This window comes from Carnobacteriaceae bacterium zg-84, assembly GCA_013874835.1.
GTDB lineage: Bacteria > Bacillota > Bacilli > Lactobacillales > Aerococcaceae > WM01.
In genome coordinates this window covers 346,028-403,698 of the sequence record CP059430.1, presented here as the reverse complement: position 1 = coordinate 403,698, position 57,671 = coordinate 346,028, and the positions used below count along the sequence as shown (strand labels likewise).

Below are 57,671 nucleotides of genomic sequence, written 5' to 3'. Positions count from 1 at the left end.
GCGCCATTTACTTCAGCGTTTACTTTTGGTAGACCCTCTGTTTTTGCCGTATTGACTCCCTCAACATTTGTTGCGGCATCGAGGCTTCTTTTGCCGTATCTGCTGCTTGTTTAGCGGCTTTTTTCGCATCGTCTCTTTCTGTTTCTGTTAATTCTTTGTTGTTGAATTTCTCGTCGATTGCGGTATCTTTAGCGGCTTTGGCGTCATCAATGGCTTTTTCGCATCTTCTTTGGCTTTTGGTAAGTCTATCGCTTGTTTACCAGCTTCTTTTTCAGTGTGACGTCAGCGTCCGTTGTGGCGTTATCGATCGCTTGTTTAGCGGCTTCTTTGGCTTTCTCTACTGCGTCTTTTGCTTTTGTTTTGACGTCTTCTGGTAAGTCAAGTTGTCGATGGCTTCTTTGGCTTTCTCTGCTGCAGTATCAATGTTTGTTTAGCGTTTGATTTGATTGCGCCATTTACTTCAGCGTTACTTTTGGTAGACCCTCTGTTTTTGCCGTATTGACTCCCTCAACATTTGTTGCGGCATCGATGGCTTCTTTTGCCGTATCTGCTGCTTGTTTAGCGGCTTTTTTCGCATCGTCTTTCTGTTTCTGTTAATTCTTTGTTGTTGAATTTCTCGTCGATTGCGGTATCTTTAGCGCTTTGGCGTCATCAATGGCTTTTTTCGCATCTTCTTTGGCTTTTGGTAAGTCTATCGCTTGTTACCAGCTTTTTTCAGTGTTGACGTCAGCGTCCGTTGTGGCGTTATCGATCGCTTGTTTAGCGGCTTCTTTGGCTTTCTCTACTGCGTCTTTTGCTTTTGTTTTGACGTCTTCTGGTAAGTCAGAGTTGTCGATGGCTTCTTTGGCTTTCTCTGCTGCAGTATCAATGTCTTGTTTAGCGTTTGATTTGATTGCGCCATTACTTCAGCGTTTACTTTGGTAGACCCTCTGTTTTTGCCGTATTGACTCCTCAACATTTGTTGCGGCATCGATGGCTTCTTTTGCCGTATCTGCTGCTTGTTTAGCGGCTTTTTTCGCATCGTCTCTTTCTGTTTCTGTTAATTCTTGTTGTTGAATTCTCGTCGATTGCGGTATCTTTAGCGGCTTTGGCGTCATCAATGGCTTTTTTCGCATCTTCTTTGGCTTTTGGTAAGTCTATCGCTTGTTTACCAGCTTCTTTTTCAGTGTTGACGTCAGCGTCCGTTGTGGCGTTATCGATCGCTTGTTAGCGGCTTCTTTGGCTTCTCTACTGCGTCTTTTGCTTTTGTTTTGACGTCTTCTGGTAAGTCAGAGTTGTCGATGGCTTCTTTTGGCTTTCTCGCTGCAGTATCAATGTCTTGTTTAGCGTTTGATTTGATTGCGCCATTTACTTCAGCGTTTACTTTTGGTAGACCCTCTGTTTTTGCCGTATTGACTCCCTCAACATTTGTTGCGCATCGATGGCTTCTTTTGCCGTATCTGCTGCTTGTTTAGCGGCTTTTTTCGCATCGTCTCTTTCTGTTTCTGTTAATTCTTTGTTGTTGAATTTCTCGTCGATTGCGGTATCTTTAGCGGCTTTGGCGATCAATGGCTTTTTTCGCATCTTCTTTGGCTTTGGTAAGTCTATCGCTTGTTACCAGCTTCTTTTTCAGTGTTGACGTCAGCGTCCGTTGTGGCGTTATCGATCGCTTGTTTAGCGGCTTTTTGGCTTTCTCTACTGCGTCTTTTGCTTTTGTTTTGACGTCTTCTGGTAAGTCAGAGTTGTCGATGGCTTCTTTGGCTTTCTCTGCTGCAGTATCAATGTCTTGTTTAGCGTTTGATTTGATTGCGCCATTTACTTCAGCGTTTACTTTTGGTAGACCTCTGTTTTGCCGTATTGACTCCCTCAACATTTGTTGCGGCATCGATGGCTTCTTTTGCCGTATCTGCTGCTTGTTTAGGCTTTTTCGCATCGTCTCTTCTGTTTCTGTTAATTCTTTGTTGTTGAATTTCTCGTCGATTGCGGTATCTTTAGCGGCTTTGGCGTCATCAATGGCTTTTTTCGCATCTTCTTTGGCTTTTGGTAAGTCTATCGCTTGTTTACCAGCTTCTTTTTCAGTGTTGACGTCAGCGTCCGTTGTGGCGTTATCGATCGCTTGTTTAGCGGCTCTTTGGCTTTCTCTACTGCGTCTTTTGCTTTTGTTTTGACGTCTTCTGGTAAGTCAGAGTTGTCGATGGCTTCTTGGCTTTCTCTGCTGCAGTATCAATGTCTGTTTAGCGTTTGATTGATTGCGCCATTTACTTCAGCGTTTACTTTTGGTAGACCTCTGTTTTTGCCGTATTGACTCCCTCAACATTTGTTGCGGCATCGATGGCTTCTTTTGCCGTATCTGCTGCTTGTTTAGCGGCTTTTTCGCATCGTCTCTTTCTGTTTCTGTTAATTCTTGTTGTTGAATTCTCGTCGATTGCGGTATCTTTAGCGGCTTTGGCGTCATCAATGGCTTTTTTCGCATCTTCTTTGGCTTTTGGTAAGTCTATCGCTGTTTACCAGCTTCTTTTTCAGTGTTGACGTCAGCGTCCGTTGGCGTTATCGATCGCTTGTTTAGCGGCTTCTTTGGCTTTCTCTACTGCGTCTTTTGCTTTGTTTTGACGTCTTCTGGTAAGTCAGAGTTGTCGATGGCTCTTTGGCTTTCTCTGCTGCAGTATCAATGTCTTGTTTAGCGTTTGATTTGATTGCGCCATTTACTTCAGCGTTTACTTTTGGTAGACCCTCTGTTTTTGCCGTATTGACTCCCTCAACATTTGTTGCGGCATCGATGGCTTCTTTTGCCGTATCTGCTGCTTGTTTAGCGGCTTTTTCGCATCGTCTCTTTCTGTTTCTGTTAATTCTTTGTGTTGAATTTCTCGTCGATTGCGGTATCTTTAGCGGCTTTGGCGTCATCAATGGCTTTTTTCGCATCTTCTTTGGCTTTTGGTAAGTCTATCGCTTGTTTACCAGCTTTTTCAGTGTTGACGTCAGCGTCCGTGTGGCGTTATCGATCGCTTGTTTAGCGGCTTCTTTGGCTTTCTCTACTGCGTCTTTGCTTTGTTTTGACGTCTTCTGGTAAGTCAGAGTTGTCGATGGCTTCTTTGGCTTTCTCTGCTGCAGTATCAATGTCTTGTTTAGCGTTTGATTTGATTGCGCCATTTACTTCAGCGTTTACTTTTGGTAGACCCTCTGTTTTTGCCGTATTGACTCCTCAACATTGTTGTCGGCATCGATGGCTTCTTTTGCCGTATCTGCTGCTTGTTTAGCGGCTTTTTTCGCATCGTCTCTTTCTGTTCTGTTAATTCTTTGTTGTTGAATTTCTCGTCGATTGCGGTATCTTTAGCGGCTTTGGCGTCATCAATGGCTTTTTCGCATCTCTTTGCTTTGGTAAGTCTATCGCTTGTTTACCAGCTTCTTTTTCAGTGTTGACGTCAGCGTCGTTGTGGCGTTATCGATCGCTTGTTTAGCGGCTTCTTTGGCTTTCTCTACTGCGTCTTTTGCTTTTTGTTTTGACGTCTTCTGGTAAGTCAGAGTTGTCGATGGCTTCTTTGGCTTTCTCTGCTGCAGTATCAATGTCTTGTTTAGCGTTTGATTTGATTGCGCCATTTACTTCAGCGTTTACTTTTGGTAGACCCTCTGTTTTTGCCGTATTGACTCCCTCAACATTTGTTGCGGCATCGATGGCTTCTTTTGCCGTATCTGCTGCTTGTTTAGCGGCTTTTTTCGCATCGTCTCTTTCTGTTTCTGTTAATTCTTTGTTGTTGAATTTCTCGTCGATTGCGGTATCTTTAGCGGCTTTGGCTCTTTCGATGACTCCTACAGCTTCTGCTCTTTCTTTTTCTAATTCAATTGCTTTTAACCCAGCGCTTTTTGCAGCATTTATTCTATTTTCATCGGTTGCAGCTTCTATTGCTTTTATTGCTGTATCTATCGCTACTCTTACTTTTTCTTTTGCTTTTTCTTTTTCCTCTAATGACAAGTTTGCATTAGCATCAATCTCTGTATTTACTTCTTGTTGTTTTTCTGCTAAGGCTTGTACTGCCGTTTCTTTATCTAGGTAATTTAGAGTTACTATAACCTCTTTTTCTAAACCACTTGGTGTTATTGCTTTAAATCTGATAGTATTTCCTTTTCCTTTAAATAATCCAATATTATCAACAGAAGCATCAGTTCCTTGATATTCCTCAGCTATAAACTTATATTTTTGTAAAAGTTCTTTGTTTTCTTCAGTTCCAAGAGATCTTCTATTAGGATTTCCATTAGAATCTTTCCCAACTGTTTTAATCGTAAAATTAGGGAACTTTATTTTTTTCATAACTTCAGCTATAACTAAATCATCATTATCCTCATTCCCCGAAGAATATGGTCTATTAAGTGTTATTGCCTCTGGTAGATAAGCACCATAAAATTTAAAGTCATCACCAGTTATAAAAAGTCCATAGCTATGTATAGAATCGTTTTTAGGATCAGGTACTTTTACATATTTAGTCCATACTAAAGTGTCTGTTCTAGGATCAAGTAACTTAGTTCCTTGTTTCACAACAAATTTCTTTTCATCGTTCACCCCCCAATTAAGAACGATACCAGAAGTAGTAAGATTCCATGATGTTCTATATCCCGGATCTGCTACGTATATATCAGAGAACTCTCCCGTAGTAGTTGCAATTTCAACATCTTTAGAAAATGAGGTATTTGACCAAAAGTATACATCTTTAGGTTCACCAACATAGATTGTTGCAACTTTCAATGATTCTATGCCATTTTGTTTTGCTGTGTCAACTGCTGAATCTGTTATTGCATTGTTTATTGCATTTATTGCGTTTGTTGATGCGGTCGTTATTTTTCTTTTTGCTACATTTTTTTCTTCTTCGGTTAGACTAGAAGCATTAATTTCTGCTTCTTTTTCTGCTTTTACTCTGTTAATTTCCTCAACTGCACTTGGTTTTTTGGTTGGTGTACCTTGTGCAGCAATTTCTGATATCCCCGTTTGTTTTGGAGTGTCTATTTCACTTTGATTTTTAGCTTTTTCTATTGCATCTTTTGCTTTATTTGCTGCTTTTTCTGTTTCTGCTTTTGCCGTTGTTTTTTCTTCATCTGTTAGTTGTGTATTCGCATCTATTTGTTCATCTTTTGCTTTTTTAGCATCATCTATTTCTTTTTTTGCTTTTTCTTTATCTATTAAATTTAAAGTTACATATACATATTTAGATACACCAGATACAAAGCGATTATTTTCTTCATCGCTTTCTATCGTCAATAAATATTTAAGTAAAATTCCATTACCTCTTAAATTTTTAATTTGAGGATTATCAATTTTCTCACCATTTTTATTATATACTTCTTCCAATGATGCACTAATATTGTTTCCAGAGACATAGGCATTTCTAGGAAAAGTAATATGTTTAACAATATCATCCGAAACTTCAAATTTTTCGACTTTCTCTTTATCATACTCAAGAGTCATGTTATCTGGTGCATAAACACCCGAAATAACAAATGGATTACTAACACCAAGCCCGTCACCCTCACTAATTGGTATATTAGACGCTTTAACAACCTTAGTATACATAGGTGTATTAACTTTATCAGTTTTAAAAAGACTACCTGCCTTTAGAACAAAATATCCATCATCATTAATTCCTGTATCAACAATAGCATCTGCTGGAAATCCTGCTTGCAGATGTTTTCTTTCATTTTCAGCCAAGTATATTTTAGGTATATTCCCTGTCGGGCGTGCGATTACAATATCACTATCTGTTGATGTATTTGTCCACACAACTATATTATCAGCCTTTCCAACATTGACTGGTTGCGAGCTTGGAGTTGACGGAGAAGGTGTTGGACTTGGATTTGATGATGGTACATAAGGTTTTAAAAAAGCACGAGCATAGTTTTGATTTGACGTTGCTGGTACTTGGTTAGACTTAAGTCCGGCTGCAATAGCAAGGTCATTAACACTATTTACAGTAAAGCCTGGTTTAACTCTAGCGCTATAATTAAGATAATACTCTTTGCTATCTTGTTCTGTTTCAAATGAAAGGATTCCATAAGTTCTATCTCTAATGTTTCTCCAAATATTTCTTTCATTCTGCGTTGTATTTCTACTATTATCAATATGCCAACCAATTAAATCTATCCAACGTTCATTAAAGTTTCTATCTGTTCTATTACCTATGTTACTAGCATTACCACCATTTCCATTTCTTGAATAAACCCTAGTATTTCGTTTTTCATTGCCAACATGATCTGAACGATTTTCTGCCCAGTCTGTTTCTGAACTATAATTATACAAATTACCATCTTTGGAACCAAAGTCAATATTAGTAACTTCCAGTCCTTTAGGAATTGTTACATAATAGAAAGGTGTTTTCCAATTGTCATGAGAACCATTAAATTTTACACGTACATTTACTAAACCATTTACTATTTCAAGTCTCTCAATTGTAGCTCCACCCATTGCCACATTAACGTCATTACCTTCTCTAGATGTCCAACCATAGCTCCCATTTAATGTATTTAATCCTGATATCGTTGCCCCATCACGAAAGCTGAACCCTTCAGGAAGTGATAGATCCTTACGATTGAAACTTTGAAATGTTTTAGAAGTCGTTAAAGCTTTTTGTCGCTCAGGTGATAAACTTGCTATGTCTTCATCCGTGAGTTTTAAGACTTCAAAATCTTCAACAGTTAATGCCTTAATATCTTCTAGTGTCATTTTTTTGAAATCTTCAAAAGTGATTGTTTTTGTTACTTGTACAGCATCTGGTAGTTTCACTATGTCTTTATCAGACTCCGAATCAACACTCGTACTTGAAAACTCTGCTAATCGTTCTACATACTCACCTTTATGCGCAAAAACTTGCGGACTCGCTAAAAGGAAAGAGCCTAAAAACACCGACCCTACTCCTATCTTGAATTTACGTATTGAAAATCGATCTTTTCTTTTATAAAACATTATTTTTCTCCTTTTATAAATCTTTCATATTCAAATCTATTTCTTTTCTTCTTTTCGTCGCCTATCTGCATGTCTCCAATAACGCCTTCTACAAACCGGACTACAAAACACCGTTCTACGATCTAACACACCTTGGATTGTAATCACTTCCTTTCCACATCTTTTACAAGTAAATGTCCTACTTTCATATGTTAAATTAGTTTCTTGTTCTTTCATTTTTCATTATGCTTCTTTCTTCGTTTTATCAACCTCAATTATTGAATTTTTTCTTAACGTTCCAAAAGTATATCTTATGTTTGATATATTGATTTGACATACTACATGAACACTATTTTTCATCTTCCTTCTTTATTTATTCCAACAATACTAGACATCGCTCAAACAACATCTACAACAATCAAAATATCTATATAGACTATTTCTATAAACACTTGATAAAATACCTAAAACAACGAAAAAATCATCCTTTAATTTTTTATGTATCAAGAATAATTATCATTCATACATTAAGAGATCAAATACTACATATCACGTCTCCTTTCTTACTATATCATCTGTTTTTGATACTTACTTAACTAAACCTTTTTGTACCTAATACCCTAAAAACCAAATCTATCTAACAAAATAGATTTTATTTCCTGATTACAAATCGACCAACTTTCTTTTTCGAAACTATTATTTCACTCCTTCCTAGTCTATAGCAATAATAATATTATAAATCCCCCCCCCCCCGAAAAATCAAGCCTTTTATCACAATTTTTCATTATATATTTCTATTTTTTACATTTTTGTCATGCCTGTATTATCTACTAACAATAATCTGTTTAAAATAATAGATTTGATACTCAAAAAGCTTGGAATCAACTCAGTTAAAGTGTTGATTCCAAACTTTTTTACTATTCAGTCTGAATTATCGAACGGTTATACCCGGTTTGTTGAAAACACATAAAGCACTTGATAAATAGTATCATGTTTAGTTAATTGCTCGTTGAGTTCTTTCAAAAACTTTTTGACATAAGCGTATTTATTTGACAATTCAAGATTTCCTATTTTATACGATATATTTAAATCATACAGTACCATTCTCAAAGGTAAAAAATGAGAAAAAGGCAGTAAATGGCTAATGCCATTCACCACCAATATACTCACTATTTCTCTCCACCAACACAATTTGACGAAGACTCATAATTTAACACAGATCAGAAAAATATAAAATAATATTATTCCGTTTCTTCCAATCGTTTTCTTAATATAGCAATCATAAAACCTAACCCTAGAGTGGTAGTTCCATATAATAATGGATTTTGATCTAATTCACCTGTGTCGGGTTATTTTTTATCAGAAATTACTTTTGTTTTACCACTATCTTTTCCTGTATCATTTAGGTTCTCATCTCCACTCCGTTGAGTATTACCTGGTTTTGCTTCGAGAATAAGTTTATCTGTCGGAAATTCACCAACGACTTTTCCTGTTTTATCTACTGTGACTGTTGTGTTTGGATTTAATTTCTCCAATTCTTCTTTAATTTTTTCTTTTGCCGAGTTGTAAAATAAAGTGCAAAAGCAAAATAGTGTTATAAAAACAAAAAAGACAGATAATTAACTTACTAAAATCCACTACAACATTAGGAAGGTCATTATCATGTCTGAAATAAATTATAACACAAAAAAACAATATAAACAGCTATCATTGGTTGAACGCACAAAAATTGAAACGTTATTAAACGAAAAAAAGCCAATACGATATATCGCTGAACGACTCGGAAGAAATGTATCCACAATCTATAGAGAAATCAAACGAGGAAGCGTTAATCAAATAGTTCATCGAAATGGTATTTCAACGTGACGAACTAAAATATTACGTTGAAACAAGCCATCATATTTATAAAGCTAAAACAACAAAATAAATATCATACTGATTTAACTGAAAAATTTAGTCAACAATTTTTCAAAGACTTACAACAAGCAGTTACCGAAACATACAGAATACACAGTATTGATACCTTTGTACATTGGTATCGTCTAAATAACCCTAATGAAAAAGTCCCTTGTACGAAAACGGTTTATACGTTTGTCCATTAAGACATTATCCCTATCAAACCAATTGCTTTACCCAAAATGGTAAGCATTAGAAAGCGACCGAAAAAAGAGAACACCAAAACATACAAGAAAAACATGGGAACCTCTATCGAAAATCAACCAGACGTAGCGAATAATCGTACAGAATTTAGACATTGGGAAATTGATTTGGTCTTATTTAAGAAAACGAAAAATGAAACACTATTATTAACGTTAGTAGAACGACAAACACGTTATACAATTATACGTAAAATGAATGGTAAAACAGCACAATGTGTCTTACGGACATTAAAGAATATTTTTAAACAATATGTGAAGTTAATCTTCAAGAGTATAACATCTGATAATGGTTCAGAATTCGCATCGTTATCTGAATTAGAATCGACATATTTAAGCATTTACTACGCACACCCTTATTCATCTTATGAGCGTGGTACTAACGAAAATCATAACGGACAGATACGGGAGTTTTTACCTAAGGGTAAATCTATCAACACCGTTAAAAAGTCAACTATTCGTAAAATAGAATCCTGCTTGAATCATAAAATACGGCGTAAATTAGGTTATCGTGCACCTGCAGAGTTATTTTTATTGCGGGTAGATCGTTTAATAAAAACAGGTTTCCCGTCAAGGCACACTTTGTTTTTCGACTTGACTAGAAAACCTTGGTTTTTATTATTTGGTTATTAACCCCGCAAAAGAAAAAGTGATTATCGGTTTTTTGCACTTTACTTTACAATTGGAGTAAATTTTAAATCGTTTCATTTATTATCTATATTGAATAAACTTATCAACTCTTTTTTGTACATAAAAATTTTTAAATTTTACTTTCTTACACAAAAGTTAGAAATAAAAACAATCTTCCTTTTATACAAAACACTTATTTGATTCATTTGAAATTTAATTAAAGCAAAATATCCCATATCCTTATTTTTATACTATTCAAAAACAAAATTATTTTTCTATTTTAAAATAACATAACCAAAATATAATTTATTATCTATATCTTTATGTTTAAACAAAACTATGCAGAACTTTTCTTAAATCTATATCTCCAATATTTCCATGAACATTGCTGACTACAAAAAACTATTCGTCGATCTAGTTCTTCCTCTTTTATAACACCCACCATTCCACATCTTTTACAAGTAAATGTCCTACTCTTGTAAAAGATAGATTCTATAGCTTTTTTCTCATCTTTCTCCTACCTTTACCTTATATAATTATAAACAATTACAAATACTCTAAATCTCTCATACTATAATAGCTTCCTTCCTCTATTTCTCAATATATCTTTAAATCACTCTCCTCGTAGGTAAAAACTTTAAAACAAATTATATCACACCCCACCCCCGACTTTGTCAACCTTTTTTAGTAATTTATGTCAATCTTGTGTTAATCAAATGAGAAAATATCCCAATATAATAAAATATATTTAAATCAACAAACAAATCTATGTTAAAACATTCCAATTATGTCGATTGTTAAAACGAAAAAATGATACTATTTATATTTATGAGTCTATCAATATCTGAAATAAAGAGAACAAACAAGTACGTCCACAATACATATTCATAGGAAAATTAAATAAAAAACCTAGAGAAAACATTGATATTGATATTAAATTTTCCCATATAGCGTGCTGACTTTTCCTCAAATCATAGTAATAGATTTATACAGTAGAAAAAGAATATTAAAGTTAATAAAAGAACATAGCATGTATGAAACGGTACAATTTTTAGTGGATTTAGAAGAAAGAATGGAATTTAAGACAAAGATGGTACAGACAGATAATGGAAAAAAGGCTGTAATGAAGAAGTCATAGACTAAATAATGAGTTGTTTTATCAAAAGAACCTCTTTAGTAGCGCAGAAGAAATGCACACGTTATTCTATAAATATGAAAAAAAGATACAATAACATAGCTAAAAGAACGTTGAGGTTTAAGACACCACATTAGCTGGGAAAAGATTACCTTAAAAAGGCTTATTTGGAATATTCATTAAGGCTTTTTATGAGATGATGTATCACAAATGTTTGATAACTATACAATATTTATTTGTGCGAATTATGAAAAGTATTTAACAATTTTCTTCTTTAATAGTATGATAGATATAATAAAACTTAGGAGGAAGAACATGTCGTCACTGCAACAATTACAAAATGGTTCAGATATTCGTGGTATCGCCATTTCAACAACAGATTATGAAGCAAATTTAACAGAAAAAGAAATTCCTAGTATCGTATCTGGAATTATACATTGGGCAAGACAAACTCAAGAAAATAAGTATCAAAACGGAACACTAACAATCGGTATTGGAAGAGATAGTCGTATTAGTGGAGAAACATTGGTCAATGCCTTTATTCAATCTGCACGTGAACAAGGCGTCAATCTTATTGATTTTGGACTTGCCACAACACCTGCCATGTTTATGAGTACACAATTTGAAATGTTTAAATGTGATATTGGTATTATGATTACCGCAAGTCATTTACCTTATTATTTTAATGGTATTAAAATTTTCAGTGCAGTAAGTGGTGCAGAACACGATGATATTGACTATATTTTATCACACACAACTCCTAACACAAATGGTCGTATAGGAACAATCAAAACAGATGATATTTTAACACCTTATGCACAAGATTTAGTACAAAAAATCAAAAACGGGATGCAAACAACTGATGAAACTCCTCTTAAAAATATGCACATTATTGTTGATGCAGGAAATGGTGCAGGAGGCTTTTTCGTCGATAAAGTGCTAAGTGCTTTAGGGGCTAATACAGCTGGATCCCAATTTTTAGAACCCGACGGCACATTCCCAAATCATATTCCAAATCCCGATAACAAAGAAGCAATGGAAAGTATTAAAGAAGCAGTTATCCGTCACCAAGCAGATTTGGGTATTATTTTTGATACAGATGTGGATCGTTCGGCTATCGTAACAAAAAGTGGACATCTTTTAAATCGTAATAATTTAATTGCTGTTTTAAGTCAAATCGTGTTACGAGAGCATCCTCATTCAACCATTGTAACCAATTCACCAACAAGTTCACATTTAAAAGTATTTATTGAGCATTTAGGTGGGAAGCAATGTCGTTATATTTCTGGATATAGAAATGTCATTAACAAAGCTATTCAACTGAATAAAGACGGTGTGAATTGCCCACTAGCTATTGAAACGAGTGGACATGCGGCATTTAAAGAAAACTATTTTTTAGACGATGGAGCATACGTTATTGCCAAATGTTTAATGCTTTTACCAACGTTAATTCAACAAGGGAAAACTTTTGATGATTTAATTAGTACATTAAAACAACCCGTTGAGACATTAGAAGTACGTTTTAAATTATCGGGACAACACTTTAAAGAGCAAGGTCAACGTGTTATTCAAGATCTAGAAAACACCAAAATCGACGGTTTCCAAATAGATTATGAAAATGAAGAAGGCGTACGCTTTAATATAACATCACCATACGGTAATGGATGGTTCTTATTACGCTTAAGTTTGCATGAACCTTTACTCGTCTTACAAATCGAAAACGATGAAATGGGCTTCATGCCAAGTGTCCTAAAAACACTCCACCACTTTTTCAATCAATTTGATTTTGTAAATCAAGAAAAATTACGCGTACATTTAAATGAAGAAAATAAATAATGCCAATATACCAAAAGTGGAGAACCAACGCTTAAAACGTTGGTTCTCCACTTTTGAAATAGAGCAATTTTCAATCAGTATTTTACTTATTTTAATGTACTCAAAAAATTCAATGCCATACTCACTAAGTAAGAATTATTTTGAATAGTAAAAATCGAAATCGCTTTTTGTGCTGCATCTAATGCTTCATTCTCAAAATTTTTCTCTTTTAATAACTGTGCACGCATCAAATATGAATCACCTAATAAGTACATGGATTGGTGTAAAACAGCTAAATCAATGCCAAATGACACATACTTAAGAGCTAAATCAAAATTATCAGTTAAAAAATATGCTTGGGCTAAATTGTAATACAATCTAACGCCCTCTTCCCATTCTGTTAATTGTGCAATTTTTGGTAAAATATCTTCAAAAATACTAATAGCTTTAGTATATTTTTTATCATTACTATAAATATTACCAATCATCATTTGTGCTTTCACATGAACAGGGTTGTCGCTTTCTGTTCTTTCAAGTAAGTTATTCAAAATAAACATTGCTTCTTTTTTATTGTGTTTATAATGATACAAAACAACTGCCTTAATCCAATCATAGTATAAACGCTCTACTGGAGATAATTGAACATCATTTGTTTTGCTCACGATAAAATTTAACGCACTGTAATTATTCGCTTTTAATAAATCTTTCACTTCGGACGAATAAAAAGTTGTGTTATCATCAAAATTGAATAAATCATCAATAAATGATTTTGGAATTTTTAACTTATGAACGACTTTAATAATAATCTCAATGGACGGTAATAATTCGTTTTTCTCAATTTTACTAATAATCCCCTGTGCACATACACCTTCAGCAAGTTCTTTTTGAGAAAAACCTAATTGTTTTCTTCTTTGTTTAAATGTTATGGCTATTTTTTGTCTCAATTCGTCTTTTGTTCGCATAGTTACCTCATTCCATTCTATTTATGATAATTTTTTATTTATTATATATTATTATACCATATTTTCACTTCTTGGAATAAAATCAGTAATATTTTTTGAATATTTAATCAAATTTCTGCACAAACTCGATTTTTATTGATGAAAAGATAGTTTCATATATTATCGCATCTGATTGTACATAATTATTTCTTGACCATATAATAAGATATTGTTGTAAAAGTCAGTATGTAATGAAAATAGATACCCATATCATGATTGTTTAGTTAACAGAAAAAAATGGTACTCTAACATTTTAAGTGTTAGAGTACCACTTCCTTTGAGTCATCATTTTATTTTATGATGAGAACTCTTTTTCTTAATTTTCTTGTTTCGCTTGTTCTTCAACTTGTTCGTAAAATTCTTTCCACATAGACAATACATTGTCTTTTGCATAAAAAATATTTCCTTTGGCAGATGCTTGTTGTGCTTGTTCATAATAAGATTCATCTTGCTTTAGACGGTTTAGTACAGACACAAATGTATCAATAGAATTTGCCTTTTCATAAAAATCGAAAAGAATATCTTCATATATTTCTAAATCTCTTAGTAGAATTGGGGTATTGACACACATTGCCTCTAAAATGGTCATTGGAAATAGTTCTTCAAAAGAAGCAAGTAACATCACATCTGCTAAATTATAGACTTCATTCATATATTCTCTATCAACAATACCTAAAAATTTAACATTGTGTGGTGGATTATCGACAACTTTTTCAATTTCTTTGTAGCCGTCACTTATTTTCCCAAACGAGAAACCACCTGCCCATACAAACTGAATATCGGGAAGTTGTTCTGCCATTTTCAATACATCAAAGATACCTTTTCTGGTTTGTAATTGCCCTGCAGATAAAACAACAAAGGCGTCTTTATCTATTCCGTACTTTTCTCTTAAACGCTCTTTTTCATCTTTTGATACTTTGTAAAAATCATCACCTGATACATAATTAGGAATATATGTAACTTTATTACGGTCAATACCATATTTTTCGAGTTCACCAATAAAATATGGGTTAACAGTTACTAAGTAATCCATGCTTTTATAAAATTTAATCATATACCAAAAAAAGATTTTTTTAATTGGTTTGGGTAAATTCAAACTATTTTCAACTGTTTCTGGTAGCATGTGTACATAACCAACTGATTTACCATTTTTTGTCATAAACCATTTTGAAATGGCAAATTTAAAATCAATAGTATGGTAGTGTGTAATTTCACTACATTTTAAAGCGTTCTCGAATATATCAAACTCATCTGCTAAGCCATCTTTGACTAAATTGACTTGTTCAATATAAGCAGAACCAACACCTTGCCCTTTCACACTTGTTGCACTAGAAAGCATATTGATTTGACTTTTTTTCAAAGATTTCACTTCTTTCTATTTTATACGATTTATTATGAAAAGAAATTCGTTAACCATGGCCAAATATGATGAATAAAGAAGAAAATCATTTCTTGCATCATCACGGTAAAGACATAGGTCGAAACAGCTTTTGTTGGGATAAAAATCCATACAAATTTTTTGAATGACATTGTGGTTAAACCTGCAATCATACATAAAATATCATCTGGAGCAGCAGGTAAAAAGAACAAAATACCTAAAATCCATGAGAAACGTTTTTCATTTCTTGTCCAACCCATATATTTATCATATGTTTCATCTGATACAAAACATTTTACAAAAAACTCTCCATACTGTCTTGCTAAATGAAAGGCAATCATAGAGCCTATAAAAATACCTATGTAATTATAAACGAATCCCCATTCATAGCCCCAAACGACCGTTCCACTAACAGAAACCGCTCCTCCGGGAATAATAGGTAAGACAACTTGAATAATTTGTATCAAAATGAATAAAATCGGTCCAAATACACCCAATTGTTTTAAGTGTGTTTCAAACATACCACCTTGGTCAGTCGGTTTAAAATAGGTACCTGTTGCAACCCATATCGCAATCAACACTGTTAAAACTAGACCAACCGTGGCACCAATTTGGACAATTTTACGATATTTTTCTGATATTTCTTTTTTCTTTTCATCTTCTAATTGTTTCATAAATTGTTCCTGCATGTACATACATCCTTCGTTTTTTGATAATTTTTATCATACTACACTTTATCATTTTTTGACATCAGTCTAAAGTATTAAGTCAATAGAAAAACATCCATAAGACGATAAATAATCAGTACCGCCCAAACAAATATGGATACATATCCAATGACGACACTATACTTTTTAAAAAATTGCATTGTCGTAAAAAAGCGGTCTGCTTTATAATTATAAAATAATAAAAAAAATCCTACTAAAACATAGCCAAAAAAGACGTATGGCAAAATAGAATAGCGAAAAATCACTTCTCCTATTTCTTCTATACCAATGAGTACAAATGGGAAAAGAATGATTGAAAACCCTATTTTATACAATATTTTTCTAAATATTAAATAGACGAATGCAACAACCAAGGGTATCAAATACCATATTAACTCTGTTATTGTCATCATGAATACACATTTTTCCTTTCATATCATTAAGCCTGTAACATTCTAAGTTTATACCAGCACTACAAAAAGGTCAAACAAAAGTATTATAAGCCGAAATAAAACCGGATAGTACAATACATTTAAAATAGCTTAATCCTAAGAAAAAATATATGTATATGTTCATATAAACGTAAACGAATAAAATTAGATTTGATATATTATCAAAAAACGATGCATTGACACCTTAATATACACTCTTTTTTCATTATGTTCCATATCATATACATCATTCTCATTAGTGAAATATTATCGAATGCTATTCACTATCAGTATACTGACACCAATACAATTTGATAAAGAACCATAATTTGATAAAGAACCATAATTTTAAAGGTGTTGGTAGCTTCCTTTTGGAAGATACCAACACCAAATATTATAGAACCTCTTTTGCTGAGGTTCTCCTATATCTTATACAAAACGCCTTTAAAACTATCTACTATAAACAAAAAAGGCTCTATAATAAATCGTGTTGGTGGGAATAATCCACCAACACGATTTTGTATATAAAAGTGGACAAAAAAAGAGAAATACCTGTATGATTAAATCACCACAATTAAACAAGGAGGTATTTCTCATGGATTATTATACAAAAAAATTATTGACATTAACAGATAAATCTTTCATAGCTGATGAACATTGGTTAGAAGAAAAAACAATAAATGGTATTCCACACCACTTTATTAAAGGTACTTGGACAAAGCCTTGCCACACCTGTCCACATTGTCATGCTAAAACACTCATCAAACATGGGACATATCAAACGAAAACATTATTACCAAAGTTTAGACAAATCAAAACTGTTTTACTTCTTAAAAGAACCCGTTATCGCTGTAAAACGTGTCTAAAAACCTGTTCTTCTTCGTGTTCTTTAGTCGATAAACATTGTTGTATTTCTAAAGAATTAAAACAACTTATTGCACTTGATTTAACGAAAAATATTTCAAGAAAACATATCTGCCAAGACCACTTTGTATCTGATGTGACCGTACAACGTGTCTTAGATAAATATACAAAACAAGTTAAACCGTCTTTTCATTATCTACCTAAGGTACTATGTATCGACGAATTTAAGTATGTGACATCTCATTTAGGGAAGATGAGTTTTATCTGTGTAGACGGATTGACGCACCGTATTATTGATGTGTTACCTAGTCGCCAATTAGACCATTTAATCACTTATTTTAAACAATTTTCTAAAAAAGCAAGACATAGCGTTCGCTATCTTGTTATGGATATGAATGCCAATTATGGCAAACTTATTCAGAAGGTTTTTCCTAATGCCGTTATTGTCACAGATAGATTTCATATCATACAACATATACATCGGAATTTAAATACACTACGTATAAAAGAAATGAACACCTTTAAAAAAGAAGAAAAGGCTTATAAACACTTAAAGAAATACTGGAAATTATTATTAAAAGATGCCTTTGATGTAAATGATACAGACTATCACTATCACCAATCCTTTAAAACATATCTGACACACGCACAAATCCTGGATAGATTATTAGACTATAGTCCTGTTTTAAAACAAGCATATGAGTTTGTACAAGAGTTGAGATATGCTTATAGACAGCGAGATTTTGAGTCATTTATGGAGGTTATTCATCATATTGACCCGTCATTACCAGAGTGGTTTAGAAAGAAATTTGATATTTTTAAAACCTATCAGAATGGTATTTATCAAGCTTTTACCACACCTTATTCAAACGGTATCACAGAAGCTATCAACAATCATATTAAAGTCATCAAACGGATTGCCTATGGCTACAGACGTTTTTCTTATTTTAGATTGCGTATTTTAATCATACAACACCATTCTCAGTGGCAGAAAAAGAATGTGAAAAAGGTAGTGAATGGTTAATGCCATTCACTACCAACATACTCACTATTTCTCTCCACCAACACAATTTGACGAAGAGCCACAAAAAACAGCCTTTATACAAAGACTGTTTCATTATAATTAGCCAACTGATACAACTTCTTTACCGTCGTATTTACCACAAGATGGGCAAACGTGATGACTTTTTTTCAATTCGCCACAATCTGCACATGCTGTCATACCTGGTACTTCTAATTTAAAGTGTGTACGACGTTTTGCTTTTCTAGCTTTTGATGTTCTTCTTTTAGGTACTGCCATGTTCTACACCTCCTGATTACTGTCTATCTTATATTGGTATTCACCAAAGTTGTTACAGACTTTGATCTTCGTCTTCCTCATTTAAAAGGAGAGTTTTTAACCCTGCAAGTCTAGGATCAATATTGTCTTCTGCTTCTTTTTGTTTCTGCATATTGTATGCATCTTCAGTCAAAAGAACCCATCCATTACCACTTGGTAAATTGTCGTCCTCTTGTTCTGTTTGAGATAAAACTTTTAGTGGTAAACTTAACAAAATACTATCAATAATCGTTTCTGTTAAATCAACATAATTTTCCTCAATAACAGTAACAACTTCCTCTTTAGCTACTTCTACATACTGAGATAAGTAGCCTTGTTCAACATATCTTTCAGATACATCAATCATTAAAGGAACTTGGACTGGCTCCAATGTTCGTGAAGAAGGTAGAGTAACAGTAACTTCTACAACAAACGTCGCAATAACGCTATGATTGTCATACAAAAGTGACCCATTCAACTTCACAGGTGATACATCTATAATGTCAGATTCACGCTTTATCAGTGATTGTTTCAAATCCACTTCTTGCAAAAATTTTAACGGTTCAACACCATGTTCTTCAATTTGTTTCATTGACCATTTCATCTTATCACTCCTAAAGCAACATACCGAATTATACAAGGAATATATCGGTTTGTCAAATTTATCTTTTCTTATTATGGCTTAAATCGAGTTAATTATCAACCTATATTTTCTTTTTTGATATTTTGTTTACATAGCATCTAACATTAACTTACTTCTTATTCACGTAAAGTAAGTGCTCTTTTAGCGAGTATGTCAGGCATTTTATTTTCTTTATCTGAAAACCACTCAACATAATAGTGATGTAGCTGATTTAATAAAGGTAAAATTTTGTCTAAATACGGCTGCTGCCAACTATTTTTAGCACTTTTTCGGTTCAATGCCGTCACAACAACTTTACTATCCGAATATATCAATACAATATCATGATGAAGTTCTTTTTCAATTAAATAACACAAACTTTGATAAATCGCTTCATATTCTGCTTCATGATTATTCAAGGCTTTATTTAAAGGTATAGATAATTGTTGTTGCTGTTTATCCTTATATATGACAATGCCTATACCGATTCTTTGAGGTGGTATAGAGCATGCTGCATCTATATACATTTTTATCATCGTAACCTCCTATAGAACAGGAGAAAACAATCTTGAAAAAAGTTGTTTTAGTTTTCGCCATAAAGATTGTTGACTGAAATACTCTGGAGTTGCTTGTTCACAAAATTCAATATCACGCTTGAATTGTTCTTCTAATGTTTTAGCAATATAAGCATCATACATAAATGCACACACTTCAAAATTCAATTCAAAACTGCGAATATCAAAATTAGCTGTACCAACACTTGCCATTCTCCCATCAATCGACAAAACTTTAGAATGCATAAATCCCTTTTGGTACACATAAATATTTGCACCTAAACTCCCACAAATTTTTGCATAATATTCTGTTGCACGGTAAACAAGAGGATGATCCGGTTTACACGGTATCATAATATTCACTTCAATCCCCGACATAATAGCAATACGTAACGCATCCATAACACTTTCATCGGGAATAAAATAAGGTGTTTGTATCCAAATACTTTTTTTCGCAAGAGAAATCATTTTGACATAGCCCAATTTAATTTGATCCCAATCAGACTCTGGGCCACTGCACACAATTTGCATTGCTGTATGCCCTATTTCTTCAAATGGTGGAAAATATTCTTCTTTATATCCTTTTTCATCTTCTAGTTTGGCAACAGCATTCCAATCAACGAAAAAGCGTGTTTGTAGCGAATGTACAGCTTCTCCAGAAATGCGTAAATGCGTATCTCTCCAATACCCTAGTTTACCTTTTCCTAAATATTCATCGCCAATATTAAACCCACCAACATAACCAATTTTCCCGTCAATAACAACAATTTTTCTATGATTGCGATAATTAAACCGTAAGTTAACAATCGGAATAGACGACCCAAAGAAAGACAGAGCTTTTCCTCCTGCTTTTGTTAACCGTCTAAAAAATTGAGGGTTTAATGTTCGACTACCTAAAGCATCATACAACACTAACACTTCAACGCCCTGTGACGCTTTTTTATACAATGCTCTCATGATTTTTTTCCCTAAATCATCATTATTAAAAATGTAATATTGCAAATGGATATGATGTGTTGCATTGTTTATATCTTCTAATAGCTGTTCGAACTTAACATTGCCATTATCTATAATGTCAACAACATTCCCTTTTGTATACAAAGCCTCCTCCGTATTCAAAAAAAGAGAAATCATTTCTTTTTCAGCACGAGAATGCCTTTGTGCTAGTTGTCTTTTTTCCAACAATTCTTTTTGCTCACTCGCAGACACACGTAATCCTAAGCGTTCTTGTTTTTGTAAATCAAAAATATTTTCTTTAGAAATTTTCTTTCCAATAAATAAATATAAAATAAACCCAATAATAGGTAATAACACTAACACCAATAACCATGTCCACGTCGAAGAAATCCCCCTACTTTCTCTAAAAACAGTAATTAAGGCTGCTAATGTATTCAAAAAGATAATGATTAAAATTATTGTAAACATTCTCTACCTCTATTATGTCATAAAATCATACGGTGTTATACCGTCCATGCCAATCATGGCATCAATCTCATATAGTGTTTCTTCTGTTAAAATAAGTGATTTTGTCTGTATCGTTTCGTTTTGTTCAACCGATATCTCTTTTACCGCCAAACCTTCTCCTTGCAATTTTTCCACAAGCAATGTTTGTCGATACGTTACTTCCTGTTCTGTAGCGTATATAAAAGCATCTAACTCGCCGCATAACACTAAACTTTTTTTACTTCGTGTCAAAGCTGTATAAAAAATATCTCTACGTAACATACGTCCATATTGTTTTACCATTGGTAATATCACTAAAGGAAACTCACTTCCTTGAGCTTTATGTACTGAACAACAATATGCTAATGTTAATTGATGCCATTCATTTCTTTGATAGCTAACTTCATTCCCATCAAAAGAAACAACCAATTCATCTATTTTACTTTCTGTTTCTTCTGCATAAAAAATAGAAATAATTTCACCTATATCACCATTAAACACATTTTGCTCTGGCTGATTGACTAATTGTAATACTTTATCGCCAACACGAAATACTCTATCAAAATGTTCGACTTGTCGATTTGTTGATTTAGCTGGATTTAAAATATTTTGAATTAACTGATTTAACTGATTGATACCTGCTGCACCTTTATACATTGGTGCTAATACTTGGATATCTGACATTGTATAACCTTTTAAAGCTGCTTTTTCAACAATTTTTTCAACAACGAGTGCCACCTGATTGGCAGAACAAGAAAAATAAGATCTATCTTTAAAATTTTGAGAAAAATTATCTGGTAAAATACCGTCTTTAACAGAATGTGCCAATTCCACAATCGTCGATTGCTCATCTTGTCGGTACACATCAGTCAATTCTGTATAGGGAATACTTTTCGACATCAATAAATCATGTAAAATTTGCCCAGGTCCAACCGAAGGTAGCTGGTGTCTATCACCAACTAAAATAACTTGCATACCCATAGGAATAGCTTTTAACACCCAGTTCATTAACCATGTATCCACCATGGACATTTCATCAATAATTAACAAGCGTCCCTCCAATGTTTTAGTATCGAGTATATCGTCTTCAATCAACTGACCAGTTAATCCAATACCTAACAAACGATGTAATGTAGAAGCAGGTAATCCTGTCAATTCTTTCATCCGTTTTGCCGCACGCCCTGTCGGTGCCGCTAACAAAATAGGAAAATCATCAACATAAGTATGACTATATAAATCAATATCATTAAGTTTCGCAAATAATGTAACAATGCCATTGATAACCGTGGTTTTCCCTGTACCTGGGCCTCCAGTTAAAATAGAAACTGGACATTCTAGTGCTTTTTTAATAGCTATTTTTTGCGTAAGACTATATGTAATATGTAGACGTTTTTCAATGTTCTGTATTTCTTTATCAATATCAACTTGTAAATAAGAGATTTTTTCTTGATGCGTCAATCCTTTTAACGACAATACAATCCCATTTTCAGCATAATAAATACTAGGAATTGAAAATCGTCCATTATCTTCAATAATTGTCCCCACTTGCCCCATGGCAATTAGTTCATTTGCCAATGTTTCTTCATCAATTAAAACTGCTCGACTTTTTTCAAGTAGCTGTAAACTATGCACGAGTACATCTTCAGCTTTTTCATACGTATTCCCCGTTGTGTAACATCTTTCTTTTAGTGTAAAAAACAGAGCACCTCTTAATCTTTCCACTGCATTTGCTGGAAAGCCTAAACTTTCAGCAATTTGATCTGCTTTTGAAAAACCGATACCGTCTATTTTTTCAATCAATAAATATGGATTGGTTTCAATAACCTCCAAAGATTTTTCTTTAAAGGTTTGAAAAATACGATACGCTAATGTGTCATTAAATCCATATTTTAACAAGGATAATACGATGTGATTTTCTCCTTGTATACTCAACAAGGTATCATGTAATACTTCTCTTTTTTGTGTGGTTAATCCTGGGATTGTTTTTAAATTGGGGTGATGATTCAAAATCATTTCAATCGACTCTACACCAAACATATCGACAATACGTGTTGCTAACACTGTGCCAATCCCTGGAAACTTATCACTTGATAGATACTGAATAAGCCCTTTTTCAGAGAGGGTAGACGATTGCTGATAGGTTGTTACTTGGAATTGCAGACCGTATTTGGCATGCTCCACTAAATCACCATAAAAAATATATTGGATATCTAAATGAATATCACCAAATGTCCCCGTTACCACAATCGTCGTATCATCATAAGAAGTATTTGTATCTTCTACGGAAACGAGCATGACTTTATAAAAATTGGATGCATTTTGAAAATAAATCGTTTCAACGGTACCTTTAATAAATAATTGCGTCATGATTCCCTCCTATGATGATAGTTATGGGTATTATATCACAGTCAATTTCATTATTTCATCTAAAAGCAATATTCCAATTTATATTTTATAAAAGCCTTGCTTTTTCATTGCAACAAATACGTCGCATTAGTATAATAAAGCGTACATTATTTATGGAGGAACACTATGACCATTATTCAAGAAATACCTGTTTTAATCACTATCTTTGGTGGAACGGGTGATTTGGCAAAACGCAAACTATATCCAGCCTTGTTCCGCCTTTTTAAAAAAGGACATTTAAAAAACTCGTTTGCCGTTATAGGAACAGCACGTCGTGAATGGAGTAATGATTACTATCAAGAAGTTGTTTTAGAATCCATTCAACAATTATCGAATGATGATGCAGAAAAAAAAGCATTTGCAAGCCATTTCTACTATTTATCACATAACGTCGAACATACACAACATTATGATCAACTAAAACATTTGGCAGATACACTAGATGCGACATATCACACATTGGGTAATCGTGTGTTCTATTTATCTGTTGCTCCAAACTTTTTTGGTACGATTGCTCAACATATTAAAACGCAACATTTGTTAACATCAAATGGGTTTAATCGTTTAATTATTGAAAAACCATTTGGACATAATTTACAAACGGCTATTGAGTTAAACAATCAACTCACTCAAACATTTGATGAAAATCAAATATTCCGTATCGACCATTATCTCGGCAAAGAAATGGTACAAAACATTACCGCTTTACGCTGCCATAATGCACTATTAAAAGCTTGTTGGCATGCTGAATACATCGACAATATTCAAATTACCTTAGCTGAATCCGTTGGCTTTGAAGACCGTGCTGGCTATTACGATAAAAGTGGTGCTTTACGAGATATGGTACAAAATCATATTTTCCAAATTTTATCGTTATTAAGCATGGAACTACCCGAAACATTAAATGGGGAAAATATTCGAGAAGAAAAAGCTTCTGTTTTGCGTCATCTTCGTATGTATGATGAAAATGCCATTAAAGAACATTTTGTTCGTGCACAATACATTGGCAATGATGATATTATCGGATACAAAGAAGAACCAGATATTGATGCATACACACGTACGGAAACATTCGTAGCAGGAAAAATTTTCATTGATAACGCACGTTGGAAAAACATTCCTTTTTACATTCGTACTGGGAAACGTCTGTCACATAAAGACACGAGTGTACATATCCAATTTAAACCAACAAGCCCAGAAGTTGCAGGTAATCTATTAAGTATTCATATACAACCCGAAGAACAAATACGTCTATTTATCAATACAAAAGAACAAGGATTATCACATCATATCCAAATGATTGACTTAACAAAAACCTATACGCAACAAAATGCTCCCGAAGCGTATGAACGTTTGATTTTAGAATGCTTACATGGTGATATGACAAACTTTGCACACCGTGAAGAAATTGAATTATCGTGGGCTTTTATTGACCGCATTCGTCACGCATGGGACAATGACACACAATCAAACATACCAACATATACCGCTGGTAGCATGGGACCTATTGAAAGCATCCAACTACTAGAAAAAGACGGATTTCATTGGATAAATCAATAACGAAAAAGACGACAGCATGATGATACTGTCGTCTTTTTATTATCGTTTTAATATTATTCTGAATAATATGTATGTACTTGTTTCATAAAACGTTTGGTTTGAATCCATGTGATAATCCATAAAATAACGATAATCATAAGATAAGGTATTCCGACATTCCATACAAATTCTAACATCATTTTAACAGTCCACCACACTACTGGACCGGCAGTCAAAAATAATACTAATCCAAATGTAATGATACTAGATAAAAGAATGCTTAAACACATCGGTAAAAAACATATCATTTCATGGCTATCTATACTGACTACCTCTTTCATCAGACAAATAAATTAAGCGAAAGACTTTATATCAAAAGTATAGTTTCTTTTTAAAATTATTAACTTTTTTACATATCAAAAAATCTAAAAATAATATTATATCCTCAAAATCCTTTGGATTCAACAACCTCCCTCTATATGCAAAAAGAGTTTTTTGAATAAAAAAGAACGAACCACTATCTATGGGTTCGCTCTTTTTCGATTACTCTACCTTATCATTCGCTAATTGTTTTAACACAGCAAATGGACTTTCAACAGTTTCTTGTTTAGCATTGATTTTTTGTAACAATCTTTTTTCTTCGTGTTTGCTTAATTTTTGTTGACGTTGTGATTTGCTTTCTAGTTTTTCTGTAATGGAACAGAATTTACATTTGAAAAATGCTCCATTTTTACCGTCAATGATTTCCATTTTTTTATGGCATTGCGGGCAACGATGATTCGATACTTTAGGGTCTTTACGTCGTTGGTATGAACATTCAGCATTCGTACATACATAACGCTTGCCATCTTTTCCATTACGTTCACGCAATAAAGATTGGCATTCTGGGCATTTTTTGGACGTAATCGTGAAGTCTTTGTAAGCAACCTCACTCCCCTTAATTTCCTCTACTAGATGTCGTGTACTTTTTTCAATATCTTTTAAAAAGCTGTCTGAACGCTCTTTGCCATGGGCAATTTTTTCAAGAGATTTTTCCCACTGCTCTGTTAAAGTCGGTGTCACAAGAGAAGGATTAACAAGTTGTAACAACTGTTTTCCTTTAGGTGTTACTCTCAATGTCACGGCTTGTCTTTCCATTAAGTCAGATTTAATCAATTTTTCAATAATTTCTGCTCGTGTTGCTGGTGTACCTAAACTGTGTTTTTCCATGGCACCCAATAATGTTCCCTCTGACAAAGCACTCGGAGGGGTAGTGACTTTTTTCTCGCAGCTCGTTTGAACATATAGTATATCGCCTTGTTTTACGTCCACAGACACACGACTGACTTCTTGCTGTTTCCAACCTTGAACAAGGACACTGTTTTCTTTAAAGATACATTCTTGTTTGTCATTAAATTGGACTTTAATAGACACACTTTTCACTTGATGATGTGGTGCAAATAAACCTAAAAAACGCTCAACAATAAAGCGATAAATTTTGTTTTCATCAGATGATAATTTAGACAAGTTTGGCATTTGTTCTGTTGGAATAAGTGCATGATGATCACTAACTTTGTCGTTTTGGAATACAGCGGTTTGTATCACTTTCCCGCCCAAGTTGATATACTCTTTTGCTCGTTCGTCATACTTGGCAATAGCTTGAAGTCTTTCTTTCATGGTTGCTTGCATATCTGTTGTCAAATACTTACTGTCCGTTCTAGGATACGTCACAATTTTATGTGTTTCATATAAACTTTGTACAATTGACAATGTTTTTTTAGCCGAGAATTGATACCGTTGATTCGCTTCCTTTTGCAATTCTGTCAAGTCGTACGGTAACGGTGCTTTTTCCACATGTGTTTTTTCTTTTACCTCTAAAACAACACCTTTTTTCACTGTTTCCATAAAGCGTTCTGCTTCCTCTCTAGTGTCGAATTGCTTTTGAAACATTGCTTTTAACTGTTTATATTGAACATTCACAACAAAATACGTCTTAGGTACAAACGTTTCTATTTTTTTCTCTTGTTCACGTACCAATGCTAATGTTGGTGTTTGCACACGTCCGGCAGAAAGATTATCTTCATATTTCACCGTCAATGCACGTGTTACATTCAACCCTACCAACCAATCAGCTTTTGCTCGAGCGATGGCTGATTGGTATAAAGCATCATACTCGTTTGCCGGTTTTAATGCCGCAAATCCTTGCTTAATTGCCTTATCTGTTTGAGATGAAATCCACAGACGATACATCGGCTTTTGACACTTAGCAAATGCTAGTATCCACCTTGCGACTAACTCTCCTTCACGTCCGGCATCGGTCGCAATCACAATATCTTTCACATCTTTTCGTTGTACCAATTCTTTAATGGCTTTTAATTGATGTGTTGTTTTAGGCAATGGTTTTATACCAATTTCTTTAGGAATCATAGGTAATGTTGCCATATCCCATTTTTGCCAATCTTTGTCAATATCTTCGGGTAATTTCAATGTCATCAAATGCCCCAAAGCCCATGTGACAATATAATTTTTTCCTTCAAAATAGGCTTTTTGTTTTTGTGTTGCTCCTAAAACACGTGCTAAGTCTTTTGCAACACTCGGCTTTTCTGCCAATACTAATGTCTTACTCATAGATACTCCTTTATATTGCTAAAACAATCAGTAGTCATCACATATTATGACTACCGATTGCCTTTTACTGTTAAATTTTTCAACCATCGTTTCTTAAAGAAAAAGCGTAATCCAACACACATTTGAATAAATTCACAAACTTGTGTACACATAAAAATAGCAATAGCTGAAAACTGTGTGAAATAGGCTAATATTGCCATAACAGGAATGGTAACTCCCCATTTAAACCCACCGTCCATTAATAATGTAGATTTCATATCGCCACCGGCACGCATAATAAAATAATTTTGTGCACCTGTTAAATAAATCCAAAAAAACATACCGGTTAGTTGTATCATTTGTACCGCTAAATCATGTGATGCTTTGGATACTTGATACAAGTTCGGTACAATATGACTCATACCAAACATTATCAATCCTAAACATGCTGCAACAAATCCAATAGTTTTTAACAACATTTTTCCATTCTGATAAGCCTCATCTAATTTACCAGCACCCAAACGCTGTGACACCAATACTGGTGTCGCCGCTGAAATACCTTGTGTAATAGAATAAAAAATAGAAGTAGTCGTATCCGAAATAGATAAGGCTGCAATAACATTACTTCCTCTTACTCCATATAATTTCAAAATAGTCGCTTGTCCAAATGCCCAAATAATTTCATTGACAGCTAGTGGAACAGCTTTGTAACAAACGTCTTTAAATAACGCTCTATCTACTTTAAAAATATCTTTAAACTTCGTATTAAAATCAAAACCTGTTGTATAGACAACATAATAAATAATACCAAATTCCAATAGTCTTGCAAAAACTGTTGCGATAGCCGCACCTTCTACGCCCATTGCCGAAAAACCAAAATTCCCAAAAATAAGAACATAGTTCAAACATGTATTCAAGACAACACCGCTTAAACTGGCAACAAGCGGTAAGCGTACTTGTCCAACTACTTTTAGCGCTGTTCCATAATTGATTGTTAATAAATAGGGTACAAATCCTAAAATCATAATGCGAATATACGCTACGGCGAGGCGTTCAATTTCAATATCTTGTACAAAAAAATGCACAACTGTTTCAGGTATCAATAATAAAACAAGAAAAGATACGAACACTAATCCCGATGATAAAATAAGCGATGTTCTAAAGGCTTCTTTTTGCATTTCTTTATCTCGTGCACCATAAAACTGTGCAATAAACACACTAGACGCTGCCGCAATGCCAAATAAGGTAAACAGGACTATTCCTAAAATTCGGTTACTCATGGCAACTGCTGCAATAGCTAAATCTCCTAGTTGCCCAACCATTAAATTATCCACCATAGCCACCAATGTCGTGACCAAACCTTGAAACATCAACGGAATGACAATTTTAATATATTCTCTATAAAATTCTTTTGTCGTCATCTTTCCTCCAATATGCGTTTTTAGCAATTATGTGCTATGATGTATTGTATCATAGTTCAATATAGGAGGCTACTTATGAAAGTCAATTATGCAGATATTGTCATTAGTGCTGTATCTCAAAAACAATATCCAACAACACAATATCCTGAGGTTGCTTTGGCAGGACGTTCCAATGTTGGTAAATCATCTTTTATCAATAAATTAGTCAATCGTAAAAATTTAGCAAGAACATCTAGCAAACCAGGAAAAACACAAACACTTAACTTTTATGATATTGAACATTCTTTTTATTTTGTAGATGTTCCCGGATACGGTTATGCTCGTGTATCAAAAACCGAACGTGAAAAATGGGGACATATGTTAGAAGAATATTTCACACAACGAAACACATTAAAAAAAGTCTATTTACTCATGGATTTTAGACATGACCCAACAGCTGAAGATGTTCAAATGAAAGAATTTGTCGACTATTACAATATCCCTTTCCAAATTATTGCGACAAAAATTGATAAAGTTCCTCGTGGAAAATGGAACAAACACGAGTCCACTTTTAGAAAAAAATTACAGCTTTCTCATGATGATAAGATTATTTTATTTTCTGCTGAAACTGGCGAAGGAAAAGATGCTGCTTGGGAAAGTATTACACAAGCCATTCAAGAAGAACATAACGCCTAAAGACGTTTCAGAATCTTTTAAGGTTTACACGCTATTTTATAGACATACAAAACAATATGCTTATTTTAGGAGGTAAACACATGAGTGAATATAACGAACAAACAGTAGAAGAACAACTAATAGAAAATGAAGAACAACCTATACTCGTTGAAAAACCACACAAAAAGACCGCTTCTCCTATTAAAATAGGGCTGATTTCTGGTATAGCTGGTAGTTTATTAGGGGCATCTCTTATCATGGGTGGATTATATATACAGCAAGCCACAACTCGCCCTACACAGCAACCAGCAAATATTACATCTGTTACAAAAACCGTATCATCTCCAAAGGCAGAAACATCTATAACAAGTGCCATTGAAAAAGTACAAGGTGCTATTGTTTCTATCGCAAAATATCAGTCTAATACCGAAAATAATTTATTTGGTCTATCTGGTGCTTCAAATGGTTTACAAAAAGCCGGTGAAGGAAGTGGTGTTATTTATAAAGTATCTGGCGATACAGCTTATATTGTTACGAATAACCACGTTATTGAAAACGCACAAGAATTAGAAGTATTATTAAAAAACGGAAAAACGGTACAAGCTGAACTTGTTGGTACGGATAAACTAACAGATTTAGCTGTATTAAAAATTCAAAGTAGCGATGTGTCTACAACAGCTAGTTTTGCCAATTCTGATGAACTAAAAGTTGGAGAAACAGCCCTTGCGATTGGCTCTCCTCTAGGTTCTAAATTAGCATCTACTGTCACAAAAGGAATTATATCTGCTGTCAATCGCAGCGTAGATATTGATACAAATGGCGATAAACAACCTGACTGGACAATGGAAACCATTCAAACAGATGCAGCTATCAATCCGGGGAATTCTGGTGGTGCTTTAGTGGATGAAAATGGGAATGTCATCGGTATTAACTCCATGAAAATCTCCGACACATCCGTAGAAGGTATCGGGTTTGCCATTCCAAGTAATCAAGTTGTGAAAATTATTGAAGAACTTGAAAACAAAGGAAAAATTTCAAGACCTTATTTAGGTGTTGGTTTAGTTGATATGACTGATGTTTCTACAACACAACGCAAACGTTTATTATCATTACCAGAAAACGTAACAGAAGGTGTCGTAATTAGCCAAGTCCAAGAAAATTCTTCTGCTGATAATGCAGGTCTAAAACAATACGATGTCATCATAAAATGGAATGGCGAAGACATTAAAAATGCTGTATCACTTAGAAAACATTTATATAGTCACGCAATTGGCGAAAAAGTCACACTAGATGTTTACAGAAATGGAAAACTCGAAAAAGTCACTGTCACACTGACAACAAACCAAAACATGAATTAAACCTAAAATCCCACATGAATCGTTCGCATATCATGTGGGATTTAACGTTTTCATGATAAAAAATGAAAATAAGTTGAAATTATAAGACGAACGTGGTAAAGTATGGGCGTAAGCATTCGATATGTATTTATTTATATGCAATGTTTTATTCATCCAAATAATATAAAATTGGTAAAATAGTTACAAAAACATTGTATAAAAATAGATACTTCATGACTTATATAGGCAAAAACAAAGGACAGCAAGATTTGGATGCTGTCCTTTGTTTTTTGCTCTATAATCAATCGTGTTGGTGGAAATAATCCACCAACACAATTTGACGAAGAGCCATTATATTCAAAAAGCCCAACATAATAGTCAGGCTTATCTTTTTTGTTCTAACATTATATTAAAAACTTTTTATTTAGTAACGACTGTTTGTGGTAACCAAATACGAAAGACAGTTTCCGAGGGTGTTGAATAAACATCAATATGTCCTTGATGATGTAAAATGATACTTTCTACAATTGCTAGCCCTAAACCCGAACCACTAATTTGACTTGAACGTGATTGATCCCCTCGATAAAAACGAACAAAAAGTTTATTCATCACATCTGAGTCAATCATTTGTCCGTCATTTTTAACTTCTAAAATAACACCATTATTTTCTTGTCTTGCCGTGAGCTGTAATCGTTTGGCTTGACTATATTTTAATGCATTAGAAATGAGATTATCGTACACTCTTACCATTTGTTCTCCATTCATTTGAACGAGTAAATTGGACGGTGTCACATCAATATCAATCGTCATATCTTTTTCCAATGCTTCTAATTCATTCTCCACAACAATTTGTGTCAAAAAATTTTTTATAGGAATATGTTGATATTGCCATTCTTCTTTGTAGTCTTGCATTTTTATATAATCAAATAAATTATCTGCCAAACGCTTCATTTGCAAAGATTTCATATAAGCAACATGCACGTATTGTTTCAATTCTTCTTCATCAATCTCATCCGATTCTTCAATCAAACTTAAATACCCAATAATAGATGTGAGAGGTGTTCTAATATCATGACTCACATTCGTTATGAGTTCATTTTTTGTTTGTTCAATATGTCGTTCTTCTTCCATTGCCGATACGGTACTATCGACGAGTTTATTGATACTAATTGCTACTTTTCTCATACGTCCCAATAAGTCTTCTGATATACGATGATGATAATTACCCGAAGCAATATAATCTAACTCTTCTAAAATATGACTTAATTCATATTGTCTATATCGTCTACTCAATCGCCAGTATGTAAACCAAATAGCACCTAAAATCATAACCACTGTAAAAATCTGACGATATACCCCAATCATTTGATGTGTAATACCAAATACTTGTCGAAGATGTAACGCATAAAACGGTTCATTAGGTAGTGGAAATAATAATTTATTAAATAAAAATAAGCATCCAAAATAAATAAAAAGAATCGCTGTTAATGTGATTAAACCCTCTACAACTAAATGATTTAATTGCTTTTTATCAAGTGCCTTTAGTCGTTTCCATTTATGTTTAATTTTTTGATATTTTGTATCCAACACCCCAAACGGTTTCAACAATTTTTTCACCACCTGTTGCTTCCTCTAATTTATCCCTTAAATGACTAACGTGTACCATGACCGTTTTTGCAGAAACAATACTTTCTTGCTTCCACACTTTTTCAAAAATTTCTTCAGCACTAAACACTTTATTAGGATAACTTGCCAATAAGTGTAAAATACCAAATTCTAGTGCTGTTAATGGAATATTTTCTCCTGAAAATAACACTTCGTGAGATTCTTTTTTTATAATCAACGGCCCAACCTGTATATCATCTTCTTGCGTTGGTAATTGTGTATCATATCGACGTAACAATAATTTTACACGTGCCATAATTTCAAGAGGATGGAACGGTTTTGACACATAGTCATCAGCACCAAGATTGAAACCTTTAATTTTATCCATGTCGCTTCCTTTAGCACTCAATAATAATACAGGCACATGATTATTCGCTTCTCGAAGCGCTCTTAAAACAGAAATCCCATCTTTTTTAGGCATCATAATATCTAAAATAATCAATTTAATATCGGCATGTTCTTCAAGTTTTTTTAAAGCACTCATACCGTCATAAGCTTTTGACACTTGATAATTTTCTTTTCGCAAATAAATGGTTAATAAATCAACAATTTCTCTTTCATCATCTACAACTAAAATACGCATCGTGTCACTCCTTATTAAAAAACTACTTATATCATAACATGAAATAAGTAGTTTTTTATTTATCTTTATCTTTTTTTAAGGTTTATGTAATACCATGATATTTGCCAAGGTAGCAAATTGTTCAATGCTTAATGCTTCGGCACGTACACTCGGTTCTATATTGGCTTGACTCAAACTCGTCATAAGCCATTCTTTAATCGTTTCCGTTTTACCAAATCTGTGCTGTAAATTATTCCACAATGTTTTACGACGTTGTACAAATGCTGATTTAATTAAATCAAAGAAAAATGCCTCATCAGTAACATTGACCAATGGTTGTTGTCGTCTTGTTAATTTAAGAATAGCCGAATCGACATTTGGTTGTGGAGAAAATACTGTTTTAGGAACAATGAACGCAATTTCAGACATCATACAATATTGAATAGCAATCGTTAATGAGCCATATGCTTTTGTTCCAACTTTAGCTGTCATACGTTCAGCCACTTCTTTTTGCATCATCATAACAAATGTATCAATTTGTAAATCAGCCTCTAAAAAACGCATAATAATCGGTGTTGTAATGTAATAAGGCAAATTAGCAACAACACTTAATTTTTTAGACATATTTAAATGCTCTATAACAGAGGTATTTAAATCGGCTTTTAAAATATCTTGATGTAAGACAGTCACATTATGATACTCACTTAATGTGTCTGATAAAATAGGAATGAGTCTATCATCTATTTCAAAAGCCAGTACATGATTGGCTACTCGTGCCAAACGTTCTGTTAACGCACCAATTCCCGGACCTACTTCAATGACATTTGTGTCCTCATCAATCTCTGCTACATCAACAATACGCGTTAAAATATTTGGTTCAATCAAAAAATTCTGACCTAAACTCTTTTTCATAAACAAACCATATTTTTTTAAAATATCGGCTGTTCTAGTCGGTGTCGCTATATCTTTCTTTTTATCCATTTTTGATATTCTCTTCCTCTACTATCTTCGTTAAAACATTTAATACATCTTCTTTTGATATACCAAACATATTCAATCTTTTTTCTAACTGTTTACCATTAACATGCCCAATCCCTAATTGCTTACTTAACGCTTGTCGTAAATAAGCCGATTGCTCACTCCCAATCAGTGAACATCTCATTAAAAAGGATTTTGTAATATTATCATGTGAAAAATCATCAACAATTACTTTCACGTCATGTAATGCTCTTTTTAAAGCTACATCACTAGCATGCTCAACACCAAGACTACCTTTTCCTTTTGGCAACGCCTCTTGTACATGAAGAAAAGCATGTTTAACGTTTGGCACTCTTTGAGTGATGATTTTCCGAATTTTTTCACCCGGAAAATCGGGATCAGTTAATACAATGACCCCACGTAGCTGATGCGCCTTTTCAATTAACAATAATGTTTCTTCATCAATAGCGGAACCATTCGTTTCAATGGTATCTATTTTCCCAAAAACTTCGGTCAATCGTCTTGTATCATCTCTACCTTCAACAACAATTATCTCTTTCATCTTAATTCAAATAATTCCTTTGCATTTTTCATCGTTGCCTCTGCAATTTCTTGTATGCTACACTCTCGTAACTCAGCAATTTTTTCTGCCACAAAACGTACATAACTTGGTTCATTTCTTTTCCCACGAAATGGAACAGGTGCTAAATAGGGAGCATCTGTTTCAATCAACAATCTATCTAAAGGTACTTTTTTTGCAACGTCATGTAAATCAACCGCTTTTTTAAATGTCACAACACCACTTAGTGAAATATGCATTCCCAAATCTAAAAAACGGTACATATCCTCAACCGTCCCACTAAAACTGTGCATAATACCACCATAAAACATTTCGCTCTTCAAAATACGATACGTATCCTCCATTGCCTCTCTTGTATGAATACTAATCGGTAAACGATGCTCTCTAGATATAGCAATTTGGCGTCTAAATACTTTCTCTTGGACATCTTTTGGACTTGTCATCCAATGATAATCTAATCCAATTTCTCCTAAAGCCACAACTTTTTTATCAATTAACTGTTGTTGCAGCTTTTCCTCAATGGCTTTTGTGTAAACACCCGCCTCTGTTGGATGCCAGCCAATAATGCTATATATATTATCATGTAAAGCACTCAATTCTAAAGATTTTTGAATAGTTGGCGTATCAAACCCAACAACAGCAAAGTGCGTAACGCCATTTTCGTTCGCTCTTTGCAGTGTTTCTTCTAAATCTAACTCAAATGCCTCTACATTCACATGTGTATGTGTATCAAAAAACATATTGTCACCTCATTTATTCTTGTCTTTCATTATACATAAATTATGTCTAAAACACTACCAATTTAAAATCCGTACATTTTTTATCACTTTTTCATTTTTGTATTGATTTTTTGTCATTTTTATTGTACACTTTATTCATAAAGTTAAAAAACAAATAAAAACACGAACATTAAACAGGAGAATTATTGTTTTCTCGCTGTTTATTCGTTTTTTAAAATAAAAAAGGAGTTATTATGGAAAAATTTTTCAAATTATCGCAACATAACACGACGGTTGCAACAGAAATTATTGCAGGGTTTACAACATTTTTTGCTATGTCTTATATTTTATTCGTTAATCCAGCTATTTTATCATTAACAGGTATGCCCTCTCAAGCCGTCTTCTTATCAACAATTATTGCTTCAGCAATCAGTACGCTGATTATGGGACTTTTTGCCAACGTTCCTTACGCTTTAGCTCCTGGAATGGGATTAAATGCATTCTTCACATTTACGGTTGTCTTTAGTTTAGGCTTTTCTTGGCAGCAAGCATTAGCTATGGTCTTTTTATGTGGTATGTTTAATATTTTGATTACAGTGACAAAAATTCGTAAACTGATGATTAAATCTATTCCTGAAAGTTTACAACATGCTATCGGAGCAGGAATTGGGGTATTCGTTGCTTATATTGGTGTTAAAAATGCAAACTTTTTAGCCTTTTTATCAGACAGTGGCTCTATCTTGTCTGTCAACAACGCACCTTATCAAGCAACAGCAACAGTAAATGGGGTTCAATCTGTTGTATCCGGCGGTGGCATTGTTCCCGAATTAGTAAAATTCACCAATCCAACATCATTATTAGCCCTATTTGGTCTTATTTTTACAATTATTTTAATGGTAAAACAAGTACGTGGTGCTATTTTAGTAAGTATTATTACAACAACCATTATCGGTATTTTAACAGGTATTGTTACTGTTGGTCACATTGATTTTGCTGCAGGTATCGGTACAGCCTTTTCTGAATTAGGTACAACCTTTGGTGCGGCTTTTGGTTCAGAAGGATTGTTATCATTGTTCTCAGATACATCAAAATTACCAACTGTTCTACTAACCATTTTCGCCTTTAGTTTATCTGATGTCTTTGACACAATCGGTACATTTATCGGGACAGGTCGTCGTACTGGTATCTTCTCTGAAGAAGATGAACGTGCTTTAGAAAATAGTTCTGGTTTCAGTTCTAAAATGGATAAAGCTTTGTTCGCTGATGCCATTGGAACATCTATCGGTGCTGTTTTTGGTACATCAAATACAACGACTTATGTTGAATCTGCAGCAGGTATTGGTGCAGGGGGTCGTACAGGTTTGACAAGTGTTGTCACAGCATTATTATTTGTTGTATCCACACTTGCTGCTCCGCTTGTAAGTATCGTCCCAGCAGCTGCAACAGCACCCGCGTTAATTATCGTTGGTATTTTAATGATGTCCTCTTTTGCAGATATTAACTGGACAAACTTTGAAGAAGCCGTTCCCGCATTCTTCGCATCTGTTTTCATGGGATTTGCATATAGCATTTCTTATGGTATCGCAGCTGGGTTTATCTTCTATGTTATTGTGAAATGTGTCAGTGGTAAAATCAAAGAGATACACCCTATCGTTTGGTTATCTACCGCATTATTCATTGCCAACTTTATCATTTTAGCTTTAATTGCTTAAAAAAGAGAACCGACCTCATGAGGTTGGTTCTCTTTTTTATGTATTTGATTGACACCACTAGGTTTTATCTACTAAAATACAAACATATCGTTATCATATCAAAGGAGCAATTATGGACGAACTTTTCAATGCGAAAAACTTTATCAACGCCAAACATAAAAATTGTAATATCAATTACGACCGCATTTTACAAAATATGGTAAAGTCATGGCAAGAACATGGTTTTAGACCTAAAATCATGATACATAGTTGTTGTGCACCATGTAGTACAGTTGTGTTAGAGTATTTAGCCGATGTGGCAGATGTCACTATTTATTTTTCAAATTCCAATATTCATCCTAAATCAGAATATGACTACCGTAAACAAGTGCAAGAAGATTTTATTATCCAATTCAATCAAAGAACCAATCATACCGTTCAATTTTTAGCGGATGAATATAATCCAAAACGTTTTTTAGAAATGGCAAAAGGTATGGAAGATGAAGTAGAAGGTGGCAAAAGATGTCATGCCTGCTATGACATGCGCTTAAGCCGTGCTGCTGAAAAAGCAAAAGAATTAGATTTTGACTATTTCGCAAGTGCTTTAACATTATCACCACATAAAAATAGCCAAATCATCAATGACGTTGGCTTTAATATTGAAACATTTTTAACCGTTCATTATTTACCATCTGATTTCAAAAAAAATAATGGTTATCGCCGTTCTGTTGACATGTGTAAAGAATATGACATTTATCGTCAATGTTATTGCGGTTGTGTCTTTGCTGCTAAACAACAAGGGGTTGATTTAAAAGCAGTAAATCAACACGCAAGAGAACAACTTGAAAAACATAGACAAAACATTCCTTTTTATTTTATTAAACAAAATGATAATGATTAACTCTGATTTGGCTTTTTATACAAACAAACAGGAACGACCCCCAGTCGTTCCTGTTTGTTATTCTTTACCTTCTTTGACAATAGCTGATAAAACTGGATAACCTGCATCTTTTAAAACAGTAGATACTTTATCTGCATTTTGACTTGCTAAGTGTAAGACAACTTGCACTTTTTCGCCACCGTGATAAACAGCAATTTGGTTAATATTAACATTTTCTTGACGTAGTAAAGCTAATACTTTTTCAAACTCACCCACTCTATCATCTAACGCAATCGTCAAACGTGTGCCTTTTTTATAATATCCTAATAAATCAACAAAGGCTTCTAACACATCAGAATGTGTGATAATACCTACTAAAGCATCATTTTCAACAACTGGTAAGACACTAATTTGATGCTGACGCATTGTTTCAGCTGCTTCTTCTAATAAAGCATCTGGATGAATGGTAATCACATGTTTTTCCATAATATCTTGAACAGTTGTTTTTGTTAACAAATAGTTGATTTCATGCATACTTAAACTTGTTGCCGTTGACGGTGTACTTTTCGCAATCAATTTTTCTGTTAATAGACCCACTACATGTTTGCCTTGCACAATGGGCAAACGTGTCACATTATGCTTTTTCATTAAATCTAGTGCCTCTAAAATACGTACATCTCCAGTAGCTGTCACAACTTTATCGGTCATATAGGTTCTAACATCCATTTTTATTAACCTCCTAAATACGCTTTTTGTACTTCTTCACTTGCCAATAATTCTTGCCCTGTACCTGATAATACCACTTTTCCACTTTCAAGTACATAGCCTCTATCAGAAATGGACAAAGCGACATTTGCATTTTGTTCAATCAATAAGACAGTTGTACCTAAGCGCTGAATATCTTGAATAATATTGAAAATTTCACGAATGAAAATAGGAGCAAGTCCCATTGACGGTTCATCTAATAACAACAATTTTGGACGAGTCATTAACGCACGTCCCATGGCTAGCATTTGTTGTTCACCACCTGATAAAGTTGATGCATCTTGATTTTTACGTTGCTCTAAAATTGGAAAACGCTCAAAAACCATTTTTAAATCTTTTTGAATACCGTCTTTATCTTTTCTTAAAAAGGCACCTAAATCCAAATTCTCTTGAACACTCATTCCTTTAAAGACATGACGTCCCTCTGGCACATGAGCAATACCCTTTTCAACAATTTTTTTAGCAGAAATCGTATGAATTGGTTCACTTAAATATGTAATTTGTCCACTAGAAGCACGTTCTAACCCTGAAATAGTACGTAAAGTGGTCGATTTTCCTGCACCATTTGCTCCGATTAAACTGACAATCTCGCCTTCATTCACTTCAAAAGACACATTATTTATCGCTTGAATCATTCCGTAATGGACGCTTAAATTTTCTACTTTTAACATACTATTCACCTCCTAAATACGCACGAATAACATCAGGATTTTGTTTGATTTCCTCTGGCGTTCCATGCGCAATTAAACGCCCATATTCTAAAACATAAATACGCTGACAAATCGACATTACTAAAGACATATCGTGTTCAATTAAAACAACCGTAATATTAAAATCTCTTTGAATTTGATAAATCAACTCTGTCAACTCTGCCGTTTCTTGAGGATTCATTCCCGCAGCAGGTTCATCTAAAAACAAAATTCTCGGGTTTGTTGCTAAAGCACGTACAATCTCTAATCGACGTTGCTCCCCATAAGATAAATTTTTAGCAACGACGTTGCTTTTTTCATCTAAATGAAAAATACTCAATAAAGACAGTGCTTTTTCTTGCATATCGGTTTCATTTTTATAAAATTTAGGTGTTCTAAAAAAGCTATCAAATAACCCTACACCTTTTTTACTATGCATGGCTATTTCAACATTTTCTAATACAGTCAAATCACTAAACAAGCGAATGTTTTGGAATGTTCTTGTCAATCCCAAATCACTGATTTCATAAGGTTTTTTACCATTTAATAGTACAACACCTTTATCTGTTTTTAACGTGATTGTTCCTTCTGTTGGTACATATACACCCGTTAATAAATTGAATAAAGTTGTTTTACCTGCTCCATTTGGACCGATTAAGCCAATCAATTCATTTTGCTCAAATGTCATATCAACTAATGATACAGCAGATAAACCACCAAAATTTTTTGTTAATTGTTTTACTTCTAACAAACTCATTTTTGACTAGCTCCTTTCTGACGATTTAAAAACGGAGAAATCATCAATTCTCTACGTCCTAGTAGACCACTCGGTCTAAAAATCATCACTAAAATAAGGGCAATCGCATAAATAATCGTACGCCATTCTCCTACTGGTTGTAATAGCGTATTTAATATACCTAATGAAATAGCCGCAATAATAGACCCTGTAACACTACCGATACCACCAAATACAACAATAATTAACACATCAATTGATTTTTGGAATGTAAAATCTTTTGGTGCAACAACACCTAAATAACTTGCATATAAAGTACCAGCAACACTTGCTGTCATAGCACCTATAACAAAAGCTGTAACTTTATATTTAAGTGAGTGAACGCCCATAGCTTCAGCAGCAATTTCATTTTCACGAATAGCCAATGTCGCACGCCCTGCACTACTACGAATATAATTTAAAACAAGAACAGTTGTTATAATGACAAACACATAAACAATAGACCATGTTGCTGTATCTGGAATACCGCTGATACCAATAGCACCATTCGTAATATTATCTGATGTTAAAATAATAATACGTATAATTTCTGATGCACCAAGTGTAGCAATAGCTAAATAATCTCCTGTTAAACGAAGTGTTGGAATACCGATTATCACAGCAACACCACCTGCAAGTATAGCCCCAACGAGCATACCTAAAAGCAATCCTAAAATACCGTCTACTTGCATCATTAAAATAGCACCTGCATAAGCACCAATCGCCATAAATCCTGCATGCCCTAAAGAAAACTGTCCTGCGATACCAATCACTAAATTTAATCCTACAGCTAAAATAATATTGATAAAAATCGTTACCAATGTTCGTTCATATACTTGTGTAATAATACCTTGTGCAATGAGAAAATCAATTAAAAGGGCAACTAGCACAATCAAAGCAATCCAAATAATATGTAATTTTAAATGTTTCTTCATGCGCATTCACCTACACTTTCTCTTTTACATTTTTACCAAGTAAACCTGCCGGTCTAACAATTAAAATCACAACTAAAATAGCATATACAAAAGCATCTTTATATAATGAGAAGCCTAAAGCATTCACAATAGTTTCCAAAAGACCAATTAAATAGCCACCTAACATCGCTCCTGGCACACTACCAATACCACCTAAAACAGCAGCAATAAATGCTTTTAATCCTGGCGTAACACCCATTAAAGGTGTCATTGCTCCATAGTAGACACCTACCAACACACCTGCTGCTCCAGCTAATGCTGACCCTAATAAGAATGTAAATGTAATCACATTATCTACATTTATTCCCATCAACTGTGCTGCTTCTTCGTCTGTACTAACTGCACGCATCGCCTTCCCCATTTTTGTACGTTGAATAACCAATGTCAATACAACCATTAAGGAAATCGTAATTAGAAAAATAAGTACTTGTTTCAATGTAATATCTACACCAAATAATTGAAATGATTGTTTTCCTAATACATCTGGAAACACTTTTGTTTCTGCTCCAACTTGTACAATCATGATATTCTCAATAAAGTAAGATACTCCTATGGCTGTAATTAATGCTGCAATTTTAGCTGATTTACGTAATGGTTTATACGCAATCCTTTCAATAACAGCACCAATAATTGCACATGCTAACATGGATAAAATTAGAGCACTGAAAAAATCAAGTTTCAAAATAGAAATTAATGCAAAACCAATATACGCTCCTAACATTAAAATATCGCCATGTGCAAAATTGATTAAACGAATGATACCATATACCATGGTATATCCTAATGCAACGAGCGCATAAATACTACCTAACGAAATAGCATTTACTAATTGTTCCATAAAATCCTCCTCTTATAGTATTTTCTTCATATCTTTATGCATAATACCTGCATCATCATATTCATCACTATCAATGACATAACCTAATTTTTCATAAAATGGAATGGCATGTACTTGTGCACCAAGTGTTAATGTACGAAAACCTAATATTTTTGCATAGCGTTCTACTTCAAGCATTAGCTTTTCTCCTAGATGTGCACCTCTTGCCGTTTTAACAACCGCAACACGTTGAACTTTTGCCAATACATCCGTTTTTGGAAGTAAACGTGCCGTTGCAACTGGTTGATCATCTTTATACAAAACAACGTAGTGACAAAGTGATTCATATTCATCAATCTCTAATTCTTCGGGTACTTGTTGTTCTTTAATAAACACATCTTGTCGAATCGTTAAGCCATGTTGGTATATCAGGCTATTTATATCTTGTGTCCAATAAAACATACTATCTCCTCCAATAATCAAGCATAGGATAGTACCTAGCGATACTATCCTATACACCTTTACATTATTTAGGTTCTACAACTGTATAACCTTTCTCTTGACCGTTTTCTAATTCAATGACATACGTTGATTTTACTGTATTATGTTTATCATCAATACTAAATTTACCAGTAACACCTTCATAGTCTTTTGTTTGACCTAATGCTTCTGTTACTTTGGCACGATCTGTTGAGCCTGCTTTTTCAATAGCTTTTAATAAAACACCTGCTGCATCATACGCTAACGCTGCAAACGCATCTGCTTCTTTACCATATTTTTCTTTATATGCTTTTAAGAATTTTTGAACTTTTTCGTCTGTTGATAATGTTGTGAAATGGTTTGTATAGTATACTTTATTAACATTTTCTTTTCCTGCTAATTCTGTTAATTTACTACTTGCAAATCCATCTCCACCTAAGATTGTCGCTGTAATACCCATTTCACGAGCTTGTTTAATAATTAAACCAGCTTCTTCATAATATCCAGCAATAACTAAAGTATCTAATCCTGTATCTTTTATTTTTGTTAAAACAGCGTTAAAGTCTGTTTCTTTTGAGGCAAAACTTTCTGTTGCAACTACTTCTCCTGTGTATGCAGATTGGAATGATTCTGACAAACCTTTTGCATAGTCAGAAGATGAGTCTTTTAATAAGACAACTTTTTTAGAGTTTAATGTGTCATTTGCAAATTGTGCCAATGCTTTTCCTTGGAATGAATCACTATAAGCAACACGATAAACGTAATCTAATACTTTTCCTGAGTGATCTACTGTTACATTATCTCCTGTTGCTGCCGGTAATACAACTGGTGTTTTTGCTTTTGTAATAACTGGCGTTTGTGCATTCGCATCTCCAGTTGTTGCAGGTCCTACAATTCCTACAACTTGTTCTTCCGTCGCTAATTTTGTTGCGACACTTGCAGATTCTGTTGAATCTGATTTATTGTCTAATTTAACGACTTCAATTTTTTTACCTAAAACACCACCACTTGCATTTGTTTCTTCAACAGCTAAGTTCATTGCATCTAACATTGGTGTCCCATAAGCTGCTACTGCTCCAGATAATTCAAAGTTGGCACCTAATTTAACTGTTTCTGTATTTGCTGTATTTGTTGTTGCTTTATTTGAAGCTGTCGAACACGCACCTAATGCTAATGTTGCAACAGTTAACATGCTTAATAATTTCTTATTCATAAATTTCTCCTTTAATAAAAATAGTTATTATAGGTAGAGATTATAGAATATTCTGACAATTCTGTCAATACTTTTTGTTAAAAAAGAACAAGTTTTTCTCATATTCTTTTCATCTGGTTGATTTATACATTTAAATCATATATAGTAAACATAAATTTGTTTGATTATAAGGGAGTTTTTCAGACTATGCATCATTTTAAAATCGGATTAAGAACACTTAAAACGGCTATTTCAGTAGCACTTTGTGTCATTATTTGTTGGCTTGTCAAAAGAGATAACCCTGTTCTTGCTTGTCTTGCAGCAGTATATTGTTTACGTACAGACCCAACATCTAGCCTACATTTTAGCAAACATCGTCTATTTGGTACTTTTGTGGGCGTTATCGTTTCGATGCTTTCTATTGTTATCCAACAAATATTTATACGTTCTGTATTCGTTGATGCTTTTGTTGCTTTTTCAGGAGCTATTTTAGTCATTGTTATTTGTAATCTAGCAAAACACCCCGAAGGTATTATTACAGCCATGTCTACATTCTTAATCATTTGTTTTAACACACCTTATACAGAAAGTATTGGTTATGCGATGTTTCGATTATTAGACGTCACAATGGGGGCAACCGTCGCTGTTGTGATTGACTGGCTACTTCCTTCAAAAAAAGTATATACCTCTCATACAAAATGATATATAAACAAATTTGTCACTAACATTTTCCAATATTAGTGACAAATTTTTATTATTTAAAACATTGGCTTTATACGCCTTTTCTCTTTTACGTTTATATAAAAATTGTGTTGGTAGAAAAATCTACCAACACAATTTATTATAGAGATTTTTCACTCTTTACAATACTTTATTTAAAAAATCTTTTGTACGATTATGTTGAGGATTACCAAATACTTCTTCTGGCGTTCCCTCTTCAACAATATAGCCACCATCCATAAATATTACTCTATCCGACACTTCACGTGCAAATCCCATTTCATGTGTCACAATAATCATCGTCATACCATCTTTGGCTAATTGTTTCATCGCTTCTAGAACATCTCCAACCATTTCTGGATCAAGTGCCGATGTCGGTTCATCAAACAATAAAATTTCTGGTTTCATCGCTAAAGCTCGAGCAATGGCAACACGTTGTTTTTGTCCGCCCGATAATGATTTTGGATATACATTTGCTTTGTCTGCTAGTCCAACCATATCTAGTAATTTAATAGCTTCTTTTTCTGCCGTTTCTTTATCCTCTTTTTTCAACTCAACTGGTGCCATAGTAATATTTTCCATAACAGTTAAATGTGGAAATAAATTAAAATGTTGGAACACCATACCAATATTTTCACGAACTTTATTGATATTTACTTTAGGGTCAACTAAATCTTGATTATTCACAATAACATGTCCATCTGTAATATCTTCTAATTTATTTAAACAACGTAAAAATGTACTTTTTCCAGAACCAGATGGACCAATGATACATACAACTTCCCCTTCAGTAACCGTCATATTTACATCTTTTAATACTTCTAATTTCCCATAATTCTTTTTTAAATTTTGAACAGAAACTTTTACTAAATCACTTCTTTTTGTCATCATTTTTAACATCCTCCGGTAAGTTTTTACTAGAAATCTAGTATCACTGTTTCTATTATACTTGATTTATCGGATAACTCAAAAAGAACATCTCTTTACATGTTATAAAATATAACACGCAAATCGCTACTCAGTGATTTGCGTGTTTAAGTTTAATATTTTTACAATGAGTGACGTCGCTTTTTCCATACTTTCTAATGTAATAAATTCATAACGTCCATGGAAATTTTCACCACCAACAAATAGATTTGGTGTTGGTAATCCTAAATAAGAAATTTTTGAACCGTCTGTTCCACCTCTAAATGGTTCAATAATCGGTTCAATGCCTAAGTCTAACATTGCTTGTTTTGCTAACTCAACAATCGACATATCTTTTTCAATAATGTCTTTCATGTTGTAATATTGATCAAAAACTTCTATGAACACACGTTCTTGGTCATAAGACGCATTGACTTCTTTCACAATATCAATGATGTTTTGTTTACGTTGCTCAAACAATTCTTTATCATGATCTCGAATGATATACACCATTTCTGCTTCGTCAATCGTCCCTGTCATATTGTGCAGTAAATAAAATCCCTCATAGCCACTTGTTTTCTCAGGCACTTCTTTTTGTGGTAATTTTCCATCAATCTCCATTGCTACTTTCATAGCATTTACCATTCTATCTTTTGCTGTTCCAGGATGTACACTAGTTCCTTTAATGCGAATAGTTGCTTGTGCCGCATTAAACGTTTCATATTCCATACGCCCAACTGTGCCACTATCCATTGTGTAAGCAAAGTCCGCATGGAATTGCTCCACATCAAATAAGTCGGCCCCTCTACCAATTTCTTCATCAGGACCAAAAGCAATGCGCACATCCCCATGTTGAATATGTGGATTTTTTTGTAAAAATTCGATTGCTGATAAAATTTCAACGATACCTGCTTTATCATCTGCACCAAGAAGTGTATCCCCACTTGTCGTAATCAATGTTTCACCAATATAATTTTTTAAGTTTGGAAATTCTTCCACAGATAAAATATATTGACCTTCTTCATCTAATACAATATCTGAACCTGTATAATGTTCATGAATACGTGGTTGTACATTTTCTGAATTAAAATCCGCTGTATCCACATGGGCAATAAACCCAATCGTTTTAGCATGAGGAACATTCCCTTTATAAGTAGCTGTTAAAAAACCATTTTTTTCATTATAAAAAATATCGTCTAAACCCATATCTTCTAAATCTTTTTTTAATAGCATTAAAAAATCAACTTGCACTTGTGTTGTTGGGACACTCGTACTTTTCGCATCAGAACGTGTGTTTATACGACAATAGCGAATAAAACGCTCTAGTAAATTAGGATACATTTCAATCACCTCTTATTTATTTTAACATTTTCATTTTTTTAAACACATGCCATAAAACAAAACAGAACCCAATAGAAATTAAAATCGTGATGAGCCAACTAAGTGATGAATCTGCTAGAGGTAATGTTTTTGTATTCATACCATAAAACCCAAAAACAATTTCTGGTACGGTTAGTAAAACCGTCCAAATCGTCAATGCTTTCATTGTTGTATTCATATTATTGTCGATAATGGTTGAATAAGATTGTTTTTCTTTTTCTACTAAAATAATATTAATTTCAGACACTTCAATCGCCTGCATAATCTCAACGAGAACATCCTCTAATTTTTCAGATTCTCTATCTGAAAATTGAACAGGACCATAGCCCCATCGACGACGCAATGTGTTTAAAGCAATTTTATTTGCTTTTAAAGAGGTTGATAAATACACAAGTCCTTTTTCGACATTTAGCAAGCGGTAGATTTCACTATTACTTGCATTTTTTCTAAATGATTTTTCAATATTGTCCCATTCTTTATGTAAAATACGTAATTTTTCATGGTATAGAAGTGAAAAATTATACACAACCGAAAAAATCATATGGTATAAACTGTCGTATTCCACTAACTCAAACGAACGTTTTAACAAATGATTGATTTGTGAATAATCTTTATCTTCATTCATGAACGTATACACTTTATTGTCTTTCATAATAAAAATAAGTGGTCTTGTTGTATAGCTTTTAGAATCAGAATCAAAAAATGGCACGTCAAAACTTAACAGTCGAGCATGGTTTTCATCGTCTTCCTCCACACGAGCACTTTCATCAATATCGGTTGCATACTCTAAAAACTCATTCGATAAATCGTCCTGCTCGTTTAAAATTTGCTTATCTTCAATAGATAAACTTTTTATGTTAATCCATTCAACTGTTTCTGCTTTTGTCTCCAATAATGTTCTAGTAATCACATGATTCACTCCTACATAGCTCGTTTTTCATAAATATATTTTGGTTCATCTAATCTATCATCATAATCGACAATAAAATCATAGCCATCAAAGAACCATTCATCTCCAGATTCAATAAAATATGGAATATCATTTAAAATAGTGACAGCATAAGGCCTACTTGGTTCATTCACTTCAAGTGCCAAAGAAAAACTTTCATGTATTGGACTACATCCATATACTTGTCCAAAAAAACGAACGCCTCTCCCTTTTGAAATGCCCATTTCACGTTCATACCACTGTTGAGCTTTTGGTTTTACAATAATATTCATCACTATTTTACCAATCCTTTCTTAAACGCATAAATGGTTGCTTGTGTTCTATCTTCTACTTCCAATTTTGATAAAACATTAGACACATGTGTTTTTACCGTTTTTAATGTAATAAATAATTTCTCTGCAATCTCTTGATTTGAATAACCTTGAGCAATCAACAATAACACTTCGTTTTCTCTTAATGTTAAATCTTCATGTAATTCTTTTTCATGCGGTGCTTGTTGTTGAATTTTCTCAATAATTTGTTTTCCTAAAACTTGTTCACCGGCATATACTTTGTAAATCGCATCAGAAATATCTTGTGCCATTGATGTTTTCAATAAATAGCCTCTAGCTCCTGATTTTAAAGCTGGAAATACTTTTTCATCATCCAAAAAACTTGTGACGATAATAATTTTAGCTTCTGGCCACTGTGATAAAATACACTGAGTAGCTTCAATGCCATCCATTTCTTCCATCACCAAATCCATTAAAATCACGTCCGGTTTTAGTGCCAATGCTTTTTCTACGCCCTCTTTTCCATTACTTGCTTGACCAATAACAGAAATATCCTCCTGTATAGACAAATATGCCGACACACCTAATCGAACCATTTCATGATCGTCTACTAATAATACGCTAATCATCGAAACACCCCTCATCTTATAAAATTTATCATACACTGATTACTCTATTTTATCAATTATATTTTTATATCAATAACCGTCCCTTGATTTTTCACACTTACAATTTTAACCGTTCCACCCAAGCCTGCAATACGCTCTTTAATATTCGATAAACCATAGCTACTCATTTTCAATGTATTCGTATCAAACCCCACACCATTATCAACAACACGCAAATGTATATGCTGTTTGTTTTCGTATAAATACACTTCCAAAGTTGTTGCTTTGGCATGTCTTAATACATTCGATAATAATTCTTGAACAATACGAAACAGGTGATCCTCGACTAAAGTAGACACGTGAACAGATTGAATATCTGAGACAATAGTAATATTCATTTTTGAATCTAATTCTTCTAATAAATACATAACCCCTTGTGAAAGTGACTTATCTCCTAATTTCACTGGCCGTAGATGTAATAAAAGTGCACGCATTTCTTTTTGTGCCTCATTTATGGTATATTCAATCATATTTAATTGATTTTTCAAAGCATCTGATTGATCCTTTGTTAATTGGTTAACAGCAGATAGCATCATCATCGCTGCAAATAGTTGCTGACTTACTGAATCGTGTAATTCTCTTGCAATACGATGTCTTTCTTCTTCTAATATTGTTGAACGTTCTTCTTCACTAATAGGTGTATGTGTATCTGTCCAAATTTTCATATTTTCAGATAACATTTGCATTTTATGTGCCAATGTATTTATTTGTTCATCTAACACATTCGAATACGTCGCAATCATCCCTCTTTTTTGATGACTTTCTGAAAAAATAGCGTGGTGATAGTTACCTACCACTAGCCAATGTAATTTTTGAACCAATCCTCTTTGACTATATTTTAATCCATAGTATAAAAAACTTGCTAAAATCATACTCAAAAAAAGTAAAATACCACCTAAATAAATATAAAAAGGTACTTTATACACACGATATGTCAATAGCTCTAAAAAACGAACATATTGTTTTAAAGCAAAAATGGTTAATGCACATGTTAATGTCATAATACTTAAAATAATGAGGAAAATATTTAACCATCGGAACTGTTTCATCATACACGAATCACCTCAAGATTTCCTAAATAAACAGTTGTCACAATTTTAACTGTTCTTAAAGCAGAGGTATAATTTTCAGAATACACCGTTAATTGCTCATTTGTTAAATAATACTCTTCATTCTCAAACAATACATTTCCTTTTAAGGTACTATGATTCAAAACAACCCCTATCTCAACAGGAACAACAATACAAACATCACCCGCTCCTTTATGAATGACAATAATATTTGCATTATTTTCTAATAAATAGGTGTTACCCAAATCAATCATCGTATCTCCAAACCATGTCACCAAATGTATATCATCCCATTCATACGTTTGTGTTAAACGATTTTCGTTTGTCCACCAATTTCGTTTTTGGACACGTCCATATTTTTGAATGTCTTTATCTTTTACGTGCAATACCATTTTTCTATCGAATTGATGAAATCTTGTCACAATAATATCAACAATGCCTTTCCACACAAAAAAGGAAATAGCCACAATGAGTATTAAAATAGCAAAAAATATCGGATTCAATAAAAAAAACACAAAAAACAATGCTAATGAAACACCTAGTGTCAATTTGCCAATAATGTATTTAAAAAAAGCAATACCTAAACCTGTTGTAATTAAAATCAATGTCACTGTCAGAATATCGACTGTTTTTACAATCGTAAATAGGAGCATCACACTCAAAACGATAACTACAAATAATAGAATACCTGCTATGATTAAAGATTGTTTTGCTGTTTTGTGCTTCATATTATGTTTCACACTCCATCAATTTTTAAATTTCACAATCGTCGCACCATTTCCACCTTGGTTAATCGGCGCAAATTCAAAACTTAAAACGCCTCTATGCTGTTTCAAATGTTTTGTCACGCCTTCTCGAATGGCTCCTGTTCCTCTACCATGAATAATTGTCACTTGTGGATATCCAGATAATATTGCTGCGTCTAAATATCTGTCTAATTCAACAAGCGCATTGTCATAACGTTGTCCTCTCAAATCAAGTTGACTCGTTACTTTAGTTGCACGCCCACCTTTCAAGGTTGGAATATATTTTTTCTGTTTTGGATTTTCTGAATCAATCAAGCGAATATCATGAACAGGTACTTTCATTTTAAGCATACCCATTTGAACGACCCATTCTGTTTCATTGACTTTTTGGTTCAAGATACCTCTTTGTCCATAAGACATTACTTCTACGGAATCGCCAACTTTCAAGTTTTTTTGTCGTTTTGCTTTTTGTAAAACTTTATTTTTCTTCAAACTCTCTTCATGCTTCAGTTGTGATAAAGCCGTTTTCTTAGCAATAAATTCATGTTCTTTAATAACCGCTTTCCCTTGTTCGAGTTGCATACGACGAATATCTGAAATGATACTTTCTGCTTCTTGAGATGCTGATTCAACAATCGCATTTGCTTCTTTTTTCGCACGTTCTTCTAAAGTATCTTTTTCTTCTTCGAATTGACGTTTTTGTTCTTCTACTTCTGCTAGCATTGCTTTTGCTTGTTTCAAGTCTTTTTCAACTTGCTCTTTTTCTTTAGCAATATCTTGTCGCATCGTTTCTAAAGCACTAATCATTTCATTTAAGGATTGTGTTTCTTCATCAATCAACCCTCGTGCTTCTTGTATAATATGTTCATTTAGCCCTAGACGTTTTGAAATATCAAATGCATTACTACGTCCCGGAATACCTAATAGAAATTTATATGTTGGTGCTAATGTTTCCGTATCAAATTCCATACTAGCATTGATGGTCCCCGAACGATTGTATCCATACATTTTCAACTCTGGATAATGTGTTGTTGCAATAACATAAGAACCAACTGTACCAATATGATCCAATATAGCAATGGCTAAACTTGCCCCTTCTTGAGGGTCTGTCCCCGCACCTAATTCATCAAATAGTACCAAACTTTTATGAGTAATTCCTTGTAAAATAGAAATAATATTTGTCATATGAGATGAAAATGTACTCAAGCTTTGTTCGATAGACTGCTCATCACCAATATCGGCAAAAACATTTTCAAAAACAGCAATTTGACTACCTTCATCCACTGGGATGTGTAATCCAGATTGTGCCATTACTTGTAATAAACCCACCGTTTTTAACAAAATTGTTTTACCGCCCGTATTTGGTCCAGTAATCACAATACATTGATACTCTCCACCAAGTAAAACATCATTTTTAACCACCAATTTTGCATCAATTAATGGATGTCTTGCCCCATACAATGCAACTTCATTTTCATCACTAACATCTACATTCATAGCACGAAGTTGTTTCGCATATAAGGCTTTTGCGTTAATAAAATCTAATTCTGCTAAAATTTGATGATTGATATAAATATCCGAAATATGTGGGACTAATAAAGAAACAATTTCCCATAAAATTCTTTCAATTTCTTGTCTTTCTTCTACTTGTAGAGCATGTCTTTTATTATTTAAATCTTGTACTTGTGTTGGCTCAATAAATACTGTTTGCCCCGATGCACTTTGATCTTGAATCGACCCACCAAATGTATGTTTAAATTCTTGTTTTACGGGTAAAACATACCGGTCGTTACGTATAGTAATAACAGCATCTGTTAATTGGCTTTGTTTTTGTCTTAAAATATTTTCAAGAGCTTCCTTCACTTGTTGTTCTGCTCGTTTTTGTGATGTACGAATACGTCTTAGTTCTGGGCTTGCAGTATCCAATACTTCTCCGTCATCTGAAACAGCTTCTTTAATACGAGAAACAACATGAGGTAAGACTACTAATTCTTTTGCTAAATGATGTACTCTTTTTAAAACGATGTCTGCTTCTTCTACTTGAACAAAAAATCGTTCGACTTCTTTTGCTGTTGTTAAAACACGTCCAATGTCTGCTATTTCTTTGGCATTTAATGTAGCACCTATTTCCAATCGTTTCACATGTGGCGTAATATCTTTTAAGATTGGAGAAGGAATACCTCCTTTTAAGCGCAATAATAACACAGCATCATCAGTATCTTCTAAATGTTTCATAACTTGCTCTCTATTTGAAAAGGGGTGTAGAGCAAATACTTTTTGTTTCCCTAATTCACTTGATGTAAAACTAGCTAATTGTTGTAATACTTTATCAAATTCTAGCTTTTTTAATGTTTTTGTATCCATTTTATCTATCTCACCTACTTTTACAATAAAAAAATATCAAGAGTATTTTATCATAAATCCTATATTTACTCAAAAAGGAGGTTATAAAAACCTCCTTATACATACGCTAACCACGTTTTCATAATAATATCTGAAATGATTGGTGTGTGTTGTACAATAAATGTCGCAAATGATGTTCCGCTAAAGACATCTTGAATGCTTTGAATCGGCACAACAGATAATAAAGTAAACAGAAAATATAAACCTATCCAGTTACATACAAAACCTAGAATGGCACCGCCTAAAGTATTCAACTGTTTAATCACAATAATTCGACTTAATTTATTTAAAGTAGCAGCAACAATACGTGTAATAACCCACCCTATAAATAAAATAACAACATAAGCTAGTGCATTATAAAATGTTTTGTCAAATTGAACATTTTTCAATAAATTATATAATGAAAATGCACTTGCTGTAGTATCTGAAGGGTATGGTACAATCATTTCTAATGTTTTCGACAAACTACTATAAAATGTACTTGCAATGAGCAATGTGACAACATATCCTGCCATATGAACAGCTTGTAAAATAAGTCCCCGTCTTGCTCCTGAATAAACACCAATTGCCAATACTAGTAAAATTACAATATTTACCATATCATTCCTCATTTCTTTCTAATTGCTGGAACATAGTCATCATCAGAAAAAAGTGACTGTTCCACTAACATATGCTCTTTTTTTTCAACAGATACATTCACATCTTGGTCGAATGTGTGTACCCCTCTGATAAGCAGCTGTTCTGGATCTTCTAATGTTTTAATTTTTGATTCTAATTGAGCAATTTTTCGTTGTAAACGAATAATCTCTTGTTCTTGAGATAATTGCTTCGATACAGTATTCAGTGCTAATAAAACAGCACAATCCACTTTAGATAATTTAGGGGATTTTTGTTTTAATAAGGTTAGCTGTTCATCTACAAGCTGTGTGGCTACTTTTAAATGCTCATCAGATTTATTTCCAACAATAATGTATGTTTCACCATTTATCACAGCTTTATAACGTCTTTTGCCTGTGTCCATTTTTTCGCCACCTTCCATAACGTCTGTTATTTATAATCTTTTTGTTTATAACCGTAATCATTCAAATAACTTTGTTTGTCACGCCAGTCTTTTTGTACTTTTACCCATAATTCTAAGTAAATTTTATCATTTAGTAAAGCTTCAATATCTCGTCTTGCTCGTGTTCCAATTTCTTTTAATAATCGTCCGCCTTTTCCAATAATAATTCCTTTTTGACTAGAGCGTTCTACAATGATAGTTGCATAAACATGAATTTTACCTTGTTCATTCCGTTGCATTTGATCTACCACAACAGCAACAGAATGTGGTATTTCTTCTTTTGTTAATTGTAACACTTTTTCTCGAATAAATTCAGCAACTACAAAATATTCTGGGTGATCCGTTACTTGATCAGCTGGATAATATTGCGGTCCCTCTGGCAAGTGATTTTTCAAAATCTCTATCATTTCAGGCACGTTATTACCTTGCAATGCAGAAATTGGAATAATTTGTGCAAAATCCATTTCCGATTTATAGGTATCAATAATATCAAGTAAAGCGTCTGGATGTACTAAATCAATTTTATTGATTAACAAATAAACAGGTGCTTTTACTTGTTTTAGACGCTCAATAATATATTTATCACCTCGTCCAATGGGTTCACTTGCATTAACTAAAAAAAGAACAACTTCAACTTCTTTTAAAGCACTATATGCAGCATCAATCATAAATTCACCTAAAGCATGTTTAGGTTTATGAATACCCGGCGTATCCATAAAAATAATTTGACTTTCTTTATCTGTATAAACACCTTGAATTTTATTTCGTGTTGTTTGTGCTTTATCACTCATAATGGCAATTTTTTGACCAATAATACGATTTAATAGTGTCGATTTCCCGACATTTGGTCTACCAACAATCGCCACAAATCCTGATTTAAACTGCTTTTCTTTCATATACTCTCCTATGTTAATAATTTAGGTAAAAAAATCATAATACCTACAATTGCCGCATAAACAGATGCAATAAGCACTGCTCCTGCCGCAACATCTTTTACTTTTTTTGCCCATTCATAATACTTACCTTCTGTTAAAACATCTACTAATGTTTCAGCTACTGTATTTAAAAGTTCTAAAATCAATACGAGTACAATACAATGTATTAACCATAACCACTCTGATATATTACATTGTAATAAAAATCCTAAAGTAATAACAAAGCACGCTGTAATGACGTGCTTTTGCATATTTTTTTCTTCTTTAAACGCCGTTTTAACACCGTGTAAAGCATGATATAATGACTGTAAAAAATGTTTATTTTTTGTCGTTTGCTTATGCACGCCCATCACGACCTAATCCGTACGTTTTCAAAATTTCCTTTTGTAAACTGAACATTTCAACTTCTTCTTCTGGTGTCATGTGATCATAACCATTCAAGTGTAAAAAGCCGTGTAATGCCAAAAAGCCTAATTCTCTTTCAAAGGAATGTCCTAATTCTTGCGCTTGTTCTCTAGCTCTATCAATGGAAATAATAATATCTCCAATGTGATGTGGAAACATACTATCAATTTTTTCTAAATCAATGGCTACTTCTCCATCTACCTCATCATCTAACGCAAAGCTAATGACATCCGTAGGCATGTCTTTACCTCTATACTCTTTATTTATTTCTTGAATACGTTTATTATCCACAAATGTCACTGAGCATTCTACTTGTTCAGGTAAAGATAAATACTCACTTGTAAAAACGATAATCTCCTCAACTAAATCTGCATGCTCCGAAGAAACCTGATTGGTTTCATCAATCAAATCAATGTTCATTATATTATCCTCTCTATTTTTTTAATTTTGGGTATTCAACTCTTGTATGATAGCTGCTTGATAACCCAGTAATAAGTGAATCTTCTACAATTTTTAATTCTTTCATTGTAATTGGGCAATCATCAAATTGTCCATCTGTTATTCTTGATTGTATCGTTCCTTTGACCAAATCACGAATTGCTTCAAAGCTAGGATTTTTCATTGATCTTGCCGCTGCTTCAACTGTATCAGCAATACTAATCACCGCAGCTTCTTTTGTTGTCGGTCTTGGCCCTGGATAACGAAAATCTTTTTCATCAACAGTATCATCATCTTCTTTAGCAGTCACATAAAAATATTTCATGATTGTTGTACCATGATGTTGTGCACAAATATCAATGATACTTTGTGGCATACCAGCTTCTTTCAACATCTCTACACCGGCTGTAACATGTTCAAAAATAATATCACGGCTTTCTTGAGGTGTTAATAATTTATGCGGATTTTCCATACCACTTGGCAAGTTTTCCACGAAAAACATTGGCTTTTTCAATTTACCAACATCATGATAATAACATGCCACCCTTGTAAATAAGGAATCTCCACCAATCAACTCAACAGCATTGGCACTTAAGTTCGCCACCATAATACTATGATGATATGTTCCCGGTGCTTTAGCAATCAATTCTTTTAACATCGGCTGATTCGGATTGGATAATTCCAACATGCGTAACACAGCTTTATCTTCAAATAAAATATCAAAATACGGCTGCCCAATACGCAAAATACCAATTGTTAAAATCGCATTTAAAATACTGTATAGCATCATTTGAATGAATGTATTTGATGTAATCGCAATATCATGGAAGAATGCTAATGCAATAATAAAACCAACATTCAAAATAAGTAACACAATAAAGTGTTGTAATAATGGTTTTTTACGTTTGCCAGAAACGACAACCGTTGAAAACATTGCAATGAGTGCATAAAATTTCCAAACAAGCTGTGTTTGAATGGTATTGCCTCCATCTCCTAAGAAGAAACACAGTGTCACTAGGAAGCTTACACACAAAATTGCCAAACGACGTTTTGCCTTAGGAATTAAAAACAATGGAATCACACCAATTGGAACAATAAGTGAAAAATATTCTAATCCAGATTTTTGCACTAAATTGGCTACTAGCACAAGTCCAGTTAGCATTACCATAAGTGTCGCGTACATATTCACATATAGATGTCTTTTCGTATTTGTTTTTGCTTGTTTACAAATGAAGTACCACACTAAAGAAAACTGCATCACTAATACAATCGAACAACCAATCAATAATTGATTGTTATAAGTATTATTTGTCATGCCCAATAGTGTTAGTTTTCGATAAGCTGTTGCTCCAATGGCTTCGCCTTCACGTACAATTACTTCACCTTGTGTAATCATAACAGGTAAAACCCCTGCTTTAGCACGTTCACCTTCTAAAATTGTTGCTTCCTTATTCACAACCATTGTTGCGACAATCGCTGGTCTTACTAATTCTGTCACTGTTTCACGTACATCGTCAAAATACGTTAATGTCAATATTTGCGCATTTGCTTGAGATTGTGATTTGGCAATATCCGTCGGATAAATATCTTCTTTTAAAATCTGTTCAACGACTTTTTTTGTCAATGTTTCATACGTTTTATAATCTGTTTCTGAAGCTACTAATAATTTTTTGATTAGTGCCTCTGAAAAACCGTATGCGTAATTATGAATGATTTTGTTTTCATCATTTAAACTTGTAAAAAATCGCGAAATAATATCTGCTGTTTTTTGTGCAATCGGAATGGTTGCATCTGCTGATTGTGCTAATTCTTTTCTGAAATTTGTAATAATTTCAAAAAACTTAGTCACTTCTCCTAATTTTTTAACAGCAATCGTTTCATCATTTTCATAAATATCTTGCACATTTTTCGCAACGGCTGCTTTTGCTTTATCAGTTGCTTCTATATCTTCAATGGTTTTGTTTGCCCGAATAGTTTGTGTCGCAACCGAATTTAATGTAATGGCTGTTTCTGTAGGTTTAACGATTGGATAACTCATCAAAAGCAAAATAGCT

At 33.6% G+C, this 57,671-nt stretch carries 56 protein-coding genes and 2 pseudogenes (1 of these 58 cut by a window edge); 13 read left to right on the top strand and 45 right to left on the bottom strand.

Features of this window, described 5'->3' with window-relative positions:
• Nucleotides 1-245 precede the first annotated feature (245 nt).
• From H1220_01985 to H1220_01965, 5 genes and pseudogenes are all read right to left on the bottom strand, one after another.
• A pseudogene (locus H1220_01985) lies at nt 246-380 on the bottom strand (DUF1542 domain-containing protein).
• 75 nt (nt 381-455) lie between these two features.
• A pseudogene (locus tag H1220_01980) lies at nt 456-587 on the bottom strand (DUF1542 domain-containing protein).
• A gap of 114 nt (nt 588-701) precedes the next feature.
• On the bottom strand, nt 702-893 hold the full coding sequence (locus tag H1220_01975; protein QMI86624.1) for a DUF1542 domain-containing protein: 192 nt from the start codon (nt 891-893) through the stop codon (nt 702-704).
• Between the two features lie 12 nt (nt 894-905).
• Nucleotides 906-1,115, bottom strand: coding sequence for a hypothetical protein (locus H1220_01970; protein QMI86165.1), 210 nt, complete (start codon nt 1,113-1,115; stop codon nt 906-908).
• A gap of 244 nt (nt 1,116-1,359) precedes the next feature.
• A complete protein-coding gene (locus H1220_01965; protein ID QMI86164.1) occupies nt 1,360-1,563 on the bottom strand; it encodes a hypothetical protein in 204 nt (67 codons plus the stop codon).
• On the opposite strand from H1220_01965, the gene H1220_01960 reads away from it, so the two are divergent.
• On the top strand, nt 1,548-2,147 hold the full coding sequence (locus H1220_01960) for a hypothetical protein (GenBank protein QMI86163.1): 600 nt from the start codon (nt 1,548-1,550) through the stop codon (nt 2,145-2,147). The two genes, H1220_01965 and H1220_01960, sit on opposite strands and share 16 nt — an antisense overlap.
• A 133-nt stretch (nt 2,148-2,280) precedes the next feature.
• Complete coding sequence (locus tag H1220_01955; GenBank protein QMI86162.1) at nt 2,281-2,508, top strand: hypothetical protein; 228 nt, start codon at nt 2,281-2,283, stop codon at nt 2,506-2,508.
• A gap of 33 nt (nt 2,509-2,541) precedes the next feature.
• On the opposite strand, the gene H1220_01950 is transcribed toward H1220_01955, so the two are convergent.
• A complete protein-coding gene (locus tag H1220_01950; GenBank protein ID QMI86161.1) occupies nt 2,542-2,898 on the bottom strand; it encodes a hypothetical protein in 357 nt (118 codons plus the stop codon).
• A 131-nt stretch (nt 2,899-3,029) separates the two neighbouring features.
• Here H1220_01950 and H1220_01945 point away from each other — a divergent pair, with 131 nt between their 5' ends.
• Nucleotides 3,030-3,233, top strand: coding sequence for a hypothetical protein (locus tag H1220_01945; GenBank protein QMI86160.1), 204 nt, complete (start codon nt 3,030-3,032; stop codon nt 3,231-3,233).
• A gap of 197 nt (nt 3,234-3,430) precedes the next feature.
• Here the strand turns inward: H1220_01945 and H1220_01940 are convergent, their stop codons facing one another.
• Entirely contained in the window at nt 3,431-6,922 is a 3,492-nt protein-coding gene (locus tag H1220_01940; GenBank protein QMI86159.1) for a DUF1542 domain-containing protein, read from the bottom strand.
• 1,328 nt (nt 6,923-8,250) lie between these two features.
• The gene (locus H1220_01935; protein ID QMI86158.1) at nt 8,251-8,436 is read right to left on the bottom strand and encodes a hypothetical protein; all 186 of its coding nucleotides are present in this window, start codon (nt 8,434-8,436) and stop codon (nt 8,251-8,253) included.
• Between the two features lie 127 nt (nt 8,437-8,563).
• On the opposite strand from H1220_01935, the gene H1220_01930 reads away from it, so the two are divergent.
• The 3 genes from H1220_01930 to H1220_01920 all read left to right on the top strand — a co-directional run bounded on the left by H1220_01930 (nt 8,564) and on the right by H1220_01920 (nt 12,658).
• Nucleotides 8,564-8,767 carry a helix-turn-helix domain-containing protein gene (locus tag H1220_01930; protein ID QMI86157.1) on the top strand — a complete coding sequence of 68 codons (204 nt, stop codon included), beginning with the start codon at nt 8,564-8,566 and terminating at the stop codon, nt 8,765-8,767.
• A gap of 272 nt (nt 8,768-9,039) precedes the next feature.
• Nucleotides 9,040-9,690: an IS30 family transposase gene (locus H1220_01925; GenBank protein QMI86156.1), complete on the top strand. Its 651-nt coding sequence runs from the start codon at nt 9,040-9,042 to the stop codon at nt 9,688-9,690.
• A gap of 1,447 nt (nt 9,691-11,137) precedes the next feature.
• A complete protein-coding gene (locus H1220_01920) occupies nt 11,138-12,658 on the top strand; it encodes a phosphomannomutase/phosphoglucomutase (GenBank protein QMI86155.1) in 1,521 nt (506 codons plus the stop codon).
• A gap of 86 nt (nt 12,659-12,744) precedes the next feature.
• On the opposite strand, the gene H1220_01915 is transcribed toward H1220_01920, so the two are convergent.
• From H1220_01915 to H1220_01905, 3 genes are all read right to left on the bottom strand, one after another.
• Nucleotides 12,745-13,599, bottom strand: coding sequence for a helix-turn-helix domain-containing protein (locus H1220_01915; protein QMI86154.1), 855 nt, complete (start codon nt 13,597-13,599; stop codon nt 12,745-12,747).
• A 355-nt stretch (nt 13,600-13,954) separates the two neighbouring features.
• Entirely contained in the window at nt 13,955-14,977 is a 1,023-nt protein-coding gene (locus tag H1220_01910; GenBank protein ID QMI86623.1) for a glycosyltransferase, read from the bottom strand.
• Between the two features lie 53 nt (nt 14,978-15,030).
• Nucleotides 15,031-15,690 (bottom strand): TVP38/TMEM64 family protein, encoded by a 660-nt coding sequence (locus H1220_01905; GenBank protein QMI86622.1) that lies wholly within the window; start codon nt 15,688-15,690, stop codon nt 15,031-15,033.
• 951 nt (nt 15,691-16,641) lie between these two features.
• Between H1220_01905 and H1220_01900 the strand changes: the two genes are divergently transcribed.
• Nucleotides 16,642-18,042, top strand: coding sequence for an ISL3 family transposase (locus tag H1220_01900; protein QMI86153.1), 1,401 nt, complete (start codon nt 16,642-16,644; stop codon nt 18,040-18,042).
• A 99-nt stretch (nt 18,043-18,141) separates the two neighbouring features.
• On the opposite strand, the gene rpmF is transcribed toward H1220_01900, so the two are convergent.
• The 5 genes from rpmF to H1220_01875 all read right to left on the bottom strand — a co-directional run bounded on the left by rpmF (nt 18,142) and on the right by H1220_01875 (nt 23,322).
• Nucleotides 18,142-18,318 carry a 50S ribosomal protein L32 gene (gene rpmF, locus H1220_01895; GenBank protein QMI86152.1) on the bottom strand — a complete coding sequence of 59 codons (177 nt, stop codon included), beginning with the start codon at nt 18,316-18,318 and terminating at the stop codon, nt 18,142-18,144.
• A 52-nt stretch (nt 18,319-18,370) separates the two neighbouring features.
• Nucleotides 18,371-18,940, bottom strand: a complete 570-nt coding sequence (locus H1220_01890) for a DUF177 domain-containing protein (GenBank protein ID QMI86151.1) — start codon at nt 18,938-18,940, stop codon at nt 18,371-18,373.
• Nucleotides 18,941-19,095: 155 nt separating this feature from the next.
• Nucleotides 19,096-19,494 carry a ribonuclease HI family protein gene (locus H1220_01885; GenBank protein QMI86150.1) on the bottom strand — a complete coding sequence of 133 codons (399 nt, stop codon included), beginning with the start codon at nt 19,492-19,494 and terminating at the stop codon, nt 19,096-19,098.
• A gap of 9 nt (nt 19,495-19,503) precedes the next feature.
• A complete protein-coding gene (gene cls, locus H1220_01880; protein QMI86149.1) occupies nt 19,504-20,937 on the bottom strand; it encodes a cardiolipin synthase in 1,434 nt (477 codons plus the stop codon).
• Between the two features lie 12 nt (nt 20,938-20,949).
• Complete coding sequence (locus H1220_01875; protein ID QMI86148.1) at nt 20,950-23,322, bottom strand: ATP-dependent RecD-like DNA helicase; 2,373 nt, start codon at nt 23,320-23,322, stop codon at nt 20,950-20,952.
• A gap of 165 nt (nt 23,323-23,487) precedes the next feature.
• On the opposite strand from H1220_01875, the gene H1220_01870 reads away from it, so the two are divergent.
• Entirely contained in the window at nt 23,488-24,921 is a 1,434-nt protein-coding gene (locus H1220_01870) for a glucose-6-phosphate dehydrogenase (protein QMI86147.1), read from the top strand.
• A 53-nt stretch (nt 24,922-24,974) separates the two neighbouring features.
• Here H1220_01870 and H1220_01865 read toward each other — a convergent pair whose 3' ends face one another.
• The 3 genes from H1220_01865 to H1220_01855 all read right to left on the bottom strand — a co-directional run bounded on the left by H1220_01865 (nt 24,975) and on the right by H1220_01855 (nt 28,907).
• On the bottom strand, nt 24,975-25,241 hold the full coding sequence (locus tag H1220_01865; GenBank protein QMI86146.1) for a hypothetical protein: 267 nt from the start codon (nt 25,239-25,241) through the stop codon (nt 24,975-24,977).
• Nucleotides 25,242-25,443: 202 nt separating this feature from the next.
• Nucleotides 25,444-27,507, bottom strand: a complete 2,064-nt coding sequence (locus H1220_01860) for a DNA topoisomerase 3 (GenBank protein QMI86145.1) — start codon at nt 27,505-27,507, stop codon at nt 25,444-25,446.
• A 50-nt stretch (nt 27,508-27,557) separates the two neighbouring features.
• A complete protein-coding gene (locus tag H1220_01855) occupies nt 27,558-28,907 on the bottom strand; it encodes an MATE family efflux transporter (protein ID QMI86144.1) in 1,350 nt (449 codons plus the stop codon).
• 75 nt (nt 28,908-28,982) lie between these two features.
• Between H1220_01855 and H1220_01850 the strand changes: the two genes are divergently transcribed.
• Both H1220_01850 and H1220_01845 read left to right on the top strand, forming a co-directional pair.
• Nucleotides 28,983-29,582 carry a YihA family ribosome biogenesis GTP-binding protein gene (locus tag H1220_01850; GenBank protein ID QMI86143.1) on the top strand — a complete coding sequence of 200 codons (600 nt, stop codon included), beginning with the start codon at nt 28,983-28,985 and terminating at the stop codon, nt 29,580-29,582.
• 80 nt (nt 29,583-29,662) lie between these two features.
• A complete protein-coding gene (locus tag H1220_01845; protein ID QMI86142.1) occupies nt 29,663-30,919 on the top strand; it encodes a trypsin-like peptidase domain-containing protein in 1,257 nt (418 codons plus the stop codon).
• Nucleotides 30,920-31,318: 399 nt separating this feature from the next.
• Here the strand turns inward: H1220_01845 and H1220_01840 are convergent, their stop codons facing one another.
• The 5 genes from H1220_01840 to H1220_01820 form a co-directional block, all read right to left on the bottom strand.
• Nucleotides 31,319-32,506, bottom strand: coding sequence for a HAMP domain-containing histidine kinase (locus tag H1220_01840; GenBank protein ID QMI86141.1), 1,188 nt, complete (start codon nt 32,504-32,506; stop codon nt 31,319-31,321).
• Nucleotides 32,460-33,146 (bottom strand): response regulator transcription factor, encoded by a 687-nt coding sequence (locus H1220_01835; GenBank protein QMI86140.1) that lies wholly within the window; start codon nt 33,144-33,146, stop codon nt 32,460-32,462. Before H1220_01835 ends, H1220_01840 begins: the two co-directional genes overlap by 47 nt.
• 75 nt (nt 33,147-33,221) lie before the next feature.
• Nucleotides 33,222-34,106, bottom strand: coding sequence for a 16S rRNA (adenine(1518)-N(6)/adenine(1519)-N(6))-dimethyltransferase RsmA (gene rsmA, locus H1220_01830; GenBank protein QMI86139.1), 885 nt, complete (start codon nt 34,104-34,106; stop codon nt 33,222-33,224).
• A complete protein-coding gene (rnmV, locus tag H1220_01825; protein QMI86138.1) occupies nt 34,099-34,665 on the bottom strand; it encodes a ribonuclease M5 in 567 nt (188 codons plus the stop codon). The genes rsmA and rnmV overlap by 8 nt, the downstream gene beginning before the upstream one ends.
• On the bottom strand, nt 34,662-35,423 hold the full coding sequence (locus H1220_01820; GenBank protein QMI86137.1) for a TatD family hydrolase: 762 nt from the start codon (nt 35,421-35,423) through the stop codon (nt 34,662-34,664). Before H1220_01820 ends, rnmV begins: the two co-directional genes overlap by 4 nt.
• 233 nt (nt 35,424-35,656) lie before the next feature.
• Here H1220_01820 and H1220_01815 point away from each other — a divergent pair, with 233 nt between their 5' ends.
• Nucleotides 35,657-37,114, top strand: a complete 1,458-nt coding sequence (locus H1220_01815; protein QMI86136.1) for an NCS2 family permease — start codon at nt 35,657-35,659, stop codon at nt 37,112-37,114.
• A 112-nt stretch (nt 37,115-37,226) separates the two neighbouring features.
• On the top strand, nt 37,227-37,994 hold the full coding sequence (locus H1220_01810) for an epoxyqueuosine reductase QueH (GenBank protein QMI86135.1): 768 nt from the start codon (nt 37,227-37,229) through the stop codon (nt 37,992-37,994).
• A 57-nt stretch (nt 37,995-38,051) separates the two neighbouring features.
• Here H1220_01810 and H1220_01805 read toward each other — a convergent pair whose 3' ends face one another.
• The 7 genes from H1220_01805 to H1220_01775 form a co-directional block, all read right to left on the bottom strand.
• Entirely contained in the window at nt 38,052-38,699 is a 648-nt protein-coding gene (locus tag H1220_01805) for a CBS domain-containing protein (protein ID QMI86134.1), read from the bottom strand.
• Nucleotides 38,700-38,704: 5 nt separating this feature from the next.
• Nucleotides 38,705-39,409: an ABC transporter ATP-binding protein gene (locus H1220_01800; GenBank protein ID QMI86133.1), complete on the bottom strand. Its 705-nt coding sequence runs from the start codon at nt 39,407-39,409 to the stop codon at nt 38,705-38,707.
• Nucleotide 39,410: 1 nt separating this feature from the next.
• A complete protein-coding gene (locus tag H1220_01795; protein QMI86132.1) occupies nt 39,411-40,184 on the bottom strand; it encodes an ABC transporter ATP-binding protein in 774 nt (257 codons plus the stop codon).
• A complete protein-coding gene (locus H1220_01790) occupies nt 40,181-41,137 on the bottom strand; it encodes a branched-chain amino acid ABC transporter permease (protein QMI86131.1) in 957 nt (318 codons plus the stop codon). The genes H1220_01795 and H1220_01790 overlap by 4 nt, the downstream gene beginning before the upstream one ends.
• Before the next feature lie 10 nt (nt 41,138-41,147).
• On the bottom strand, nt 41,148-42,014 hold the full coding sequence (locus H1220_01785; GenBank protein QMI86130.1) for a branched-chain amino acid ABC transporter permease: 867 nt from the start codon (nt 42,012-42,014) through the stop codon (nt 41,148-41,150).
• Between the two features lie 12 nt (nt 42,015-42,026).
• Nucleotides 42,027-42,455, bottom strand: a complete 429-nt coding sequence (locus tag H1220_01780; protein QMI86129.1) for a GNAT family N-acetyltransferase — start codon at nt 42,453-42,455, stop codon at nt 42,027-42,029.
• A 64-nt stretch (nt 42,456-42,519) separates the two neighbouring features.
• Nucleotides 42,520-43,686: an ABC transporter substrate-binding protein gene (locus tag H1220_01775; protein QMI86128.1), complete on the bottom strand. Its 1,167-nt coding sequence runs from the start codon at nt 43,684-43,686 to the stop codon at nt 42,520-42,522.
• 186 nt (nt 43,687-43,872) lie between these two features.
• On the opposite strand from H1220_01775, the gene H1220_01770 reads away from it, so the two are divergent.
• Nucleotides 43,873-44,367, top strand: coding sequence for an FUSC family protein (locus H1220_01770; protein ID QMI86127.1), 495 nt, complete (start codon nt 43,873-43,875; stop codon nt 44,365-44,367).
• 159 nt (nt 44,368-44,526) lie between these two features.
• Here the strand turns inward: H1220_01770 and H1220_01765 are convergent, their stop codons facing one another.
• The 14 genes from H1220_01765 to H1220_01700 form a co-directional block, all read right to left on the bottom strand.
• Nucleotides 44,527-45,273 carry an amino acid ABC transporter ATP-binding protein gene (locus H1220_01765; protein QMI86126.1) on the bottom strand — a complete coding sequence of 249 codons (747 nt, stop codon included), beginning with the start codon at nt 45,271-45,273 and terminating at the stop codon, nt 44,527-44,529.
• A gap of 126 nt (nt 45,274-45,399) precedes the next feature.
• Nucleotides 45,400-46,632: a peptidase T gene (gene pepT, locus H1220_01760; GenBank protein QMI86125.1), complete on the bottom strand. Its 1,233-nt coding sequence runs from the start codon at nt 46,630-46,632 to the stop codon at nt 45,400-45,402.
• 16 nt (nt 46,633-46,648) lie between these two features.
• Entirely contained in the window at nt 46,649-47,581 is a 933-nt protein-coding gene (locus H1220_01755) for a magnesium transporter CorA family protein (GenBank protein QMI86124.1), read from the bottom strand.
• Between the two features lie 11 nt (nt 47,582-47,592).
• Nucleotides 47,593-47,892: an iron-sulfur cluster biosynthesis protein gene (locus H1220_01750; protein ID QMI86123.1), complete on the bottom strand. Its 300-nt coding sequence runs from the start codon at nt 47,890-47,892 to the stop codon at nt 47,593-47,595.
• Nucleotides 47,893-47,894: 2 nt separating this feature from the next.
• Nucleotides 47,895-48,521: a response regulator transcription factor gene (locus tag H1220_01745; GenBank protein ID QMI86122.1), complete on the bottom strand. Its 627-nt coding sequence runs from the start codon at nt 48,519-48,521 to the stop codon at nt 47,895-47,897.
• Nucleotides 48,522-48,577: 56 nt separating this feature from the next.
• Complete coding sequence (locus H1220_01740; GenBank protein ID QMI86121.1) at nt 48,578-49,612, bottom strand: sensor histidine kinase; 1,035 nt, start codon at nt 49,610-49,612, stop codon at nt 48,578-48,580.
• Nucleotides 49,609-50,358, bottom strand: coding sequence for a cell wall-active antibiotics response protein (locus H1220_01735; protein ID QMI86120.1), 750 nt, complete (start codon nt 50,356-50,358; stop codon nt 49,609-49,611). The genes H1220_01740 and H1220_01735 overlap by 4 nt, the downstream gene beginning before the upstream one ends.
• Before the next feature lie 18 nt (nt 50,359-50,376).
• Nucleotides 50,377-52,740, bottom strand: coding sequence for an endonuclease MutS2 (locus H1220_01730; protein QMI86119.1), 2,364 nt, complete (start codon nt 52,738-52,740; stop codon nt 50,377-50,379).
• 95 nt (nt 52,741-52,835) lie between these two features.
• Nucleotides 52,836-53,378: a CvpA family protein gene (locus tag H1220_01725; GenBank protein ID QMI86118.1), complete on the bottom strand. Its 543-nt coding sequence runs from the start codon at nt 53,376-53,378 to the stop codon at nt 52,836-52,838.
• An 8-nt stretch (nt 53,379-53,386) separates the two neighbouring features.
• Complete coding sequence (locus tag H1220_01720) at nt 53,387-53,800, bottom strand: cell division protein ZapA (GenBank protein QMI86117.1); 414 nt, start codon at nt 53,798-53,800, stop codon at nt 53,387-53,389.
• Between the two features lie 26 nt (nt 53,801-53,826).
• On the bottom strand, nt 53,827-54,735 hold the full coding sequence (era, locus tag H1220_01715; protein ID QMI86116.1) for a GTPase Era: 909 nt from the start codon (nt 54,733-54,735) through the stop codon (nt 53,827-53,829).
• 8 nt (nt 54,736-54,743) lie between these two features.
• Nucleotides 54,744-55,124, bottom strand: coding sequence for a diacylglycerol kinase family protein (locus H1220_01710; protein QMI86115.1), 381 nt, complete (start codon nt 55,122-55,124; stop codon nt 54,744-54,746).
• On the bottom strand, nt 55,111-55,599 hold the full coding sequence (gene ybeY, locus H1220_01705; GenBank protein QMI86114.1) for an rRNA maturation RNase YbeY: 489 nt from the start codon (nt 55,597-55,599) through the stop codon (nt 55,111-55,113). Before ybeY ends, H1220_01710 begins: the two co-directional genes overlap by 14 nt.
• 13 nt (nt 55,600-55,612) lie before the next feature.
• Nucleotides 55,613-57,671, bottom strand: partial view of an HDIG domain-containing protein gene (locus H1220_01700; GenBank protein QMI86113.1) — the 3' portion only. 77 nt of this gene lie beyond the right edge of the window; only the last 2,059 of its 2,136 coding nucleotides appear in the window; its start codon lies off the right edge, out of view; it ends in the stop codon at nt 55,613-55,615.

What these genes read in the sequence shown, in the direction of transcription:
- H1220_01970 (QMI86165.1), bottom strand. Translation starts at nt 1,115, where the DNA reads ATGCGAAAAAAGCCATTGATGACGCCAAAGCCGCTAAAGATACCGCAA.
- H1220_01960 (QMI86163.1), top strand. Translation starts at nt 1,548, where the DNA reads ATGGCTTTTTTCGCATCTTCTTTGGCTTTGGTAAGTCTATCGCTTGTT.
- H1220_01965 (QMI86164.1), bottom strand. Translation starts at nt 1,563, where the DNA reads ATGCGAAAAAAGCCATTGATCGCCAAAGCCGCTAAAGATACCGCAATC.
- H1220_01950 (QMI86161.1), bottom strand. Translation starts at nt 2,898, where the DNA reads ATGCGAAAAAAGCCATTGATGACGCCAAAGCCGCTAAAGATACCGCAA.
- H1220_01940 (QMI86159.1), bottom strand. Translation starts at nt 6,922, where the DNA reads ATGTTTTATAAAAGAAAAGATCGATTTTCAATACGTAAATTCAAGATA.
- H1220_01930 (QMI86157.1), top strand. Translation starts at nt 8,564, where the DNA reads ATGTCTGAAATAAATTATAACACAAAAAAACAATATAAACAGCTATCA.
- H1220_01925 (QMI86156.1), top strand. Translation starts at nt 9,040, where the DNA reads ATGGTAAGCATTAGAAAGCGACCGAAAAAAGAGAACACCAAAACATAC.
- H1220_01920 (QMI86155.1), top strand. Translation starts at nt 11,138, where the DNA reads ATGTCGTCACTGCAACAATTACAAAATGGTTCAGATATTCGTGGTATC.
- H1220_01915 (QMI86154.1), bottom strand. Translation starts at nt 13,599, where the DNA reads ATGCGAACAAAAGACGAATTGAGACAAAAAATAGCCATAACATTTAAA.
- H1220_01910 (QMI86623.1), bottom strand. Translation starts at nt 14,977, where the DNA reads ATGCTTTCTAGTGCAACAAGTGTGAAAGGGCAAGGTGTTGGTTCTGCT.
- H1220_01905 (QMI86622.1), bottom strand. Translation starts at nt 15,690, where the DNA reads ATGAAACAATTAGAAGATGAAAAGAAAAAAGAAATATCAGAAAAATAT.
- rpmF (QMI86152.1), bottom strand. Translation starts at nt 18,318, where the DNA reads ATGGCAGTACCTAAAAGAAGAACATCAAAAGCTAGAAAAGCAAAACGT.
- H1220_01890 (QMI86151.1), bottom strand. Translation starts at nt 18,940, where the DNA reads ATGAAATGGTCAATGAAACAAATTGAAGAACATGGTGTTGAACCGTTA.
- H1220_01885 (QMI86150.1), bottom strand. Translation starts at nt 19,494, where the DNA reads ATGATAAAAATGTATATAGATGCAGCATGCTCTATACCACCTCAAAGA.
- cls (QMI86149.1), bottom strand. Translation starts at nt 20,937, where the DNA reads ATGTTTACAATAATTTTAATCATTATCTTTTTGAATACATTAGCAGCC.
- H1220_01875 (QMI86148.1), bottom strand. Translation starts at nt 23,322, where the DNA reads ATGACGCAATTATTTATTAAAGGTACCGTTGAAACGATTTATTTTCAA.
- H1220_01870 (QMI86147.1), top strand. Translation starts at nt 23,488, where the DNA reads ATGACCATTATTCAAGAAATACCTGTTTTAATCACTATCTTTGGTGGA.
- H1220_01865 (QMI86146.1), bottom strand. Translation starts at nt 25,241, where the DNA reads ATGAAAGAGGTAGTCAGTATAGATAGCCATGAAATGATATGTTTTTTA.
- H1220_01860 (QMI86145.1), bottom strand. Translation starts at nt 27,507, where the DNA reads ATGAGTAAGACATTAGTATTGGCAGAAAAGCCGAGTGTTGCAAAAGAC.
- H1220_01855 (QMI86144.1), bottom strand. Translation starts at nt 28,907, where the DNA reads ATGACGACAAAAGAATTTTATAGAGAATATATTAAAATTGTCATTCCG.
- H1220_01850 (QMI86143.1), top strand. Translation starts at nt 28,983, where the DNA reads ATGAAAGTCAATTATGCAGATATTGTCATTAGTGCTGTATCTCAAAAA.
- H1220_01845 (QMI86142.1), top strand. Translation starts at nt 29,663, where the DNA reads ATGAGTGAATATAACGAACAAACAGTAGAAGAACAACTAATAGAAAAT.
- H1220_01835 (QMI86140.1), bottom strand. Translation starts at nt 33,146, where the DNA reads ATGCGTATTTTAGTTGTAGATGATGAAAGAGAAATTGTTGATTTATTA.
- rsmA (QMI86139.1), bottom strand. Translation starts at nt 34,106, where the DNA reads ATGGATAAAAAGAAAGATATAGCGACACCGACTAGAACAGCCGATATT.
- rnmV (QMI86138.1), bottom strand. Translation starts at nt 34,665, where the DNA reads ATGAAAGAGATAATTGTTGTTGAAGGTAGAGATGATACAAGACGATTG.
- H1220_01820 (QMI86137.1), bottom strand. Translation starts at nt 35,423, where the DNA reads ATGTTTTTTGATACACATACACATGTGAATGTAGAGGCATTTGAGTTA.
- H1220_01815 (QMI86136.1), top strand. Translation starts at nt 35,657, where the DNA reads ATGGAAAAATTTTTCAAATTATCGCAACATAACACGACGGTTGCAACA.
- H1220_01810 (QMI86135.1), top strand. Translation starts at nt 37,227, where the DNA reads ATGGACGAACTTTTCAATGCGAAAAACTTTATCAACGCCAAACATAAA.
- H1220_01805 (QMI86134.1), bottom strand. Translation starts at nt 38,699, where the DNA reads ATGGATGTTAGAACCTATATGACCGATAAAGTTGTGACAGCTACTGGA.
- H1220_01800 (QMI86133.1), bottom strand. Translation starts at nt 39,409, where the DNA reads ATGTTAAAAGTAGAAAATTTAAGCGTCCATTACGGAATGATTCAAGCG.
- H1220_01795 (QMI86132.1), bottom strand. Translation starts at nt 40,184, where the DNA reads ATGAGTTTGTTAGAAGTAAAACAATTAACAAAAAATTTTGGTGGTTTA.
- H1220_01790 (QMI86131.1), bottom strand. Translation starts at nt 41,137, where the DNA reads ATGAAGAAACATTTAAAATTACATATTATTTGGATTGCTTTGATTGTG.
- H1220_01785 (QMI86130.1), bottom strand. Translation starts at nt 42,014, where the DNA reads ATGGAACAATTAGTAAATGCTATTTCGTTAGGTAGTATTTATGCGCTC.
- H1220_01780 (QMI86129.1), bottom strand. Translation starts at nt 42,455, where the DNA reads ATGTTTTATTGGACACAAGATATAAATAGCCTGATATACCAACATGGC.
- H1220_01775 (QMI86128.1), bottom strand. Translation starts at nt 43,686, where the DNA reads ATGAATAAGAAATTATTAAGCATGTTAACTGTTGCAACATTAGCATTA.
- H1220_01770 (QMI86127.1), top strand. Translation starts at nt 43,873, where the DNA reads ATGCATCATTTTAAAATCGGATTAAGAACACTTAAAACGGCTATTTCA.
- H1220_01765 (QMI86126.1), bottom strand. Translation starts at nt 45,273, where the DNA reads ATGACAAAAAGAAGTGATTTAGTAAAAGTTTCTGTTCAAAATTTAAAA.
- pepT (QMI86125.1), bottom strand. Translation starts at nt 46,632, where the DNA reads ATGTATCCTAATTTACTAGAGCGTTTTATTCGCTATTGTCGTATAAAC.
- H1220_01750 (QMI86123.1), bottom strand. Translation starts at nt 47,892, where the DNA reads ATGAATATTATTGTAAAACCAAAAGCTCAACAGTGGTATGAACGTGAA.
- H1220_01745 (QMI86122.1), bottom strand. Translation starts at nt 48,521, where the DNA reads ATGATTAGCGTATTATTAGTAGACGATCATGAAATGGTTCGATTAGGT.
- H1220_01740 (QMI86121.1), bottom strand. Translation starts at nt 49,612, where the DNA reads ATGATGAAACAGTTCCGATGGTTAAATATTTTCCTCATTATTTTAAGT.
- H1220_01735 (QMI86120.1), bottom strand. Translation starts at nt 50,358, where the DNA reads ATGAAGCACAAAACAGCAAAACAATCTTTAATCATAGCAGGTATTCTA.
- H1220_01730 (QMI86119.1), bottom strand. Translation starts at nt 52,740, where the DNA reads ATGGATACAAAAACATTAAAAAAGCTAGAATTTGATAAAGTATTACAA.
- H1220_01725 (QMI86118.1), bottom strand. Translation starts at nt 53,378, where the DNA reads ATGGTAAATATTGTAATTTTACTAGTATTGGCAATTGGTGTTTATTCA.
- H1220_01720 (QMI86117.1), bottom strand. Translation starts at nt 53,800, where the DNA reads ATGGACACAGGCAAAAGACGTTATAAAGCTGTGATAAATGGTGAAACA.
- era (QMI86116.1), bottom strand. Translation starts at nt 54,735, where the DNA reads ATGAAAGAAAAGCAGTTTAAATCAGGATTTGTGGCGATTGTTGGTAGA.
- H1220_01710 (QMI86115.1), bottom strand. Translation starts at nt 55,124, where the DNA reads ATGGGCGTGCATAAGCAAACGACAAAAAATAAACATTTTTTACAGTCA.
- ybeY (QMI86114.1), bottom strand. Translation starts at nt 55,599, where the DNA reads ATGAACATTGATTTGATTGATGAAACCAATCAGGTTTCTTCGGAGCAT.